Below are 57,671 nucleotides of genomic sequence, written 5' to 3'. Positions count from 1 at the left end.
CACCAGCGGATACGCCCGCGCCCGCAACGCGAGCACCAGCGCGACGGCCACCGAAAGCAGCACCGTCCACACCATCACCGTACGGACGACCGTGACCCCGGCGACCGCCCCGCAGACCGCCATGACCACCGTCGCCAGCGCCAGCCCTCGGTGTGTCGCCGCCATCGCGGTCGTCACCTGCAAGCGGCTCACCGACGAGCCTGCCGAACGCCGATCATCGAGCCCCGACAACCCAGACCCCATCAACGCAAGCCGCGGCAGCACACCCAACGCCACCACACAGACCACCGCCATCAACGCCGCCGCGTGTGCCGCACCGACGGCCTCTCGGCCACCCGACTGCACCGCGAGCGCAACCTCCCAGCACACGCCCGTCCCGGCCAACGCTCCCGCACCGACCAGCGCACCGCGCCCGAACGGCGAGAACCATCCCAGCAGCAACAACGTCACAACCAGCACCGCGGCCACAGCACCCCAGCACACAGCGCCGGACCACGCCTGAGCGTCCCCGAACGACCACGCCCCCAGTACCCCGACAGCAGCACCGGTACTGATCAGCGCGGTGCCAAGCCCCTGGCGACCGGCACGCCCGAGCAGCGCACCCGCCACAGCCAGCACCACCGCCGCAACAGCCAGCGCACTGGCTACGGTCTGCGTCTCGTAGCCGTCCCGCGCCATGAAGGACGCGGCGACGGCGAAGGCGACACACGCGCCGGCGGCGACGATCCGCCGCGCCCGCGCACCCCACCGCCAGACCCGCACATCCACGTCACGGGCCGCCTCATCGCTGACGTCATGAACGACCGGAGCGGACGGCGCATCCTCGAATCGCACCAGCCGCAGCACGGCACCATCCGGCACCCCCGCGGACTCCAACGTGGCATCCGGTTCCAGCACACTGCCGTCGGAGCGCACCAAGTGACGTGCCTGTGGGCGCTCGCCCACGCGATCACCCAGCAGTCGCATCACCTCGGGCAGCAGCAGACCGATCGGCTCCTGCGAGGGCAGCACCAGATCGATGCGGCGCCGCTCACCGACCAAGGTAATACGGCTCAATGCCGTGCGGCCGGCAGTCCCCTGGGAGATCACGCGTGCGAACCTATCATCGAGCCGAATCCCCGTCCTTCGGCGATGCGGTGGCGGAAACAGACGGCGTGGACGGCGTCGACGCGGGCACGGACGTCCCGTTTCCAGCTTTTCCGATCACGCGATGGGAAATGAACGACCACCCCACGCACCCGGCGCACAACACCGCTGCGATCACCACACCCGCGAACGCCTTCCCGAGCCGCTCATCAACCGTGCGCCGCTGGCGCTGAGCGCCGAACAGCACAGCGTCCCGCAGTCGGCGGCGCCGCACCGCCACCGACTCAAGGAGCTGACTGTCGTAATCCTGGGCTGACATGACTCGATTCCAGTTCGTTGATTCACGCATACCCGAACCGAGCTGGAGCAGACCGTCGTAGAAAGTCAGCAGTCGGTCAGGCGGAGTGACATTGCTCAGGTCTCGAACTCGCCGGCCCAAGCCCCTGTGAGGAGTGCCTTTGGAAGATATTCGGACTCCACGGAGATCGGAAAGCCGGCGTCATGAGCGAAACACGCGATGGCCAGTGGGCCCAAGGCAACCAGCCCAGTACTACGACGGGCGCGTTCGCTGTCCGCCGACCAGTACTGCTTGTGGCGCTGCAGTGCTGAGGCGAGGGACTCGTTGAACTGGGGCTCGTCGCCGCGTACGAGGTGTGTCATCAATTCGATCGGCGACCACAGAACCAACGACATCAAGTCGGGGCTGGTGATCCGCAATTCGTCCGGGCGGGTCCCCTGAGCGGCCGTGACGAGAAGGTGTCCGAAGTCCTCTCGCTCCTGCCAGTAAGCCTGCAGGGCATCGATCCACGTATAGATGTAGTCGTCGTACTCGGCACCCGATGCCCGAAGCAGCGCGGTCGGCACCTGGCAGAGCCTGGTCACGCGGTTCTTCTCGCGACAGACGACCGCGAGCCAGAAGGCGGTGATCCAGTTACCGGCATCGGCTGAACTCTGAGGGCCTGACGCGGGAATGCTTCGCACTTCATGTTCGATGCGGACTCGGATCGAGCCTTCGTCGATCAGAGCAGCCTCGAGCAGCGCACTGCCTGCCTGCATTGCCGTCACCCAAGCGTCCCAGGTCTCGAACAGGCCGGCTGGCGGGTCGGCGAGCAGTCGCGTCTCAGCACGGGTGAGTGCAGAACTCAGCGCGTCACCGATTGCGGCGGGGGACACATCGAGGTCTTCAAGTGCCCATGTCACGTTGCGACTGAGCACCGCCAAGTCTGCCTCTAGGTCCTCCCTGGGGCACTCGTGACGGGGAACAACGACCGGCACTGCTTCTCCTCTAGAAGATCTTGAAATATTTTACGTCGGCACCAGGATACGTGCCGGTGTGGTGGGCGGTCTGCACCAGAATGTATTGAAGCCCTTGCTTACGTCGAAGAGCTCGTTTTATTTCCGCGGCTATCTCGGCTTCCTTTCCGCCGCGGGCCTCCATCAACTCGGCAATGGTTTTTACGTACTCGACGGTCCCTTGTTTGACCTTACGGCCTGCGTCGGTGGCCTCTCCCCAGCGCCAGCCGAGCTTCCCGTCAGGGGCTTTGGCTTCGACAATGAGCAGACCCTGGTCGTGGTCGAGACGGTAGAGCTGATCGAACTGATGGGCGCCGGTGGGTGTCTTCGGAAGCTCGATGAGCTTCGCCTCGGGGAAAATTTCTGGAACGGCGTGCAGCGCCGCGGACTTTTCCCCCAGTTCTTCACCGATTCTGCTGTTCCGGGGATGTTCGCCGAAGGCCTTCTTCGCTTCGTGGAGAGCGTGTGCCGTGTCAGGCCCAGGATTTGTGTCAAATGCTTTCTCGGCAGAGTTCAATTCGGAGTGAGCATGGTGAAGACGGGCGATATCGTCGAGGTCACCCCTGTACACGGGCGCCACGGACGCAGGGTCCAACTTGACGGTTCCGAGACGGTAGCGCTCCGGAGGGCCCATAGGCGCGTCGTCTGCGGCTATCCATCCGCCGCCAGGACGCTCCTTGAGCTGAGGCAGGTAATCCCCATTCTCGTCCTTGCCGTAAATGCTGCGTCGACGTCCGTCCTCGTAGTAGTGCTCGAGACGCCACACAGGATCCTCGTTGGCCTTTTTGACCTGCTCCTCGGTGACCGCCCGCTGTTCCTCGGGCGTCCGCTGTCGCTCTGGCCCGTCTCCGTGGCCTGCCCGGCCCTGATGCGGTACCTGGTCGCCGTGTGAACCGTCGCCGGCACTGCCTGTTCCGGGCGCTTGCCGGCCTGTTGCCGTGCTGGAAGTTCCGTCACTGCCGCCGTTGTCAAGCGGAGTACCGCTGCGTCCAACCGCCTGTGCATCCCCGGTGGCAGCATGCCCGGCATCTGCAGCCGAGTTGACTGCAGGGTGGGCCCCCACTAGCTGAGGGCTACGCGCTCCACGGTCCGCAGCGTCGATCCGTGCCCGGTCGGCGGCCGACGCCTCGACCTTGGCCGTGGTGCCGTGCTGGTGCAGGCTGCCGTCCGCGTTGAGGATGTGGCCTTCGTCGGTGAGGTAGACGACTTTGCCGGTGGCGTTGTCGACGTAGGGAATCGCCGTGGCCGGGATCGTCGGGGACTTGATGGCGTCGGCCTGCCTGAGCAGATCCAGAGTGGTACCCGTGTGAAGGTTCTTCAGCGCGGTGAACGTGTCGCCGACCTTGACGAAGGCGAGCTTGCCGGCCTTGCCGACATACGTCATGGGGTCGACGACGCGCGCGACCTTGCCGGTGACGGACAGGGTGCGGGCGACCGCGCCGGCCTTGCCCGCGCCGGAGGCGACGCTGCCGGAGCCGCCGGTGAAGACGGCGGTGAGGCCGTTGAAGGCGACTTGGCCGGCCGCGCGGGCGGGGTTGGTTTTCCAGGTGTCCCAGGCGACCAGGCTCTTGGCCGTCTGCTTGTAGACCGTCCGGGAGTCGCGCAGCCAGGAGGGCAGCTTGTCGTCGGGCACCAGCCACCAGGTGCCCATGGTGGCGCTGGAGAGCACCACGGCGGTGCCGAGTTTGCCGAGGTTTTCCCACGCCTCGCCCGCTTGTGCCCATCCGTCGGTGCCCACCAGGGTGCCCAGCCCCTTGATGGTGCCCCACACGCCGTCGACGATGAAGCCGTCCCACACGAAGCTCTTGATCTGGTGGCCCAGCCAGGCCAACCCCTCGTACTCGCGCTCCGCCGACGAACCCCACGGAGTGCCCTCCGCGTGGTCGAGGTCTCCGGCCTTGTAGCCGTACATGTTCCCGCCGTGCGAGCCGTCGTCGGCGGTCAGCGGGGTGCCACCGATCAGCGCCATGATCTTGTTGTAGGCGGTGCGCTCGGCGTCCTGGAACGCGGTGACGGTGTGGTTCACGTCGTGCCACAGGTCGTTGTTGTGGTCGACCTTGTCCTGGTCCTTGCGCCAGTCGTCGTCCCCGGCCACCGAGGCGACGAACGCGGTGGCGTCCGCCTTCAGCGTCTCCAGCTTCTTGACCAGCGGCTGCACCTCGGTGCTGTAGGTGGACAGCGCGGTGGCGACCTGCTCCAGGTCGTCGGCGAACGCGTCCGTCTTCGTCTGCACCGGAAGCGTGGTGGCGAACAACTGGTCCGCCTCCGGCGCCTTGTAGAACGCGGACAGCCCCTGGAACTCGGTATGCACGTCCGAGCCCGCCGTACGGAACTCACCCGCGTGCGTGCCCAGATTGGTGACGTCGGTGTCCAGGGTGGCCAGGTCACCGATGAAGTGCGGAATGCCGGACGGGTCGATCAGCTCCTCGCTCACCGCTACCGCCCCTCCGTGCGCCGCCCGCGCTCGCCCGCACCCGGCAGGTCGAGTGGCGGCTCCTTGGACGCCTCCTCCTGGGCGTTCGCGGCCTGCTCGATGGCGCCGTGGACGTAGGCGGTGGTGGCGGCCGCCGCCCCGTTCAGCGACTTCCCGGTCCGCTTGGCGATGTAGAGCAGGTCCCGGTTCCAGTGCTGCGCGAACTGCGCCAGCGCCGCCCCGACCACCCCCGCGGTGCTGGTGTAAGGCCCGTACTGGCTGCTCAGCGTGCCCGCTGCGGACGAAGCGGACTCCAGGTCGCTCTGCATCGCACCGCCCGCCTTCGACATGTTCTTCGCCGCGGTGCCCGACTTCGACAGCACGCTGGACACCCCGGCCGGGTCGATGTCCCACCCCGTCACGACAAACCCCTCATCCCCGTGCTCCCCGTATCTGCGAGTTCCTGGCCCCGCCCTTCATCGCGCGGCTGGTCAGCCGATGTTGTCGACGGCCGCCTTCGCCCGCGCCAGCGTGGCCTGCGCGGTGGCGTCGTTCTTCTCCAGCGTGGTGCGCAGGAGTCGGATAATGTCGCGAACCTCGTTGGCAGCCCGGTTCCAGCGGACTTCCTTGCCGTGGTACTCCTCCGAGACACCATCGGCCTGATAGTCGGCCATCGCGGCCTTCACCGCGCCGTCCCGATCCGCGAGCACGGTCTCCAGTCGGCCGATGATGCCTTGCAGCCCGCCCTGCACCTCGGCGGAGGCGCCGGTGTCGTACGAGCGCCGGTCCTGAGTCCCCATGATCTGTCTCCCCGTTCGGTTCGGTTCAGCCCTGGAAGCGGGCCGCGTCGAAGTTCGCGGCACCCATGTTCTGCTGCGCGTTGTCGGACTGCTCCGCATCACCCGTGCCGAACGCGGTGTCCATGCCGGACTGGCCGCCCAGGATCGAGGACAGCGAGCCGTTCAGCGCCGCCGTGATCTCGTCCGCGTGCAGCTTGAACGAGTCGAACATCGCCTTGCCCTCACCGTTGAACTTCCCCTCCAACGGCTGCGCGGCGGCAATCAACTGCTGAATCAACGTGCCCAGATCATTACTGGACCCGTCCGTGCTCCTGGTCAGCGTCGACAGAGTCGTCGACCCCATGTCGAACTTCATCGCTCCCCCTCGGTCGATCCAGTTCTGGCGCCCCGCTGCGTACCGCGCCACACGTGAGTACCGTACGTCCCAAAACGTGACAGGCATCCTCTCGCACGTTCGGTTGCAACGGCAACGCGGTTGGGCCGCCGGGGCGCGAATCATGCATTCGGTTCCGAGACGAGGCCGTCCTGGAACGCCAGATTCCGAGCCAGCCGCACTCCGCGCGCCGCCGGGACGGCTGTTTGATCTGCAACAGTTCCGTGCTCATGTCTGTCTGCTGACGATGATGCGCAGGACGGCAGGCTGCGCGCGTGCCACGTGCCGAGGAGACGGTGCGCGTGACCGGTCTACTGGGCAGGTAAAGCGCTTCCGTCGCTGTCGAAGATGGTGTCGGCCGTGTCCCGTACGTGTGCGCTTCCGCCGATCACCGTGGCGGTGACGGCCAAAAGGCAGCGGGATGTGTTCCCGCCCTGGGCCCTTCAGGAAGGTTCGGCTGACCAACACACCCAACGCGCCCGCCAGTGGATCGGCCGTTTCTGCCGTTTGGCAGGGGCGGCCTTTTTGCTTGTGGTCGTGATGTGTCGTGATGTGGTCGTGAAGAGCCTCGCGGTGCCCGGATCGTGCTGGTGGACCTGACATGGTGCGCGGTGCGTCGGGTGGGGTGCGGGATGGATGTGCGATCAGTGCGGTGCGAGTGCCTCGCCCTTGCGTAGCCGGTGCCGGTAAGCAGTTCGATGAGATCGGCGAAGTCCGGGTCGTGGGTATGGCAGTGGTCGAGGAAATGTACGGCCTGGGTGGTGGTACAGGTGACGCGTTCCCCGGGTGCCGGCGGGGGCGACGGTGGGACGGGTGACGTTGGTGGGCAGTCGGTGGGCGCGCACGGCGTCGCCGAGGGTGCTGGAGAGCGTGGCGAAACTGTGGCGGGCCCTCTGCCTGCCTCGCCTGGCCGTCAGTTGGGCAGTATCTCGACAGCGAAGGTTCAGGGCCCATGCTGGTGCTCACCTATTGACCAAAGCTTGTTCGTTCATCGTTCTCACCCGTGGATCGCTGTAAGTGATGCGTACGTTGAGGCTGTTCATGGCTTCGATCGAACGCGGAGGTACAAGTGATGCGTCAATTGCGCTTCAAGGGTTACGGCGTCGGTGTCGGCGCACTGGTCGGCGCGTTGTTGCTGGCCGCAGCACCGACCGCGTCCGCCGCGACGGACGCGGCGACGTGCCCCCGGCCCGGCGCGACGGTTGCCCCCGTGTGCGTCTTCGACGGGGCCGACTTCACGGGCCTGTTGGAGAACCGGCCGGTGTGGACGCCTGCGCTGTCCGCCGCGAAGGACGACAGGATCTCTTCGATCGTCAACGACTCCGACTACCGCGTCCGTGTCTTCCAGGACAAGAACTACCTGGGCGAATGGCTGGAGATAGGCCCGCACGAGAGCTGGGTCGCCACTCCCGGCTGGGACAACCGTATCTCCTCCTACTTCATGTATTAGACGAAGGGGCGAGCCGGAAGTACCGGTGCCACATGGCGGAACGCCGCGCCTCACAATGAGGCGCGGCGTTCTGCCATGCGGGGGCCATGCGGGGACCTGTCGGCCGCACTGACGCGGCCCGGGCGGCATGGGGGAGGAACTGCGCGTCACCCGCTGTTGCCGGTGGACGCTCCGAAGAACTCGACCTCGGCGATGGCCAGTTGCCTGTCGTCGGACGTGTTGTAGGCGGAGCGGACGACCAGGCGCACCGAGGTCACCTCGCCGACCGTGAACCGCCTGCGTTGCGCACCGGCTCCCTGGTCGAAGGTGAGCCTGCGCGTCACCTTCTTCCCCTCCGACGTGGTGATGACGGCGTCCACCTGGTGCGGCTGGGCCGACTTGCCCAACTGGTCGCCGTGGGCCGACACCCCTGGGGTGATGACCAGGTCGAGGAGCCGGGTCGGCCGGTCGAAGGCGGCCTCCAGCCAGTCGCCGTCACCCGACTGCGACACCCCGGGACCCCACCAGGTGTTGTTGATCCGGTCGAAGGCCACCGGCGCGCCGTGCCCCGCGTACGACCGGGACGCGCTGACCCGGTCGGGGGCGACGGGCGCCCGCTTGACGAAATGGTCGCGGACCGCGTCGATGGCGGGGCCGGTGTACATCACGGCGCACGCGATGAGGGCCAGTACGACGATCGCGCCCAGCCAGTTGCCGACGCGGTCGAATCCGAACCGGAGCCGCGGGCGGTCCCCGGCCCAGGGTGCGGGGCGGTTGCGCCGGTCGAGCAGACGCCGCCACCACGGCGGCACCGCCGAGGAGTCGTCGGCCGCACGGGACATGGGCATGGCGCAGCGGTCGCAGAAGTGGCGTACCGGTTCGTTGGAGGTGGCACACCACGGGCAGGGAATCCCGTCGGGGACCACGTCGGGGCGCCCGGGGGCGCGTACCTGCAGCACCTGAGCCTCGGGGCGCCCCGGCAGGACCGGGGTGGCTTCCGGAGCGATCGGCTGCGGCTGCCGGTCGGGCACCGGCACGATCAGGTTGCGGGCACGGGCTTCCGCGGAGGCCGCGGAAGTCCCGGGGGCGGAGGCGGAGGATGCCGGTGGCCCCATCGGTGCGTCGGCGTTCGCGTGATCCCGCTCCTCCGGGTCCGTCCGGGACCGCGAGGTTCGAACGGTGTCCGGCTCGGCCCGCGGGGCGGTGCCCGGCGTCGTGACTCCGGCGGCGGGGCTCGCCTCCCCGGCGGCGGCGTCATCGGACGCCTGTGGAGTCTCCGCAGCGGCCCGGGCGTCCGTCCTTCGCCCGGCCTCCCGCGCCGACGTGGCAGCGGAGGCGGCGGAGGCGGCGGAGACACCAGTGGCAGCAGAGGCAGCAGTGGCAGCGGCGGTGGGCGTCGCGGACGTCGGACGGTTCGATGCGTCGGCCGACGAGTCGTCCGGCATCCGGCCGGACCCGGGCGTGGTGGATCCGGGCCCGGTGGGTGGGGCGGCGGACGGCCGGTGTGTGGCGCTCGCGGAGGCCGGACGCGCGGGCCGGCCCCAACTGAGGACGGCGCCGCACGCGTCGCAGAACGGCTCGTCCGGATCTGCCGCGTTGCCGCACTCGCCGCACCGGTGCGGCCCGTCCACGGAGGGCTGAGCCTGGCTGGTCATGAGGGGGGGTTCCCTTCGCTGGTGAGGTCGCTGGTGAGGTCGGTGGTGAGGTCGCCGGGGGCTTCGGTGGCAGGGGCCTGGATGGCGATGACTTGGGTGGTGTACGGCATGTGCGCGGGCCGGGCGGCGGCCACCAGGGCGTCGAGGCGGTGCCGGTCGGCGGCCGTGGGCCGGGGCAGCCGGAGGGTGACGGTCAGGTGAGGGCGGACGGCGCCCGGTACGGGCCCGAGCGGCTTGGAGCTCCACTCCGCGGCACCGCTCTCGTCGATCTCCGGCGAGACGCCGAAACCGAGCCGCACCGCCTCCGCCAGCCCTTCTCGCGTACCGCGGATCCGGTGCAGCCGGGCCGCCGCGGCGACCGCACGGCGCAACCGGTCCTCCGGTTCGCCGCCGTCGGTCTCCGCGCCGACCCAGCCGGCCAGCCAGCGGGTGTGGTCCACCGGCGCCAGAGCCGGAGTGAAGTAGGCGTCCAGGTTGTCCAGGACGGCGAGGATCGGAGCCAGCACCTCGTCCAGCCCCTCGACGAACCGCTGTGCCAGCTCGTCCTCGGCGAAGACGGCCGGCAGCAGTTCCCCGATGGGCAGCGCGGAGGCGAGCCCGTCGACGGAGCCCCTCACGTGTCGTCCCCCAGCACGCGGACCCGGTGGTCGAAGGAGAACACCAGGGCGGGCGGGGCCAGATCGATACGGTCGGTCGACTCGCCGCGGCGGCCGGTCAGCGGATCCGCCGGGTGCAGTTTCACCTCGTCGACGAGTTCGACGCCGGGCACGCGCTGGAGAACAGCGAAGATCTCTCCCGCCTGCACGGGACGGCCGAAGGGCCATCCCGTGCCCTCGCCGCCGCCGGTCAGCGGGTCGAGGTGGCGATAGAGCGCGTCCAGGGCTTGCCGACGCACCCGGTCGGTGTCCATGCCGGGGAAGGCGTGCAGCGTCGCCACGACGGTGACGCCCTGGTAGAAGGGCGGACCGACCGCCACCCGGGTACCGATGAGGCGCCGCTCGTCGAGGTAGCGCGTGATCCGCCGCAGCAACGCGTCCTCGGGCACGAGCTGTTCGAAGCGGAGCCTTCCGCCGGGGTCGGGCACGGCCTGCGGGACGACGAGGACCCGTACGGCGTGCGCGCCGTGCTCGGTCTCCTCGCCCGCCAGACAGGTGATCCGGGCCGTGTCGGGCGCCGCGCGCCGCACCAGTTCCTCGTAGTCGCGCAAGGTCACCGCGCGTTCCTGCGCGCGCAGGGTGATGGGCGCGCGGACCTTGGCCTCCTCGACGGTCTCGCCGTCGACGCCGCCGCGGGCCGCCTCGCGGTTGATGACCTCGGCGACGTAGGGGAGGGAACTGCGCAGGACCCGCACCGCGCCCCGCGCCACGTTGCCGGCCCGGCCGCCGCCCGTACGGTACAGGCGTGCCCGCACCGCGGCGCCCTTGGCCGGGACCGCGCCGTACTGCCGCAGTGTGCCGTCGGGTTCCCGTACGGCCGGACCGAAGGCCACCTCGCCGGTCGTGGCGTCCAGCGTCACATGCCGGTCGGCGGGTCCTGAGGCGGCGAAGTCGGCGACCACCTCCCAGTCCCGCCACCCCTCCTCCTCGGCGACCTGCGGGTACAGCGGCGGCCTGTCGCCGACGACCGGGGCGTGGGCGAGGCGCATGCGCTGTCCGGGCAGTCCGGACGACTCACCGAGCGGCTCGTCCCGAACCGTCTCGGCGTGGACGGCCGTGGTGGTGCCCCCGATGGTGAACGCCTCCGCCGCGCGCACCGTGGGCGACAGCGAGTAGAAGGGCTGTCCGGCCTTGGGGACGGTGACCCGGCAGCGCAGCCAGCCCGCCTCGTGCCCCGCCGCCCGTGACACCGTGTGTCCGCCGGGAACGTGCAGCACCACCTCGCCGGGCCGGTTCAGACCACCGGTACCGTCCCGGTCGACCTCGCACGCCGTCCACCCGTCCTCGGTCCACGCCTCCCACACCAGCGGGGGCTGGCGCGGGTCGACCCCGACACCGTCGACCCGGCTGTCCAGGTCCAGTACGACCGCGCAGTGCGGCACCGCCGCGCTCAGACCCAGCAGCATGCAGTCGTCGGGGCGCGGCGACTCGGAGAAGCAGTGGACGTCCCTGGCCTCGGTGAGGTCGTCGGTGACCTCGGTCATGGCCTCACCGGCCCGGTGCACCAGCAGCCGGTCGAGGCCGCACGACACCACGGTGAGGTCCCGCTCCGTGGTGAAGACGACCGCTTCCTCGGCCTCGGTCCGCAGCGTCGAGGTCTCGGTGCCGACGGGTACGAGGAGGTCCTCCTCCAGCGGCGCCGACAGCCAGAAGGTCAGGTCGGTACGGGCCGCCACCGGCGGGAAGAGGGTGATGCCCACGAGGTCGAGGAAGGCCAGATAGTTCTTCTCCGGCACCCGGTTGAGGCGGTAGACGATCTGGTCGGCCATGTGGGCCACCGTCTCGACGAGGGTGACGCCGGGGTCGGAGACGTTGTGGTCGGTCCACTCCGGGGCCCGCTGCTGGATGTAGCGCTTGGCGTCGTCGACGAACTGCTGGAAGCGGCGGTCGTCCAGGTTGGGGGAGGGCAGGGCCATCTAGTGATCGCTTTCTGCGGCCGGTACGCGCGGGCCCTGGCCCGCTGCTCCGGCCGGTGCATCGTCGTGTACGTCGTAGGAGCTGTGGGAGCTGTGGGAGTTGTGGGAGCTGTAGGAGCCGTTGGAGCCGTGGGGGTCGTGGGAGGGGATGACATAGAACGGGAAGACGAGGCTGCGGGGGTTGTTGGTGCCGCGGATCGTGTAGCGGACGTCGATGAAGAGCACGCCCTGCTCCGCGCCCGCGGTCACCTCCACCTCGCCGACCTCGATGCGCGGCTCCCAGCGGTCAAGGCTCGCGTGCACCTCGTACTGGATGCGCCCGGCCGTGGCCTCGTTGACGGGGGCGAACACCAGGTCGTGGATGGCGCAGCCGAACTCGGGGCGCATCGGCCGTTCCCCCGGCGCGGTGGCCAGCACCAGGCGGATGGCCTCCTCGATCTCCCGTTCCCCGCTGACCAGGGCGATGCCCCCGGTGGGTCCGATCCTGAGCGGGAACGCCCAGCCGGAACCGACGAACTGTTGGGCCATTACAGGGGCACCGGCTTTCCGTTGATGGTGACGAGACCCATGAGCGGCAGGGTCGCGCCGCGGATGCTGACATTGGCGACCGAGTTGACCTGGACGCTCGCGGTGGCCGAGAGGGTCGCCGTGCCCAGTGACTTCAGGCTCAGCGCGCCCTTGGCGTCCACGTTCACCGGACCCGTGGTGGAGGAGAGGTTGACCGGGCCGCGGCCGGTGAGGGAGAGGGTTCCGCCGCTCTTGATGGTCAGCGAGCGGCCGGCGGACAGGGTCAGGTCGGTGCCCGCCTCGACCGACACCGACCGGCTGCCCCGGATGCTCACGGTGCCTTTGCTGTCGACCGTGATCTCGGTCTTCGTCCGGTCGAGGTGGATGGTCAGCCGGTCGTCCCCGCTCGCCAGCCGCACGCCCTGCCGGCGGGCGCCCGTCTGCTGGCTCAGCAGGTCGACGCGGTTGCCCTGCCGGTCGGACAGGGTGTGCCGCACCGCCTGCTGTTTCATACCGTCGTGCAGCGGTACGTCCTTGACGACGGTCGGCTTGTCCTTGCCGTTGTAGAGGCCGCCGATGACGAACGGGTGGTCCAGAGCGCCCCGGTCGAAGCCGACCAGCACCTCGTCCCCGACGTCCATCGGGAAGATTCCGCCGCCCGCCTTGCCGCCCAACTGCACGGTCCGCGTCCAGTCGCTGACGTAGGTGTCGTCCAGCCAGGGGAACTGAAGCTTCACCCGCCCGGCTTTCAACGGGTCCTGGACATCCGTCACCAGGGCGTTCGCCACACTCGGCAGCCGCGACGCGGCAGTGGCACCGCCCGAACCGGACGTCAGCCCGTACAGCGAGCGCCATTGCCGGCCGCTGACCGTCACCCAGGTCTCGTAGTGCTTGCCGTCGCCGAAGACATGACGCACGGACGTCACGGTGTATTTGCCCTCGAACGGTTTGCCCACGTCCGTGAGGGTCACGGGCACACCCGGCCGCAACTGCGGATTGCCCCGAACCGTCACCTCCAGTTCGGCGAAGGAGGAGGTGACGTCGTCGGCGAGGGAGTCCGCCGCGTGTTGCACCTCCGCCTGCCGGTCGTAGGGGACATGGGTCTCCACCAGCGTCGCGGCCTTGAACGCCCCGCCCGCCCTGCCCGGTGTGGTGCCGATACTGACGGCAGGGTTCGACTGTGCGGGTGCGGTGGCCGTCAGCCGCTTCTTGGCCAGTACGTCCCAGCCCCGGGCCTCGACCCGGGCGACCTGGTCGGCCGAGGTGACAGCGGCCCGGCAGCGCAGCACGTCCGTGCCCGCCTGCAGGACGAACGGGCTCTTCTCACCGGGCGTGCCCAGCGCGGGCGCGCCCGACGCCGGGTCCGGTGCGACGAACCGGAAGCGTCCCTCGGAGTCCAGGGACATCACCATCTCGTTCTCGTCGGCGAGCCGGGACAGGAAGTCCCAGTCGCTCACGTTGGCCTGGCTGATGAACTCGTAGACGGTCTTCGTGGCGCTCACCTTGCCGACGGGGATGCCGTTCAGCCCGGCCAGTCTGCGCGCGATGTCGGACGCCGTCTGGTTGCGGTAGGCGGCCACCCGGCGCTGGCGCAGCAGGCGGTGGCCGGGGTCGTAACCGCGGACGATCGTGAAGGTGCCCGTGCCGTCGTACTCCGTCTCCAGGCCCGTGACCTCACCGATCAGCAGCGGGTTCGAGGCGCCCTTGCCGTCGGCCACGGGGGCCAGGACCACCTTGGCGCCGATGGTGGCGCCCAGCTCGCCGAGGACCTTGCGGCGCGGGTCGCGGAAGGTGAGCCGGAAGGCGCCGGGCACCCCTGCACCGAGGTCGACCCAGCCGCCCACCAGCAGCGGAGCGATGGGTGCGGGCAGCGGCCTACCGCCGATCAGGACATCGATGACACTGGAGAACGCCGACTGCACCATCAGCCGTTCACCTCCTCACCCGCGGGCAGCACCAGTTCGGTGCCTGGCGCGAGCCGCGTCGGGTCGTCGATGCCGTTGGCCTCGGCGATGGCACGCCAGGCGGTCGAGTCCCCGTACTCACGCCAGGCGAGCGACGGGAGGGAGTCGCCGGCGACCACGCGGTGCACACGCCGCGCGGTCAGTGCGCCCGACGTCGGGTTCTGCCCCTTCGCCCGGCCGGGAATCTCGTGCAGGTGCACCTGACAGGTGGCCCGGATCGGGGTCCCCGTCGTGCCGAACAGGGTGTACGTGGCTTGCACGGAACTCACGTAGGAGGTGAAGCGCGCGGTGGAGAAGGAACCCCACTGGAACACCACCCACGGCGTCGAGGGCTGTTTGGCCGCGATGCTCTTCTGCGTCACCTCGCAGCACGAGAACAGCGCCTCCACCTTCTTCAGCACACTGTTGCCGCCCGGCTCGTCCGAAGAGTCCAGGAAGATGTCCACCGTCAGCTCCCGGGGCTCGGGACCCATGAACTCCGGGAGCGCGCCGTCCCGTACGGCGGCGGTCGGTGTGGTCTTCCACTGCGCACGGCGGCTGAGCGCCAGTTGCGCCGGGTTGAAGTCGAAGGTGAACGTCTTGATCAGCGAGCCGGGGGTGGTGCTGTAGCCGACCGGTGGTTCGTGGATCGCCAGCGCAGCTTTGACCAGGCTCTTGCCCGCGCCGGCCTTGTTGCTCTTGCCTGCCATGCCGGTCCTCAGTTCGTGAAACCGTGGTGGGTGATCTCCAGGACTTCCGTCGCCACACCAGGGCTCTCGGGGTCGAGATTCGGCCCCTGCCAGCGCACCGGGAGCACGTCGATGAGTCCCCAGCGGGCCACGACGGAGCCGTCCGCGCGCAACGCGGCGATCTGCGCCGTCGGGCGGTTGATGCCGGTGGCCACCGAGGAGATCCACGCCGCGGTCCTCGCGGTGTCCGGCGTGAGGGGCCGGGTGAGACGGATGCTGGAGTGCGTGACCCGGGAGGGCAACTGCCACACGAACCCGTTGTTCCCACCTTCCCGGTGGTGCTCGATCTCCACCTCGGACGACAGCCCCTCACACCCGTTGAAGTAGCCGAGGCTCTCGCCGTCGATGGTCAGGGTGAAGTAGATGGTGGAACCGGGGTCGAGGTCGCTGGGCATGGCTGGTCGTTCTTCTCTCTGAGGGAATCGGGGAATTGGGGGGGCGGGGGTCGGGCAGTCGGGGGGCGGTGGGTGGGCGGTGCGGGCCGAGGTCAGCGGCGTACGTCCCGGAGCTGACCGATCCGCTCACGGTCACCGCGCAGTTCGCCGCGGAGCAGGCGGGTGAGCGGACCGACGAGACGGTGCGTCAGCTCGTCGAGCTGACCGTCGGTCAGGGTGCGCGCGTCGAAGGCGGGGTCGGCGGCGGGACGGGTGACGGTGGGAGCGGTTGTCACCGCGGTTGGTGTCGCCGTTGTCGTCGATGCTGTGGCCGGTCGGGGGCCGGATGATCTGCCGGGCGGCGCTGGTCGTGCGGTGGAGGCTGACGGGACGGTGGAAGCTCGTTGGACGGTGGGGTGTGGCGGGGGTGTGACCGGCGCTGCGGGCGCGGGTGCCGCGGAGGGTCGGGCCACTGGGTGGGGTGTGGGTGTGAGTGTGGGTGTGGGTGTGAGTGTGGTCACTGGGGTGGATGTGACGCGTACGGGGCGGTCGTTCAAGGGGGGAAGCGAGGGCGGCGCCGGTGCCGGTGCGGGGTTAGGGGACACGACAGGTCGGGCCGGTGTGCCGGCTGCACCGGCCTTCTTCACGACGCCTTTCGCGCCGATGACCGGTGACTCGTGGAGCGAGTCGGGGGGTGAGTCGGGGGGTGAGGACAGACCGACGGCACGCTGGGCGGGCGTGGTGACGGCGGGCCCACCCGCGTCCCCCGCCGCGCTACGCGCCGGTGCGGCGAGCCGTGCCACGGTGGTGCCGCGGGCGGGTAGACCTCGTGCGGGCGGGGCCCCCGTCCCTCGCTCCGGCCCCCGGCCGCGACCCGCGACCCGCGACGCCGCGGAGTTCGGCGAGGTTGGTCCGTGGGTGTCCCGGCCGGGTGTGGCGAGCGCAGGGGTGGACGCGAGCGTAGGGGCTGACGCGAGCACAGGGGCTGACGAGGCCGAGGCGGTCTCGGCGGTACCTGTTGATCGCGGCACCGATCCCTGCACCGATCGCTGCACCGATCCCGGCATCGTCCCCGGCACCGACAGGTGTGCGCGCCGGGGCTTGCGGCTGGTACCGGCAGACGGCGCCGACGGTGCGCCCGGAGGAGTGGACACGGCGGCCAGGCTCTTGACTGTGCCGTTGCCGCTCGTGCTGTCCGCCCCGGACGGTGTGTCGCCGACATGGCGCGCCACGGGAGCCGACCGCTGAACTCGGACGGACACACCCTCCGGCCGGGGCGTCGGCAGGCTCTTCGTCGTGCTCTCGGCGCCGCCGGACGAGGGAGCGCGCTGGACGTGGGAGGAGGTGGTGCCGCCGGACGGAGTGCCGGGTGCGGATCCGTCCGTGGGTCCGGTGCGTACTCCGGCCCTGTGGTCGTGTCCCTCGGCGGGGGACGGGCTCCCCGTCTTCGTCTCCCTGTACGTGTACGCGTACGTGTCGACAGTGGCCTCACGGCGCTGAGCCGTCGTGCCACGGCTGCGCTGAATGGGCCGAGGCCGCTTACGCCGTTGCAGGAGGTTGCCGAAGAGCCCCGGGCGAGAGGGTGAGGATGCCCGTTCACCGGTCGGTGTCCCGGGTACGCCGCTGCCCTTGGCGGTCTCCGCGCCGAGCGAGCGGTGCTTCGCGAGGGCCAGGAGCGAGGGGACACGTGTCGACGGTTCGGAGCCGCGGTCCTCGGGCTGCCGGGAGGTCGCACTGGACGCCGGTCCCGTGGGGGAGCCGGATGACGGCAGGCCGGACGTGTCGGTGGTCGCCGCCGCCGAGAAGGGGGCACGGAGCGGAACAGCCGCTGCGCGGGCGATCGTCGGCGACTCCGGTCCTCGTTCGGGGGCGGGTGCGGGTGCGGGTGCGGGTGCGTTGGTATCGCGGAACGCAATGGCCGGCGAACGCGTGGAACTCAGCCCACGTGTCGCACTGCGGGCGGGTGCCGGGGATGCGGATGCCTGGACGCCGGCGTTCGGCGCCGCTGGTCCGGCGGAGGGGCCACCTTCGGAGGGGCGTTCACGTCGCACCGGCGAATCGGACGGGGACACGGGCTTACGGGAGATTTGTGGCACCGCATCACTCGGCGCGGACGGCGCGGACGGCGTGAACGGGGTGCCTACGCCGGCCTCGTCGGCCCGGACGGGAAGCGCCGCGTCCGACCTTGCCGCCGTCATGGACTCGCGCGCCTCACGCCCCGCCACGGGTGGCGTGCCCGGTGCCGTGGGTGGCCTGACGGCCGGTCGGGTGATGGGGGCGGCGGCCTGGGCGGACGGCGTCGTGGCGTCAGCCCTTATGGCTCGACGCGAAACGGGGAGCAGCGGCGCACCCTTGAACTGCGGCGCGGTCGGAACCGCACCCGTCACTGGGCGTGCGGCCGGGCGTGCGGAGGTGCCTGCGGAGGCCGGTGCGGACGGGGCCGAGGGCGTACGCGTCGTGGGCGGAGCGGTCGAAGGCGGAGGCGTACCCCCGGAGGACCGTGCCACCGGAGGCAGGGGGGCGCTCGTGTCCGGCGGTGTGATCGGGGAGACGGGCGTGCTCGCGGAGGCCCGTGCGGACGAGGGAATGGGCGTACGCGTCATGGGCGGAGCGGTCGAAGGTGGAGGCGTACCCCCGGAGGACCGTGCCACCGGAGGCAGGGGAGCGCTCGTGACCGGTGGTGCGATCGGGGAGGCGGGGGTGCTCGCGGAGGCCCGTGCGATCGGGGGCACGGGCGTACTCGTGACCGGGGGCGCGGCCGGGCGTAGAGGTGCGGTCGCGGAGGGCGGTGTGGTCGCGGACGGCGTCCTGCTCGTGGTCGGCAGCGTGGTCGAGGGCAGCGGTGTGCGTGGGACCGGCAAGGCCATCGGTCCCACGGGGAAGGATGCGGACGAGGCCGGGCCGACAGGCGTCGATGTGGTCCCTGCCCCTTCCCGGGCTGTTCGAGCACGCTGGGCCGGCACGGTCGCTTCATCGCCCGACGACTGCCGTACGCCCGGCTGCGACGCGGTCGGTCGAGACCCGGGCAGCGGCGCACCCAGCGCCTGGTGCCCATGGCGTTCCCGGCGCGGGGTGAACGACGTGTCCGCGTGCTCTCGCGGCACGTGGCTGACGGGTGCGCCGAGTCCCTGTCGGTTCGTCGCACGCCCGGGCGTGACAGGCAGCGCCGAAGAGCGTGGCTGTACGGGCACGGCGGGTGCGCCGGACGTGCTTGGCCCGTCCGACGCGGAGACGGCGGACGCACCGGTCGTACGAGACGAACCGGCTGTTCCTGAAGGACCGGTCGTATGCGATGGACGGCCTGCACGTGGCGAACCGTCTGCACGTGGCGAACCGTCTGCACGTGACGAACCGTCCGCACGTGACGGACCGTCCGCACGTGACGGACCATCCGCACGTGACGGCCGGTACACACCCGACGAACCGGCCGTACCCGTCGTAGCCGCCGCCGTGTCCTCCGCGGAGGTTGCCCCGGACGCGCCGTCAGCACCTGGCACATCGGCAGGTGTGGACGCGCGGGGGGTCGACCGGCGAGTGGTGTCGGAGGGCGTCCCGGAGCCGGGGCGAGTGACGGGGTTTCGGTTGCGTGCGGGGATCGTGGAGCCCGGCGTGCCGGACGAGGCGCGTTGGACGGACGGGGTGCCCGGCTCGGTGGGAGCTGGATCCGGGCCGACGGAGGCCGGACGGGCGGATGTCTTCGCATCTGCGGCTGAGGGCGCCGCCACGGACGCGGGCAGAGCGCGCAGCGCCGCGGTCGGTGACCGCCGCGCGGACGTCAGCGATCGCCTTCCATGCTTGGGAAGCGCGGCCGCGGGGGTCACCCGTGTCCCCGACGGCACGGCGGCGCGCTGGACCACGTCCGGGAAGTGGGCGGCGCCCGCGTCCGCGGACTGCTCGGCAGGTACCACCGGCAGTACCGTCGAGGGCCGTTCGAGACCCGTGACCGGCCCCGTGACACGGGCGGCGAGTCCGCTGATCAGTCCGCCGGGGGCGGCGCTGCTCACGGCGTGGGAGAGGGTGCCCGCGAAGGACGGGTTCTGCCAGGTGCTCAGGCGGGCACCGAAGCGGGCGTCGGTGACCGCGGTGCCGCGTGCCGCCGAGTCGTCGCTCACGCGCCGCACGGGTGGCGTCCTGAGCCAGGACGGCGCGGAAGCGGCCCCGGCGCCGGGCCCGGGCCCCTCGGTGGCGGGGGAGCCCGTGGCGGGGGAGCCGGTGGCAGCAGGGGCTCCGGTGCTGGCGGCAGCGGCTGACGGACCGGTGTCGGACGGCCCGCGGCGGAGACGGTTCAGGAAGGACATGCGGTTCATCCCTTGGCCGAGGCGCGTGTCACGAGTTCGGCGACGTGTTGCGTGTAACGCCGGCGGTCGGCGTGTTCGAGGTCGAGAATGTCGTCAAGGCCCCAGTGGAAGTGGTAGGCGATGTACGCGATCTCCTCATGCAGACGGTCGGTCGCGTACGTCACGATTCCCCCAGGCGGCTCCCGCCGAGTTCGACCTCGAACGGCTCCTCACAGTGCGGACAGGTGACTCCGGCGCGCGTGTGCCCCTCCGCGTTGACCTGCCGGTAGAAGTCCTGGAGAAAGGCGAGGTCGGAGGCGAACATGTTCTCCACCACACCGTCGTGCACCAGCGGCAGCGTGCCGAGCCGGGTGATGACCCGGCCCAGCAGCACCACCGACAGGTACGCGGAGTTCTCCTGGACCCGTACGTCCCGCAGCGGCACCAGTTCGTCACGGGCCGTGGCCAGCCGCATCGTGCCGTTGCGGTGCACGGTGCCGGACTCGTCGACGTAGCCGCGAGGCAGTTCGAAGTCGAACTCGGTGCGCAGTTCGCGCCGCGGGCGGTGGCCGGCGGGGTCACCTGCCGTCCCGTGCTCCCCGGACGCCGGGGCGGTGCCGGCGGCGGGCAGAGGTGTCTCCGGCACGGCGGGGGCGTGAGGAGCCGTTCGTCGCATTACTGGATGACCAGTTCTTCGAAGGTGATGGTCACGGTCTCGGTCAGGGCCGCCGCCTCGCCCGCCTTCACGGTGCTGGCGTCGATTTTGCTGCACCAGGCATTGCGCATGTTGTAGCGCTTGACCGGATTGTTCTGGTAATCCATCACGATGATGCTGGCGTTCTTACGCGCCGTGGCCATCTGCCCGGACACCGACTGAGTGATCCATTCGTCGAACGCCTTGGACTGCGTCATGCCCCTGACGACGGTGCAGTCACCGGCCTTCTTCACACCCGGCATCTTCTTGGTGACGGGCTTGCCCTGGGCCGAGACCTGCTGGTACTCGATGACGTCCTGCTCCTGGCTCAGGCCGCTGACCTCCTGGAGGTACTCGACCATGACGCCGTCGATCTGCAGTCCGAAATTGTGTGAGGTGAGAGCGTCACCCGGCTGAAGACTCATGCTGTTGTACGCGTCCTTCTATAGCTGTGTGGTCGTAGTCGGGGTCGGGGTCGGGGTCGGGGTCGGGGTCGTGGTCGTTGACGTGGGATGGAGGAGCGGTGTCGCTCACTCCTCCAGTTCACCGCTGCCGCTGGAGAACTGGGCGAGGCGGAAGACCACGAACTCGGCGGGCTTGACCGGTGCCACACCGATCTCGCAGACGACCCGGCCGAGGTCCACGGACTCCGGCGTGTTGGTCTCCTCGTCGCACTTGACGTAGAACGCGTCCTCGGGACGGGAGCCGAACAGGGCACCGTTGCGCCACTCGTTGACCAGGAACGCCGACACGTTGCGGCTGATACGGGCCCACAGCGCCTCGTCGTTGGGCTCGAACACCACCCACTGGGTGCCGATCAGGATCGACTCCTCCAGGTAGTTGAAGTACCGGCGGATGTTGAGGTAGCGCCAGGCCGGGTCGGAGGCCAGAGTGCGGGCGCCCCAGACGCGGATGCCGCGGCCGGGGAAAGGCCGGATGCAGTTGACGCCGATGGGGTTGAGGAGATCCTGCTCACCGCGCGTGATCTTCATCTCGACGTCGACCGCACCGCGTACCACCTCGTTCGCGGGAGCCTTGTGCACACCACGCTCGAAGTCGTTGCGGGCCCAGACACCGGCGACGTGGCCGCTCGGCGGCACCAGCCGCGTCTGACCGACGGCCGGGTCGAAGACCTTCACCCACGGGTAGTACAGCGCGGCGTACTTGGAGTCGTAGCCGGCCGTCTCCTGGCGCCATACGCGGATGTCGCGGGCGTTGAGTCCCGGCGGCGGGTCGATCAGGGCGACCCGGTCACCCATCAGTTCGCAGTGGGCGATCAGACCGAGCTGCACGGCCTTGAGCGCCTCGGCGTCGATGGCGCCGCGCTGGTAGGCGGCCATCAGGTCGGGGACCGCGACCATGGAGATCTCGTCGACGGCCTCCAGGCCGCCGAAGCCGGTACGGTCGGCGGAGTCCCCCAGGTACTCGGCCGGGCCCGCCTGGCCGTCGGCGGCCACGACGGGCGGGGCGACGGGCAGCGCGAGGGTCTGGTTCTCAGGGCGGGCGAGCTGCGCGGCGGGAGCGGACTCCTGCACGACGATCAGCTTCGAACGCTCCTTGACCTGCGCCACGACGTAGTTGCGGCTGTTCTTCTTGGCCGACACGTCGTAGGTCTCGGCGACCTTGCCGGCTTCCTTGACGATGAGTCGGAAGCGGTCGGCCGGGCCCTCGCCCTCGGCGTCGGCGACCTCGACGGTGACCGGGCCGCCGCCCGGCGCCGACGCGGCGGCCGTGACGGTGAACGTGCCCAGCGCCAGCGGCTCGGCGGCCGGCAGCGCGGGCGCCGCGTCCGCGGTGCCGCCGGACTCGGCGGCCACACCGCCCGGCACGCCGCCCACGCGGACGATGTAGGCCGCGCTGCCGCCGTTGTTGAAGAACCCGTAGACCGAGTGCGCCAGGTAGTACCCGTCGGCGAACTCGCCGAAGGAGGCCACGTACTGGGACCAGTTGGTCACCAGCGTCGGTGCGTTCAGGGGACCGGTCGGCGCGAGTCCGACGAAGGCGGCCACGGACGTGCCCACCCCCTCGATGGGACGTGAGCCGCTGGCCACCTCCTCGACGTAGACGCCGGGCGACAGGTACGACGGCATGCTCTGTTCTCCTCGGGGTACAGGAAGTGACCCTTCGAGCCTCCCTGGAGTACGGGGGCCGGGTAAACGTCCTGGCGTCTCGCAGGTCGGGTAGTCGGCGGTGCCCGGACGGGAAGTCCTCGCCGGTATCGGTCCCGGGCCCGCGCCCGGACGGGAAGTCCTCGCCGGGATCGGGCCCGGGTCCGCGCATGCAGAAGGGCGCACGCGACAGTGCGTCGCGTGCGCCCTCAGGCCCCGGTGCGGGCATCCCGGCCGGGTCCTCAGACCCCGGGCCTCCCCGGCGCCAGGGCCCCCTCGGCCCTCGTCCCCGCTTCCGTGAGCGGCCGGCTCGCCGCCGCACCGCGCGCGCGTGCCTCCTCGATCAGGTCGTCGACCCAGAAGGTGTCGGAGAACTCGCCGATGAGCCTTTGGACCGCCTCTCGCCGCCGCCGGAGCGACTCCTCGCCACCGCCCATGCCGAACAGGCCCCCGCGGCGCGCCGTCCCGCCGTCCACCTCACGGCTCAGCCACGCGAGGACCCTGCCCGTCATCTCCTCGCGCCGTGACTTGACGCCCCGTCCCGTCTCGGCCAGCTCCTCGAAGTCCGCCGCGCCCCTCAGCATCAGGGCGTCACTCTTCAACGCCACCTCCAGGGGCAGGAACACGTTCTTCTCCAGACCTGCCCGTTGGGAGGCCGGCCAGGACATGCCACGCGTCTGCCGCTGAAGCCGCTCGTACCGGTCGAGCTGAGCCGTCGCGAAGCCGGTGTAGATCCTCGTCGTGTACTCCACCTCGTGGCCCGGCGACAGGTGCAACGGACGGCTCCGCACCGCGGCGATGCGTGCCTTGCTCATGTCGGCCATGTCGACCCTCACCTCCTGGCTGATCACTTGCCAGCCGTCCGGGCCGTTCCACAGCATGTTGGTCGCCTCGAACAGGCTGGCGTCGCCCGGGGTCTCGTACTCCTCGACGCCGAACCAGTCGGTGGGGGAGCGGTCCCGGCGGAACTCCCGCGCGGGGCCGCGGTTGGTCGCGGAACTGGGGGACTGGTAGTGCCAGGCGGTGAACTGCCCGTCGTCCGCGGCGCCTTCCACGGCGAAGGCACAGCCGTTCATCGTGGCCGTGAAGACGAACTCCGACCCGCTGCCACGCTGCTGCCCGGCGTCCCCCGGTATCCGCGCATGGCCGACCGACTCCTCGGGACGGGCCGTGCTGCCCGTCAGGTACGGGACGAATGACGAGGCCAGGTACTCCTGGTCGGCCATGACGGACGGCAGGTGCGGATCGCCGGCCAACGGCGCGAGCAGCGGGTCGTCGCCGTACGCCTCGACGTACTTCTCCACGGCCGGGGTGAGCAGGTACGCGGGGCGGCCCTCGGCGGTGCGCCGGGCGTCGGGCACCAGCACGAACCAGTGCCGGTTCCAGGCGCTCATCCGGCGGACGAACGCCTCCCTGCTCAGCGCGAGGTCCGGTGCGCGGTCGCGCATGCCGAGGGGGAAGTCCAGGGCGAGGGCGGTGTGGGAGAGAAAGGCCCGCGGATCGTGCAGGAGATCGTCCTTGGGCGAGCCGGGCGCCGCGCGCCGACTGCCCCCGGCGCCCGCCGAGGAGGCGCGCTGCACCATCATGCGGGAGACGGCCGTGTTCCCTGCCGCCCGTTGCAGTGTCATCAGTGCCCGCGCGGCATGCTCCGGGCCGCTCGCCGCGGACCCGTCGCGCCGCACCTGCCCCGCGACGAGGCGACCGGCGGACGCCCTGTCTCCTGGCGCGGTGTGCCGGGTGTCGTTCCGATGCACCGATCGATCCCTTCGGTAGTGCAGTGCTGGTCTTGCTGGTCTTGCTGTGCTGCCCGGCGGTGCCTGTGGTGCCTGTAGTGCCTGTAGTGCCTGTAGTGCCTGTAGTGCCTGTGGTGCCTGTAGTGCCTGTAGTGCCTGTGGTGCCTGTAGTGCCTGTACTGCTGCTCATCGGGCGTACCGGGCGCCTCTCAGGTCATCACCAGGCGGCCCGCCTTGCGGTATTCACGCCTGGCCCCTTCGAGCAGGTCCGCTTCGGTGACCGCGGCACCCCGGCCGGCCGCCGCGTACGCCGCCGTCACCACCGCGCTGCGGATGGCTCCGCCGGCCAGCTCGAACTGGGCGGCACAGGGTGCGGCGTCGATGCCGTCCGCGCACGGCACGTGCCGCAGGCTGTGCCGCCACAGGGCGAGCCGCTGCTCCGCGTCGGGGAACGGAAAGTCGATCACGAGGTCCAGGCGGCGGGTGAACGCGTCGTCGATGTTGGCGCGCAGGTTGGTGGTGAGCAGCACGATGCCGTCGAAGGCCTCCAGGCGTTGCAGCAGGTAGGCGCTCTCCATGTTGGCGTGCTTGTCGTGCGCGTCCTTGACCTCCGACCGCTTGCCGAAAACCGCGTCCGCTTCGTCGAAAAGCAGCACCGAGTCCGTCACATCGGCCTCGGCGAAGATCCGCTCCAAGTTCTTCTCGGTCTCGCCGACGTACTTGTCGACCACCGAGGACAGTTGTACGACGTACAGGTCGAGGCCGAGTTCGGCGGCGACCACCTCGGCGGAGTGGGTCTTGCCCGTCCCCGACTCACCGGCGAACAGCCCCAGGACACCGCGTCCTCTGCCGCCGCCCGCGTTCAGCCGCCACTCGCCCAGTACCCGGTCGCGGAGCCGGGCACGGGCGGCGAGTTCGTGCAGCCGGGCGAGCGGTTCGGCCGGCAGGACCAGGTCGTCCCAGCCGACCGCCGGCCGGATGCGGCGCGCGTGCTGTTCCAGGCCCGACGCGGCCTGCTGACGAGCGGCCAGCCGGACGTGGGAGGCGTCGAGGACGCCGCCGTCCAGCGCGGCGAGCCGCAGCGCGGCCCGCGCGGCCCGCGTGGCCTGGACCGACCCGAGCCGGTAGGACGCCAGCGTCTCCTCCAGGTCCAGATCCGGGGCGAGGGCGGTGTCGCCGAGGGCGGCACGCCACGCGCGTGCGCCGCCCACGGCCGGTCTCGGAGCGTCGAGCACCAGCGGGTCGTCGTCGCACCAGGACGGGTCGTAGGGCCGGCTGTCCACGAAGAGCACCGGTACGTCGTCGGCGCTCAGCGCGCGCATCAGCGGTCCGGGTGCCTTCGGCAGCGGATGGACCACGACGGCACAGCCGCGCAGGCGCGCCTCCCGCAGCAGTTCGCGCCATGGCTCGTACCGGTCGTCGGGGTGCGCCCCCGTCGTCGTCGGGGAAGGGTCCGCCGCGTCCGGGGGACCGGGGGGCGGCGCGGTGACGTCCGGCCGGTAGAGCAGCGCCCGCAGTCCGGCGTCGGCCAGAGCGGCCGACACCCAGGGCGTCCCGTCACCGGGCCGTGTCTCCCGTACGTATGCCGTCAGCGGTCCCGAGGCCAGACGGGCGGCGAGTCTGCCGCGCAGCGTGTCCCGCGGGTCGAGGGGGGCGGGGCCGGGCAGCGCCCGCAGACGGTCCGCCAGTACGTCGTCGCAGGCGTCGTCACCGAGGAGATGGGCGACCACGCGGTCGGGCACCCGGAGGGACCGGCTCAGGAACGGCCGTTCACCCTCCTCCACCCGGAGCAGCCCGAGGGCGCTCAACGGCTCCCGGGGACGGAACCGGCTCCGGGCGGCCGGGTCGGTCACCGGTAGCCCGCACAGGTCGAGGACCAAGCCGATGGTGGCACGGCGCCGACTGACGTCGTCGTTGAGGTAGCCGTACAACGGCTCGAAGCCGCGCTCCAGTTCCGGCGCCAGGGCGATGAGCAGTATGCGGGTGTCGAGGAGGCCGAGACCCAGCCGCCGCGCCAGCGCCCGCAACGTGTCGTCGGAGTCCTCGCCGAAGAGTTTGGCCGCAAGCGGCTGAGAGGTGTGGCCGTCGCCCGCGGGTCCAGTGGCGCGGGCGGCGATGGTGTGTGCGACGGCGTCCTGGGTGAGGAAGAGACCGCGCATCGGGTCGGAGGCCGTGGGGTCCTGCCGGGAGCGGCGCGTCACCAGGTCGGCGACGCGGGTGTGCAGACGGTCGAGCAGGGACAACAGGTCGTCGGCGGGCCGCGGCGCGGGGGCCGCACCGCCACTGCCGCGCGGCGCGGTGGAACGGGCGGTGCTCACGACTGTCGCCCCGTACCCGTACCCGTAATACCCGTAGTCGAGGCCGTACCCGTCGTGCCCGTGCCCGTGCCCGTGCCCGCGGCCGGGTCGCTGGTGTCCGTCTGCTGCGGCGCCAGGGTGCCGGGTCCACGGCGGGCCGGCCGCAATCGCCGCTCGGGCGGAGCGGTGAGCCGCCCTTCCGTGTCCCGCACCCGGACGACGGCTCCCTCGGTGACGACCGGCGCCGCGTCGTACTCCGGGAAGGCGGGGAACGGCACGGTCACGACGAGATCCACCGACGGCTTCAGCTCGCCCCCGAGGGCGGACCAGATCTCGGCGGCGGACCGTGCCTCGTTCTGCACCCCGGCCACCGAAAGCGGCACCGACAGACCGAGGGCGGCGAGCGGCCCGGGAAGCCGGTCCGGTGCCAGCACTTCGTGGGGCAGCAAGGTCGCGAGGACGGCGGACAGCAGACGGTGTTCGTCCTCGGCCCGCTTGGTCCACGCCGTCACCAGGTACGACAGCCGGAACCAGCGCGGTGGCCGACGGTGCCTGACGACCGCGCCACGCGTGTCCCGTACCGAGGTGGTGCCCCGCTCCCGCAGGCGTACGTCCTCGCGGATGTCGTAGAGATAGGCGTCGATCGTCGGACCGTTGCGCCGAGCGGCCCAGTCCCGGGTGGGGGCGTCGAAGAGGACATCCACCCCGCTGCCGGTGAGGGCGGACTCTCCCAACAGGTCCTTGATGAGCTGGTCCACTTCGTGGATCACGCGGTACTCCTGCGCTGTGTGCGTCCGCCCTGCCGCGGCGCTGCGGTGAGCGGCTGTCAGATGTAGCCCTCGCGCACCGCGTGGGCCACCGCGTGGGCGCGGTTGCGCAGGTGCAGACGGGTGGTGAGTGCGTGCAGATTGTTCTTGATCGTTCTCTCGGAGTAGTTGAGCTTCTCCGCGATCTCCTTGGTGTCGAAACCGTCGGCGACCAGGCGGACCACTTCGACCTCGCGCGGTGACAGCCCGCCGGTCAGCGCGGCGGTGCCGCCCGGGATCGACCGGGCCAGCGAACCGATCTGGGTCATCAGCCGGCCCAGGAGCTCGGCCGGCATGTCACCGTCGCCGCGGGAGGCCGCGGCGACGGCCTCGAACAGCCGGGCAGCCGACACCTCGTGCCGCCACAGCACGACGCTCACCCCGCAGGCGATGATCTCCAGCAGGTCGGATTCGCGCAGCCGTTGGACCACCAGGACCGTTCGGGCGCCGTCCCTGCGCATCAGCCGCCGCAGCCGCATCAGCGTGGTGTCGTCCAGGGTGTCGGCGACGAACACGGCGACCACACCGCCGTCTTCATGGCCGCGGCCGGAGTCGTCCGCCGCCAGGTCGACCAACTCGACCGCGGGGTGCGGGCCGAGATGGTGGGTCACACCCGCGCCGGTCAGCGGATCGGCGGTGTGAATGGCGACCGGTATGCGGTCACTTACCGGTGCCGGCTGTGTGAGTGGTACCGAACTGAGCAAGGCTGAACAACTCCCGTGTGCTTCCCCGAAGTGGTGCGTGCGGCGCCCGACACACGGGCCCCGCTCAGCCATTTTGGAAGCGTGTGACACGCGGTCACCAGTTCAACCGTTGCTCATCAAGTGCCCACTTCGACGCGCCGACGCCGTGGGCCCGGCGCGCGCGGCGTCCGTACGGTGCTCACTTGCACTCGTCGAGTCCGGGTACCGGGTTCTCCTCGGTGCTGAGGTCACTGGAGGCGATGTTGCCCCAGGAACCGTTGTCGAGCTTCGTCCAGTACCAGATGTCGTCGCCGCTCCTGGTCCGCTCCCCGTGCCCCCAGCACTCGAACCAACTGAAGTCGGTCTTGAGCAGGCCCCGTTCCGCCGAGTCGTAGGAGCGCTCCTCGTAGCCGGTGGCGTCGGCCGTGTTGGAGCAGTACAGGCGGCCGTCGTCCTCGTGGACGGCGCACTCCGCCGCGGCCTCGGACTCACCGGAACCGCCGGCGTCCTCCGGTACGGCGGGCACGTCCGGCTCCGCGGCCTCACCGGGCTCGGTCGGGGCGGCCTCCTCGGCTTTCTCGGCCTCCTCGGAGGACGTGTCCTCGGGCAGGGGGGAGGCGACCGCCGTCACCTGCTTCTCCTGGGCCAGACTGCGGACCTGGGGCGCGTAGGAGAACCAGAGCATGACGAAGGTGAGGGCGAGCGCGATCAGTATGCCGAAGAGGGTGGCGAGCCAACCCGGTAGAAAGCTCTTCTGCACGTAGGTGCCGTCGACGTCGAGCCGGGGATCACCGGAGCGTGTGATGCCCAGGGTGTAGGGCCGGTCCTCCGCGCTCCCGAACCAGGTGATCTGCCGCGGTTTGAGGACCGTCTTGACGAAGGCCGCCCGGCCCGGCTCGATCTGCACGTTGCTCGGACGGATGTCGTACGACAGTTGCGCGCCGTTGTCCGATCCGGAGACCGACGCGGTCATCTTGGTGTTGCCGAGGTTGTCGACGGCGAGCCGGGGCCGCCCGCGGAACCGGCCCCGGACGGTGGGCGGGACCAGCTCGGCCCGGATCTCGGTGAACGGCGTGACGGTCACGGTGCCTTCGGGGACGGTCGTCGCCTCGGGGTGTTCGGTGGGGGTGATCTGCACCCCGTAGGGGTGCGGGCCGGCCGCGGCGTCCGGTGTGCGGGGAGGCGAGAACGTCAGCTCGACCGTGCCCGTGGTGCCCGGGTAGAGCCGCAGCGTCGCGGGTTCGACGCTGGTCCACGGGGCGAGCGTGCCGACCGGTTTGAAACGGTACTCGTCGACGACGTCGCCGGTGTTGCGCAGACGCAGTCGCGTCGTCGCCGTGCCACCCGGATCCACGGTGGTCGAGGCGGGTTCGAGAGAAGTCCAAAGGCTCACGCGACGACGCTACGACGGGGGAAGTACGCCGGTCAGGGCACCGAGGGGCAGAGAGGGCTACCCGAAGGGCCCGGTGCGCGCGGGACGAAAACAGTGTCCGGGCGCGTCCGCGTCGCGTCGTGCGGCCGGCCGGGGAGGCACGACCGGCCTCAAGTGCCCACCGGCTCCACCGTGCCGGAGTAGGCGGTGTTCTCCTCCAGGCGGACGGCGCCCCACGGCCAGGAGAGCGTCTTGTGCTCCGTCTCGTCCGGGGGCGTGATCACGAGGGTCTGCGGGGAGAAGTCGCCGCCGGAACCCACGGGCCGGAGGGTGAAGTGTGTGCTGTCGCCGGGGGACAACGTCACTTTCCGGCTGGAGGTGTGACCGCGTCGGAAGGAGTGGGTGAGCTCGTCGTCCCGGAGGTCCACACCGGGAAACCCGGTCATGGTGCAGGTGTGCTGCCCGGTGTTGCGGACGGTGACGGAGATGTCGGCGGGCAGGGTTTCGTCCCCGGGCAGCTCGATGGAGAGGTCCGCGGTGTGACACCTGCCGCCGCCCGCGCCGGTCCTCGAACCCGGCGAGGTGGTGCCGGAACCCCGCGCCGCGGCGCGTGTGGGCTCTGCCGGGGCCGCGGCGGCGGTAGCGCCGGAGCCGTCCTCGCCTCCCGTCGCCGCCGTTGTGACGGTTTCCAGGATCGGCGGTTGGACGGTGGTGGCATCACCGGTACCGCATCCGGCGAGAGCCATGGCGGCGGCGGTGGCCAGTAGGAGACGAGTGACCTGCCGGAAGGTGTCTTCGGAGCCTGGGCAGTGGAGCGATGAGCGTGACGGGCGCATGGATGTGTCCTGGGAAGGGGTGAGAGGTGAGGTGGGAAGAGGCGGGACGGAGCGGTGGGCCGCGAGAGCCGGTACCGCGTCCGAACGGCGGGATCATATGCCGGGCATCGGTGCGGGAGAGGCGCCGCGAACGGTCCGGCAGAGACGTCGGCGGCCCGCCGGGGCAGAGCGCAGCGTGACGAACGGGCAGACAACGCGGGCCACTTGACCCGACTCCGCCGAACGTCGGTGACAAGAACGACATGGCTCGCGCTCTCGGCGCACGAGCCCGGAGCCGATGTGCGCATGGTGCTGCCGTCAGTCAGACGCCGGCATCCGGCGCACCGCTGCCGGACGGCCTCGTACAACAGGAGACACCTCATGCCTTCCACCCACCGTGCCAGAACACTGCTGATCGCCGCGGCCGTCCTCGCCGGAGCGTGCACCCTTACGGCCTGCCAGGAGGGTGACGCGAACTCCAAGGAGGGCACCACCTCCGCCACCACCGACGCCACTCCCACGGCCGGCGCCGAATCCGCCACCACCCTCGACGCCTCTGCCTCTCCCGGCTCTCCCGGCTCTCCCGGTTCCGACGCCGACGGAGGAGGCTCGGCCGCCGCGGGCACCTCGGCCGATGGCGACTCCGCGGCGGACGACAGCGCGGCCGGTGTCGACGGGGGAGTGAGTGGCACTTTCGCGGGCGGGACGGTCGAGTACCTGGCGCCGCAGAAGTACACCGTGAGCGTCAAGGGCAAGGAGCAGCAGTTCTACGTCTCGAACAGCACCAGCGTGTACGGCGCCGGCGTGCTGTGCGGCACGTACAGCCCGAAGGCCACGACGCGCTGCTCACTGGCCGACCTGGAGAAGAACACCAGGAGCGGGTCGGTCGCCGCGGACGTGGTCGTCAAGAGCGGGGTGGCCACCAGCATCACCGAGCGGGCCGCGCCGGACGAGGGCCCGGCCGCCGACGACCGGTGAGACACGACCCGTCGGGGGCGGTGCGGCAGGCCTTCCTCGGCGGGTCAGCGCCGCATCAGCACGCGTCGCAGCCACTGGAGCCGGGTGGCGCGGGCATGACGGAGAGGGCGGCGGCGGGGGGCCAGGACGTCGAAGCCGTGGAAAGCGCCGGGCCAGACGTGCAGTTCGGCGTCGCCGCCGGCGTCCCAGACAACGGCGGGTGTGGGCGGACCACCTCGTCGCGGAGCACTTCGAGGGCGCCCACCTCCAGATGGAGCGGTGGCAGTCCGGAGAGGTCCTCGGCGCGCGCCGGGGCCGCGTGGGCGGACACCTCCGGTGTACCGCGTCGCTCCCCGCGGACATGGGGCCAGGCGGCCCGGTCCGTCCGTGCGGTCGAGCCGCTCCCGTCGAAGAGCCGGCAGGCCGCCGCGGTACCGGTACGGTCGTCGAGCACCGGCGAGAGCAGCATCTGCCCGAGCGGTCGCAGGTCGAGGCGGTCGCGCAGCCGCAGGGACAGACCACCGGCGAGCGCGCCTCCGCCGCCGCGACCGATCAGGACGATGCGTCCGGCGTCGACGCCGAGGCCCTGAGTGCGGTCGGCGAGCCAGGACAGGGCCGTCGGACAGTCTTCCGACGCGGCCGGGTACGGGCGGTCGAGTGCCGGCCGGTACTCGACGCAGACGACCGCGGCGCTCACCTCCCGGGCCATGCGCAGGAGGTGGCCGAGGCTGTGCCGTGCGTGCCCCGCGACCGGGCCGCCGCCGTGCAGGAAGAACAGGATCGGCAGGCGCCCGACAGTCGCCGCGGGACGACATACCAGCACCGGCACGTCGGGTGCGCCTCCGTGGACGGAGGCCCGATGTTCCTCTATGACGAAGGCGCCGTCGCACCGGAGTTCGTCAAGGGTCGGTGGCGCCGCGGTCAGCGCGCGCTGTGACCGGACGGCGTCGTGGGTGAGGGCGAGGTGCAGGATGCCGGGATCGACCATGGACGCGAGTTCGGTGTCGACGGGCGGTGCCGAGGCAGGCATGAGCGGTCTCCGGTGACGTTCTGGGCGGGGCCGGAAGCAGACGTCGCTTCCGGCTTCTCACGAGCGCGGGGGGCCCATGGCGTGACGAGGGGGACGTGCGTCGGCGCGCCGGTCGGAGAGTCCGAGCAGGGCGGTACGCCCCCACTGCGTCGAACAGTCGACGGAGACTCCGTGTGCGCCGAGACGTGTCTCCAGGCGGTCGATCCTGGCCCGCAGGGCTCGTCGGCTCATCGGCTCGTCCGCGGTGCCCAGCAGGAGCCGCAGTTCGTGACAGCACCAGGGCCGCACGGCGGAGCACACCATGTCGAACAGGAGCGACTGAGAGGATTGGCGCGGACGCTGAAGACGGTCGGTCAGAGGGCGCGATCTGCCCTGCCACGGCGGCCTTCGGGAGTCGAGCCAGCGCCGCTCGGCGGTGATCCGGCCGGCCAGCTCCCGCGGAGGCGTGCCGCGGGACATGACGTTCACGGCTCCTGCCAGCAGCAGAGCGGCCGCGTCGGACCCCTCGGACCTCTCCGGGGTGAGCACTATGACCGTCGAGAGCTTGCTGAGGGCGTGTACGCGGTGCGCCAAGGTCGCGTCCCAACGGGTGTCCGGCACGTCGAGAACGGTGAGTGGCCGCTCCGTGCCGTGCAGCATGGCGCTGTACGCCTGCTCGGCACCCCAGTCGTGCATCAGTGTCGGCAGCACGTGCTGACCGCGCAACGCGCGCAGCAGGGCGGCTGTTCGCTCGCGTTGCAGCGTCAGGACGACATCGACGGGATAGGTGGTCGCGTCGGTCGGTTCAGTGAGGGGCATGACGTGCACCTCAAGGGGCCTTTCGTTCTCAGTTCCGCAGTCGGTCCACCACTTCCTTGGCCTCGAGGAGCCCGGCCCCCGTGGCCTCGCGGTATTTCCTGATCGCGCGAATGTCCTCGCCGGCCCGGGCCAGGGCGGCGACTTCCGCCGGTACCAGTTCGTCGTCCGGCACGTCCGCCCGCTTCAGCAGCAGGTCGAGCTTCTGTTCCAGGCGGATCATCCGCCGGTCGAGTCGGCGTGTTCGGTTCTCCAATGTCGCCAACGTCGTGCAGCCCACCAGAACGGCGAACAGGGCTATGAGGGCGTTCATGTATTTCTCTGTTCCGTGAGGGCCGTCTCTGTTCCGTGAGGGCCGGAGACGGACATAGCCACAGACGGACCATCGGCCGCGGCTGACGGGCGGTTGTAAAGGCTAAGAGGGGTGTGCGCGGCACAGGAGGGCATTCACTGCTCGAATTCCGCTCGTTCCATGCTCGCCCCGGCGCCCGACGGGCAACCCCTGCCCAGGGACCAGAAGTCCGACGGGTCTCGTCCCCGCGGCCCCCTGCCCAGGGAGAAGACCGCCTCCTGGACGGCGTGCCCGGACGGCCCGTTCTCTCCTCCGTACGGCGGAACGGACCGACTGTGTCCTGCGCCCGGCGGAGCCGATGTTCAGCCGCACAGGCGGAGGAGAGTTCCGCGTCGGCCTGCCGGTAACCGTAAGCACCACCCACCGAACGATCGAAGGTCCTCGCACGCTCGGAGCACGCAGTCGCGAGCCGCGCCACCCTCCTTCTGCCGGGTCTGAGCCTCGACGGGGCCACGTACGGCGTTGCTGGTCCGGGCGGGCCTGGGCACGGACCCGGACCAGGCGCTGCGGGTTCTTCCCGGTCCCGGGCCGTGGCCGGTGCGGCTGCTTTTCCTCCTCTGCCGCGCCTCTCGCTGCGGCCGGACGAGCCGCGGACGACGACGGACCCTAGGACGGGCTCCGTGTGAACTGGGTGCCTATGGTCCGCAACAGTTCCAGCGTGTGCGCGTCCGCCGACCCGGGGACGGCCGTGTAGAGAACGACGCGCAGGTCACTGCCCTCGACGGTGAGCACATCGCAGTCGAGGGTCAGCGGACCCACCTCGGGGTGGTGGATCGTCTTGCGGCTGGAGGCGTGGCGGGCCACGGCGCGTTCCTGCCACAGGGACTCGAAACGGGGGCTCGCCCGACGCAGGTCGGCGACGAGAGCGCGCAGCAGCGGATCGTCCGGATGGCGTCCGGCGGCGGCACGCAGGTCGGCGGTGGCCGCGGACTCGAAAGCGGCGTCCTGCTCGGGGGTGGCGACGACGCGCGACGGGACGCCGGTGAAATGCCGCCACAACAGATTCTGGTCGCGCGCCTGACCCGCGGAGACCTCCCCGAGCAAGGCGATGAGCAGCGGGTTGGTGGCGACCACCTGCCACGCGGCGTCCAGGACGAGGATCGGGGTGTCGGACATCCGGTCCAGCATGCGCCGCACCCCGGGCGGGATGTGCCTGCTGATGCCGCTGACGCGCGGATCGGCGTGCCCCGCGAGCCTGAACAGGTACGCGCTCTCGTCGTCGGTCAGGCGCAGCGCCTGGGCCAGGGACTCCACCACCGATGGCGACGGGTTGCCCGCTCGTCCCTGTTCGAGACGGGCGAGGTACTCCACGGAGACCCCGGCGAGCAGCGCGACCTCCGTGCGCCTGAGGCCGGGCGCGCGTCTCCGCCCGCCCGCGGGCAGTCCGACGCTCGCCGGAGTGAGGCGGTCGCGCCAGCCGCGCAGACAGCGGGCGAGTTCTTCACGGTTCATGACTCCATGGTCACTCAGCTCGGACGCGTCAGCGTCGCCCTGCCAGTACCAGCCTGACGCGGTCTCTGGTATCGGGCCGGGGCGGGCCCCATCGTTCGAGGAGAGCGGCCCGCCGTGAGTACTGAGTGACTTCACGGGAGTACTGAGTGACTTCACGGCCGCCCCTGAACCATCCCGACCCGCACGCTTTTGGAGCCACCCCATGACCACCCAGCCCAACCCCAACCCCAACCTCAACCCCAACCGCAACCCCGAGCCGCTGACGCTCCGGGCCCGGCGCCTGGAGGACAAGGTGATCCTCATCACCGGTGCGTCCGCCGGTATGGGCGAGGCCGCCGTACGGCGCTTCGCCGCCGAGGGCGCGACCGTCATCGCCGGGGCACGGCGCGTCGACCGTCTGGAGCGACTGGCCGCCGAGCTGTCGAGCCCGGACAACGAAGTGGTCGCCGTACCCCTCGACGTGACCGACGAAGCCTCCGTCGAGGCGGCGGTCGCCACCGCCGTCCAGCGGTTCGGCCGCCTCGACGGCGCGCTGAACGCCGCCGGTGTCACCAGTGACGGCACCCCCGTGCACGACAAGCCCACCGAGGTCTACGACCGCGTCATGGAGATCAACGCCAAGGGCGTCTTCCTGTCGATGAAGTACGAGGTCCGTGCCATGCTCGCCACCGGCGGCGGATCGATCGTCAACGTCTCCTCCATCGGCGGCATGGTCGGCGTGGCGGGCATCTCGGAGTACGTCGCCTCCAAATGGGCGGTCAACGGCCTCACCAAGAGCGCCGCCCTGGAACTCGCGCCGCACAACGTGCGCGTCAACGCCCTCGCGCCGGGCTCCACACGCACGGAGATGTGGGACATGCTCCCCGCCGCCATGCAGGACCACCTCGCCTCCATGTCGCCGATGAACCACGTGGCCCCGGCCGACGACATGGCCCGCGCCGCCCTGTTCCTGCTCTCCGACGAGAGCCGCTGGACCACCGGGGCGGTGCTGCCCGCGGAGGGCGGCCACCACGTGGGCCGCTGACCTGACCGCCGTCGCCGCGCGGCGGGATGTCAGGGCCGTGAGGACGGAGGAACTGGTCGATCACTGCTCCGATGACGCTCACCGCGTCCTCCGGGGCGTTCCTCCGCCGACGGCGGGTGATACCTCTGGCCCGATGAGGTGGAAACGACAGGTGGGGAACGGGTGACACACATGCGGGCGGAGTCGAACCTCCGGCGGAAAAAGCGGAGTTCGTCCGCGGTCGTCGTCCTGTACGTCACTGTGCTCGTCCTGCTCGGATGTCTGATGACGACCGTGCTGGCGTTCGCCCTGGCATGGCCGCGGTTCGACGCGCTGTGGGACTACGCGCTCGCCGCGCGGGCGGCGGAGGACTCCTACACGACCGACTGGGTGACCCTCGTTCCCCGGGCGCTCTGCGCGCTGCCGCTCGCTGTACTGGTCGTCTCCACGGGAAGCGCGGTGGTGCACACGGCCGCCGCGGTCCGTGTCACCGCCCGAGAAGAGGAACAGGGCCTGTCCACGCGGCGGCTCTGGCGGCGGCTGCGCCGCCGGGCCGGGGGCGTCCTGGTCCTCTACGCCCTGCGCGGCGCACTCCTGCTGACGACGGCGTCGGCCGCCGCGGCGGCCGACGTGGGCGTGGGGTACGCCCTGGACGCGTTCACCGGGCTCGAACCCTTCGGCGTCAGCGGCCCGTTCAAGTCCCCGGCCGGGCTCGCTGCGATGCTTCTGCCGGCGCCGCTCGTCCTGCGCCTCGGCTTCGCGCTGGCTCCGGCCGCCGTCGCCGTGGACGGCATGACGGCCCGAGCGGCGTTGCGCCGCTCATGGGCGCTCGTGTGGCGTCGGCGCGTCTGGCCCTGGTCGCTGGCGGCCGGCGTACTGGCCGCGGGTGTCATGGTCGCTGTCTGGCTGTCGTCATGGCAGGCCGTCGCCCCGCTGCGGCCCACCGTGCGTGCGGCCGTCCTGGCCCATGTCACTTCCAACGAGTACGTCGCCGGGGCGGTGGCGATGACGGTGCCCATGGCGACGCTCGTCCTGCTCTGCGCGGCGGTCGCCCTCTACCCCGTGCAGAGATGGCTCACCTCCGTCTACGTCCGCCTGCGCTGAGCACCGCCTCTCCCGGTCGGCCGCCACCTCCTCGTCGGTGTGTCCGCGCGCCACGAGCCTCGCGGGCACCGCGGCCGGGGCGGCGGCGGTGGCCGGGCAAGAAGGTCCCGTGGTCGGCGTGGAGCGGGTGTCGCTGCTCGCGGTCTTCGCGGGCGCGGGCGTCATCGGTGTGCTCGCCGCGCTCGGGCCCGGCGTGCGGGCGACGGCGGTCCCGGTGACAGGTGCGGTGGGCGGCGAGGTCGGATGACGGACGACCGGCACCGCTGGACCAGAAGGTGTTCCCGTGGTGTCGGCGTACGCGGAAGCGGACGCGCGGTGCCCTTGAGGGAACCCCGGAACGGGATCCAAGGGGAGTCCTCCGGCTCGTCCCATGACACCGGTACCCCGGATATATCTGAACTGTCATCCACTGGGAGGTGTGCTCGTGCACGCGCGTAAACCGACTGACAGGGCAACGGGAAACCGGGAGGGGTACGAGCGTGCGCAAGCGCGTGCGGCGGATGCCGGGGGACTTGTCGCTCTGCAGCGCCTCGTGGGCAATGCCGCCGTGGCCAGAGCGGTCGAGGAGCAGCGGCACAGCCACGGCGCCGGCTGCGGTCACGGGCCCGAGGTGCAACGATCGGCGGTCCATGACGTGCTGAGCACCGCCGGCCGTCCGCTGGACACCCCGCTGCGTACGGAGATGGAAGCCCGGCTGGGCGCCGATTTCGGTGACGTACGACTGCACACCGACGAGGCCGCCAGAGCTTCGGCGGCGGAGATCGGCGCACGGGCCTACACCTCCGGTCAGCACGTCGTCGTCGGCCGGAACGGCATGGACAAGCACACGCTCGCCCATGAACTCACCCACGTGGTGCAGCAGCGCCAGGGCCCGGTGGCCGGGAGCGACAACGGGTCAGGACTGGCGGTCTCCGATCCGTCGGACCGCTTCGAGCGCGAGGCGGAGGCGAACGCGGCGCGAGTGATGAGCCGGGGGTACGACCCTGAGAGCGCGGCAGTACAGCGCTCCGCCCACGCGGTGGGCGGCACCGAGGACCGGGGGCCGATGCCGTCGGCGACGACCGGTCCCGTGTCGGTACAGCGGGCGGGCACCCCGGACTCCGCGGGATCCTCCGGATCCGAGGAGGGAACCGCGATGACGCGGGCGGAACTCACGTTCAAGTCGGACGCGAGGGCCCTGTGGGATCGCATCGGCCGCATCAAACCACTGACCGCGAAGCCCCGCTTCCGAAAGGGGGTGCTGGACTGGCTGGCCACCGTCAGGAGCGACATGGAGATGGCTGTGGAGGGGGAGGCGGGGCGCAATGAGGTCAACAAGTCCGCCGTCGCCGACATCATGGCGGGGTTCCGCGCCGACGATGTGAGGGGACACCAGGTCAACTACATGTGGTTCCTCCAGCACCAGGACACGGAAGGCATGTTCGAGGGAGGACTCGCGGGTCGCGCCGCGGCCTCATCGGAACACGGACAGATCTGGTCGAAGATGGGTGCGGCCGAGGCCATCAACGATGCCAACGTGGGCCGCGGCGTCGCCTTGGAGTCGTCGGTCCAGGGCTACATCTTCAACGGTCTCGGGTTCGGACTTCCCAGGTGGAACGATTCCCCGACCATGGGCGAGCTGTGGCATCAGTTGTCCCGTACGTTCGCCGAAGCGCTCACCCAGAAGGTCACCGCGCATGTGCTGGACGGCATCGACAGCACCAGCGTCCTCACGACGACCGAGTGGCCCGAGATCAAGAAGAAGATAGAGAGCGGCGAGGTCGGCGGCTTGAATGTCCTCGTCTACGCGGCCTCTCCCGGAGCGCAGCGGCACGAGTTGCGACCGGTGGACATGTTCACGGTGCAGACGCAGGAGGACTTCGACAGCCTTCCCAAGGTGCCCGGCGACGACGCATGGCGAAAGAAGCAGTGGAGGATCGACTCCGAGCAGAAGGACGCGCTGGAGGAGGTCTACGCACGTCAGCGGCAGATCAACGGCCTTGACGCTTACTTGAAGAACATGTTCCGGGCCCACGGCGGCGAGGACAAGGTCCGCTTCCGTGCCATGCGCACCCCGAACAACACCGCGGTCGGCACCTTCTCGCGCAGCACCTTCACCTTCTACAAGCACTCCGCGTAGCGAACGGGGCGATCCAGACCCGCAGTCGCCTGCTGGTCGGCGTCAGGTCGCCGGAGCGGGCGGCCGGCCGCCGAAGACGCTGCGGATCCCGCCGGGGCGCGCCCCGCGGCACGCTCATGCCCGATCCACGCCGTGGCCGGTTCGATGAACAGGCCGAGCAACCCGCTGTAGACCCTCCGCAGTTCCGCGTCCGATGCCATGGCGTCGGACGCGGTCGGCTTCGGAGGTCCGCTGGGGCGTCGGGTCCGCCTCGCTGATGCCGAAATTTCCCGAACCGGCCGTTGTCTGTTCGACCACGTGAGCGACGGCTGCTCGGGACCCGGTGTGGCTAGTCGTCGCGGACCATACTCAGTGTCACCGTGCTGCCGCGCCGCACGTTGCCCCCGGCAGCGGGGTCCTGGCTCCACACCTCCACGCGAGCGCCCTGGGCGCCGGTGAAGCGCGGCACGAGGTCCGCGCCGCGGATCGCGCTTCCGGCCGTAGACCGGCCGAGCCCGACAACGTCGGGAACGGTGGTTTCCTCCAGCGTCGTATAGACGCTTACCGCGGTGGGCGGGGAGAACGCACCGAACCACTCGACGCCCTCGCGCAGCATGCCCCACTGGAAGTGGGTGACGCCGGTGGTGGCGGGGGCGGTGACGCGGAACGGGAAGGTGACGTGCTCGCCGGGGGCGACCGGGCCCGGCAGTTCCACGCGGCCAAGGCCCCACACCGTGTTGTCCTGCGGACTCTGCGAGCCGAGCCGGAACGCGCCGGAGGACGTCCAGGTCTCGGTGCCGACGTTGCACATCGTCACGCTCACGTCATAGCCCTGTCCGCGCACCATGGTGGTGGGCAGAGACTGCGTCACGAACTGCGCGTCGCGCGCCCGGAAGTCGGAGGCGAACCACAGGTCGTTGGCGTCGCGCCCGCCGAAGCAGGTGACCTCCTGCTGGCCCATCGTCCAGTCCGGATGGCTGTAGCCGTGATGGGAGTGCAGCGCATGATCGGTCGGGACGTGGATCAGGCGCAGCTCCCGACCGGCCTGCCACATGCCGCCGCCCTCGATCTCCACTCGCCAGGTGTCGTTGCCGTCGCCCTGACCGGCCTCGCCGAAGCAGGTGACTTCCTGTTGCCCGGAGACGGGGGAAGGGATGCCGGCGTGGCTGTGCAGGTTCCTGCGGGTGACCACGTGCTCCAGACGCACCAGGTCGCCGTGCGAGACCGGCTGCCCGACGCGGTGGCCGGGCGGTGTCCCGTCGGGGCCCTTGATGAGCCACAAGTCGTTGTCGTCGGACCCCTCGTAGCATGTGACCTGTTGCTGCCCCGACGAGCCCGGGTGTCCGTAGGGATGAGGGTGCGAGTGCAGGTTCGCCCAGGTCACGACGTGCCGTACCCGCAAAGTGGAGCCGTAGCGGACGCTCACGCCCGTGGCCGCCACCAGGACGTCCGGGGTGAACTCGCCGAACCATTCGACGGCGTCCTGCACCATGCGCCACTGGTGGTGGGCGGGCAACTGCGCGGGCGCGGTCACGTGGAAGGCGAAGGTCGCCTCGCCCCAGGTCGGCACCTGGTGCGGTACGTCGACCCGGCCGAGGCCCCAGACCGTGTTGTCCTGCGGATTCTGTGCTCCCAGGCGGTAGTTGTGCCCAGGCCTCCAGGTCTGGATGCCGGTGTTGCGCAGCGTCACGGCGACGTCGTACCCCTGCCCTGGGGTCATCGCGGAGGGTACGGACTGTGACACGAAGGCGGCGTCGCGTACCGCGAGCGGACTCCGGATGCCCTCGACGGTCCACATCTCGGCGTCGATGCCGACCTCGCCGTAGCAGATGCGGAAGAACCCGTCCTCGCCCCAGTCGTCGCCCCAACTGTTCTTGCAGATCCAATAGCCGCCCTCGTCGTCATAGCCGACGACGCAGACGCAATGCCCGCCGGCCCTCCCGCCGGAGACATGCCGGTACACGCCCCCGGCGTAGGCGAAGAAGTCCTCGTAGACCGTGAAGCAGGCGATCAGCGGCCCCTCGCTGTTCAGCCAGATCTTCATGGAGGCCGGGGTGACGTAACGGCGCCAGTTCTCGATGTAGGTGAGCCGGTCGGGGGCGCTGCCGCACAGACCCGCGCAGTCCTGGTCGCCCGGTGCGTACGGGTAGCAGTGCTCGTCCACGACCCCGGAGTTCTTGATGGCTTCGAGGGCGCGGTCCACCCACCATCCGTTGTCGCAGTTCCGGCCCTCACGGCGCGCGTGGCAGTAGAACAGGTGCGCCTCGGAGTAGTCGATCTCCAGTTCCGGGTTCTTCAGGGCGACCCGGAAGGTGCCCTCGGCTGCGGCGAGGGTCCCGAAAGCTACACAGGATCCGCAATTTCCCTGGTCGCGAATGGGCGTGATGAAGTTCTGGCCGTCCACGTCCCGCAGATCGTACGCGCTGGGCACGCCCGAGGGGGTGGCGAACTCGGTCGCGGCCGGGCCGCCTTGGAGGTTGCGTGAGGCCACCTCTTCGCGCTCGGCCAGGGACGGGTCGTTGGGTCCGGGGACGAACCCGAGGCGCCGGTGTCGCTCTTCGAGTGTCAGCCGTGTCAGCCGGTTGGTGTCAGCTTGCCAGTCGGCGCTGTTGCGGGCGATGGCCTGTTGAATTTCTTCCACGTACTGTGATGACGGTGCCATTCTGTCCCCCCGAGAAACTGGTCGGCCACCATTGGGATGGCTACTTTGCTCCGCTGTGTCGGCATTGACCAGGCAGTGCACGGCAATGACTGGAAAGCAGTTCCAAGTCCGGGACCGACCTGCTCTATTGGGTGTGTACGGAATGAGGGGGGAGCTGTGCCACAGGTGATGTACACCGAGGACGACAACGGCCGTGAAATCCATGTACGCAAGGGGGACTTGGTGACATTGGCGTTGCCGGAGAATCCCACGACGGGACACCTGTGGCAGATCGCCCCGGGGGCGTCGGAAGGTTCTCTCCCCCAGGAAGTGCACTTCTCGCCGGGCGATGCCACCGCACCCGGATCCGCAGGAACGCGGACGTTCGCCTTCCAGATGCGCGCCCCCGGCCGTGCGACTCTGGAGCTGCACCTGCGGCGTCCGTGGCGGGCCGCCGCTCCACCCACGAGGCGCTTCTTGCTTGTGGTGCATGTGAGTTGAGGACGGCGACGCAGTATGGCACCGGGCAGGAGCGGTCGGCGTTATCGGGCGCTGCTCCACCCGGACGTACTGGAATACGAGTCCAGCAGGTCCACCACGAAGACCAACGTCGAACCCGCCGGGATCAACGGTGAGGGCGACTGATTGCCGTAGCCGAGACGCGGGGGGACGATGATCTCGCGTCGGCCGCCGACCTTCATCCCCTTCACCCCCCGGTCCCAGCCCTTGATGACCCTGCCGCCGCCCAGGGCGAACTTGAACGGCTCGCCCCGGTCCCAGGAGGCATCGAACTCCTTGCCGGACTCGAAGGTCACCCCGACATAGTGGACCCTGACCACCATGCCGGGTTTTACCTCCGCTCCATTCCCTACGATCAAGTCCCGGACGGTCAACTCGGTTGGAGCGTCACCCTCGGGAACGTGGACCGCGGGCTTCGTCAGTTCGCTCATTACCGCTTACCGCCTCATCACTTTCCGTCGGGCCTTGCGCGGACCAGCGGATCAGCCGAACGCGCACGGACGCCCCGTGCGACTGGTGTCCACGTTACCTAGGTGGCTGATCCACGGAGTACGCCACATCCGGCGGCCAGACGTGCTGCTCTTTCGTTCAGCCGAGGAACGCGAGCCATTCAGGCCGTCTGGATGTTCCGCGGAGGTGGCGGGACCCGGATACCGCGCTCGGGTCGCAGTCGAAGGCCGCGCCGAGGTCGATCGAGAACGGGACATTGCCGGGCGGCCGGTTACGCTTCAGCCGAGGGCGCCCAGGGCCGCCTCGACCGTCCGGTGGAAGGTCGGATACGTGTAGATCATGTGCCGCAGACGGGCGACGGGCACCTCGGCGTGGACGGCCACGTTGAGCCCGTACAGCACCTCGCCCCCGGCAGGACCCGCCGACGTCGCGCCGACCAGGACGCCCCGGTCGGCGTCCTCGACGAGCTTGATGAACCCCTCGCCGCCCGCGCCGTGGATCCAGCCGCGCGTGGAGGACGAGAGCGGTACGACGGCCGTCCGCACGCGCAGCCCCCGCTCGCGTGCCTGACGCTCTGTCAGCCCGACGGCGCCGATCTCCGGGTCGGTGAAGGTGACGCGCGGCAGGGCCCGGTAGTCGGCGTCGGGTCCCGGCTGCCCGAGGATGTCCCGCACGGCGATCTCCGCCTGGTACATGGACACATGGGTGAAGGCGCCCCGGCCGGTGACGTCACCCACCGCCCACAGCCCTTCCCCGACCCGCATCTGCCCGTCGGTGGGCAGGGCGTGGGCCGCCGGGTCCAGTCCCACCGTGTCGACACCGAGCGCGGCCAGATCGGCGTACCGCCCGGTGGCGACCAGCAGCCGCTCCGCCCGCAGCGGTGCGCCGTCCCCCTCCAGCTCGACGGTGAACGCCGTGCCGTCATGGCTCACCCGCCGCGCACGCGCCGCGGTGCGCACCGTGACCCCGTCGGCCGCCAGCGCCCGCGCCGCCAGCTCTCCCGCCTCCGGCTCCTCCTGGGACAGCAGCCGGTCCTGCCCCTCGACCACGGTGACCTCGCAGGTGAAACGAGCGAAGACCTGGGCGAGTTCGACCCCGATGGCGCCCCCGCCCAGCACCACCAGCGACGCCGGCAGTTCCTTGGCGGCGACGGCGTCCCGGTTCGTCCAGTACGGCGTCCCGGCGAGCCCCGGTACCGGCGGGATCCGGGGGCGGGTACCGGTGGCCAGCACGACCCCGCGCCGGGCCTCGAACACGCGGTCGCCGACGGAGACGCGCCGGACGCCGCTGAGCCGCGCCCTGCCACGGACGAGCCGGCCGCCCTTGGCCACCAGCCGGTCGGCGGCCACCCGGTCGTCCCAGTCGTCGGTGGCCTCGTCGCGGATGCGCCCGGCGACCTTGCCCCAGTCGGAGGCCACCGTCGCCGTACCGGACAGGGCCGGTACCCGTCCCGCCTCGGCGAGCAGGTTCCCGGCCCGGATCATCATTTTGCTGGGGACGCAGCCCCAGTAGGGACACTCGCCCCCGACGAGTTCCGCCTCGATCCCCACCACGTCGAGGCCCGCCTCGGCCAGCGTGCCCGCGATGTACTCGCCGCCCGGTCCAAGCCCGACGACCACCACGTCCACCACATCCACCTGCTCGTTCGTACCCATGCTCTCTCCTCGCCGTCGGCTCTCCCGCCGAGGCTAGGCGCGGGCGCCCGGCCGCCCGTGCCCGTCCGCGCACGGGACTTTGATCGAGAGTGAACGCCGGCCGTCCGCGGGAACGCGGCGCCCCGCACTCGGTTCAGGCGGGGACACACCGGTGTACGTACCTACGCGTTTCGCGCCAACGTTGCCGCTGTCCGCAGGGTGGACAACGCGGGTCCCGAGAGCACCGAGCCGGAGCGGTCGGGCTGTTGATCTGGCTTCTCGTCCCCTGCGGAGATCGTCTTCGCGGGGGAGCCCCCGCCGCGCATCGAACGGAAACCGGCCAGCCGCGAACGAAACGGGGTTTTGGGACCGGCGACATCGCTTTCAATTCGATCGCTTGCGCGCCTTCGGGGGGAGGGGATCGATGTCGTCACCGCTGTTGTCGGCGACCGTTCCGCGAAGCGCGGCCGGGGCCGGTGGTTCAGCCGGTCCGGAACCGGGTCATGCCCTTCTCGGCGAGGGGCGAGTAGTACTCGGTGAACAGCTTGCCGACGAGCTCGCCCCGGCTGGAGACGCCGACCTTCTCGAAGATCGCCTTGATGTGGTCGCGGACGGTGTGCGGCGACAGGTGCAGTTGCGCGGCGATCTCACCGGTCGGCAGACCGCGCGCGATGTACTGGGTGACCTCGGTCTCGCGGTCGGTGAGTTCGTACGCGTCGACGATGAGCGGAACGATCTCCGAGGACTTGGCGGGTTCGAGCACCACCGCCGAAGACCCCAGGCGGCCGTCGGCGTCGCGCAGGCACGAGGCGTGGCAGACGAGCCAGTGCCCGGTCCGGGTCCGGACGCGGGCGCGGGCCTGGCCGCGGTCGCGTTCCTGGGCCACCGCGCGGGCCTTCATCGCGGTCGCCAGCACCCAGGCCGGCACCCGCAGTCCCTGGGCCGTCGCGATCGCCGGGCCGTCGGGCAGGCTGTCGAGATAGCCGAGGGCGTCGTCGTTGGCCGACAGCAACTGGCCTTCCGCGCTGAACAGCAGCAGCCCGGGGCCGTGCGGGGACTCCGTCACCTCCTGCGGCGCCGGCTCCGCGAACGAGCGGAGCTGCTTGGCGAGCGGGGCGAGCAACGACGAGATCAGCTTCATCTCGTCACCGTCGAACGCCGCACGCCCGGTGGCCCGGAAAAGACTGATGTGGCCTTGCGGACGGCCGCCGACGCGCAGCACGGCACGCAACTCGTCGTGCAGGCCGCGCGGCTTCATGAAGGAGTGGTAGAGGGTGCTGCGGGCGGGCAGATCGCCGGTGGACTCGTGGAGCCCCGCGACGGGGACGGTGGACCGGGCCAGGTCACGGAACAAGTTCACGTTCTCCGTGAACAGTTCGGACTCCCAGTAGACCGCGCAGCCGTCCTCGTCGAGGTTCTCCGCACGGATCGGTGCGGTCATCATGCCGGTCACCGGATCGGTGACACGCCAGACGGCCGCGTCGTACGGCAGGAGTCGCCGCAGGTGGGAAGAGGCCTCGGCGAACATGGAGAGGGCGTCCGTGGCTTTGGCGGACTGGGAGAGCAGCGCGGCCCGGCCGTTGGCGATACGGGAGTGCGTCGAACTGTTCACCCCTTGACTCTTCCAGACGCGCACGTGCCTTCCAACCCCTCATCTGAGGGGGGCACCGGGCCGAGCCGGTCCCCCTTGAATGCGGGATGGGCAAGACGTGGGAATCCCGTGATTGTGCCACTCATGCGGATAGGGATCATCGGGGCAGGATCAATGGGACACGCGATCGCCCGGCGGTGCGCGCTGGCCGGCGCCGTCGTGCTCCTCGCCGACAGGAGCATGGGGCGGGCCCGGAAGATAGCGGCGGAGGCAGGCAGGGGCGCTCCCGGAGTGGTGGTCCCGGCCACGGTGGCCGCGGCGCTGCGTACCGAGGTGGTCGTCATCGCCGTCCGGTTCCCGGAGGCGTTGGAGCTCGCCCGCAGCAAGTCCCCGTCGCTCGACGGCAAGGCGGTCGTCGACCTGACCATTCCCGACCGGTCGCAGCAGCCGCGGTGCGGGGTGCTGGAACTCGCCCGGGCCGCGCCGCAGGTGCGGTGGGTCAAGGCGTTCACGACCGCGGACGCGCGCGTGCTGCGCAAAGGATGCGGGGGCGGTGTCGCGGTGGACGTGTTCGTGGCGTCCGACGACGAGCACGCCAAGGTCGCCGTCGTGGAGCTGGCGGACCGGTCGGGGTTGCGCGCCTTCGACGCCGGAGGGCTGGAGAACGCCGCCGTCCTGGAGGGGATGGGGCGTCTCGGGCAGGAGGTGAGCGAGCGGCTGCAACTCAGCGAGAGCTGGGGCTTCAAGTTCCTGCCCCACTGGTGAACGCGGTAGCGCACGACTTCCACTCAAGAAGGCGGTCTTCATGTTTGGGCACCACCAGTTCTCCGTTCTCGGCCCCCTGCTCGTCCACGGATCGCATGGGCAGGTGCGGCTCGGCGGCAACAGGCAGCGCATCTTGCTGACCATGCTGTTGCTCGAAGCGAACCGGGTCGTCGGGGTGGAGAGACTCATCGAGGCGATATGGAGCCATTCGCCGCCTGCCACGGTCCGCAGTCAGCTCCGGATCTGCGTGTCCGGGCTGCGCAGGATCCTCTCCCTCGGCGGGGTCGACGCGGCCATCGAGACGTACCCCTCGGGCTATCTGATACGGGTGCCGAGGTCGGCCCTGGACCTCGCGCACTTCGAGGATCTGCTGCGCAAGGCGCGCTCGGAGGCGGCGGCATCGCCGGCCCGCGCGGTGACGTTGCTGGAGGAGGCCTTGGACCTGTGGCACGGGCCGGTGGGGGCCGGGCTCGGCAGCGAACTGCTGGAGACCGCGGCGCTGAAGGTGCACGAGGACCGGCTCGCCGCGATCGAGCTGCGCTTCCGTCTGGAACTCGAACGGGGCCGGCACCGCCAGGTGCTGGGCGAACTCGCCCTGCACGTCGGGGAGAACCCGTACCAGGAGAGTCTGTGCGCCCAGTTGATGGTGGCGCTGCACCGGTCGGGACGCACCGCCGAAGCGCTGTCGCTCTACCACAAGACGCGCCGAAAGCTGTCCAAGGAACTGGGACTCGAACCCGGCGCGGAGCTGAGACGCACGGAGCACATGATCCTGAGCGCGGGCAGGGCCGCTCTGGAGAACCCGCGGACGCCGCCCCGGTACGCCGAGGAGTTACCCGGGGAGGGGGTGATCTCCCTCTCGCCGCAGGACCGTATCGCCCTGCTGGAGCAGGAGATCATCGTGTTGCGGGAGGAACGGGCCGGGCGGGACCCGGCCGGTGGCATCGCCGATCCGGACCTCCGCATCCCGAATTGAAGGGAAGACCCCCGCCGCCTCCCCCCTAACTAGGGGATGGGACCGGGGATCTCGGCCGAGAACACTTCTGCTCATCGCCGGGGCGCTGAAGGAAGGCGCGTCGCGGCAGCGGAGGAGGGAGTGGATCGTGACCGAGCACGTGGGGCACGTCGAGATCACCGAGGCGGCCATGGACCGTCTCCTCGGACGGCTGAAGGGGGACGTACTGACCCCCGACTACCCCGGCTACGAGGAGGAGGTCCTGGGGTTCAACCGGATCGCGCGGCATCGGCCCGCCGTGATCGTCACGGCGCTGAGCTCCGCGGACGTGGCCGCCGCGGTGTCCTTCGCCGGGGAGCAGGGACTGCCGGTGGCGGTCCAGGCCACCGGCCACGGCATCGCTGCCGCCGCGCAGGGAGGTGTGCTGATCAGCACGCGGCGGATGAGCGCGGTCTCCGTCGACCCGGTCACCCGCACCGCCTACGCCGAGGCCGGGGCCCAGTGGCACCAGGTGATCGCGAGCGCCGCCCGTCACGGCCTCGCACCGCTCAACGGTTCCTCGCCGCTGGTCGGAGTGGTCGGTTACACGCTGGGCGGGGGACTGGGGCCGCTGGGACGGCAGTACGGGTTCGCGGCCGATCACGTGACCTGCCTCGAAGTCGTCACGGCGGACGGAAACATCCGCAAGGTCACCCGTGACCAGCACGGGGAACTGTTCTGGGCGCTGCGGGGCGGCAAGGGGAACTTCGGTGTCGTCACGGGCCTGTGGTTCGCGCTGATGCCGGTACGGCGGCTGTACGGCGGCGGGCTCTACTTCCCCGGGGAGCAGGCGGGGCAGGTGCTCCACGCCTGGCGGCAGTGGACGCCGACCGTGCCGGAGGAGATGACCTCGTCGGTGGCGCTGCTGCGGCTCCCGGACGTGCCGGACGTGCCGGAGTTCCTGCGGGGGCGGCTGGCCGCGCACGTGCGGATCGCGTTCACGGGGACGGCCGCGCAGGGCGAGCGCCTGGTCCGCCCGCTGCGGGACGCCGGGACGGCGATCGACGACTCGGTGCGCGAGATGCCGTACGCGGACGTCGCCTCCATCCATCAGGACCCGGTGCACCCGCTTCCGTACCACGAACGCAACATCGTGCTGCGGGAGTTGGGCTCGGACGCCGTGGAGAAGCTGATCCGCCTGGCGGGGCCGCGCTCCGGCTGCGGCGATCTGATGGTGGAGCTGCGGCACCTCGGCGGCGCCCTGTCCCGGCCGCCCGCCGTACCCAACGCGGTCGGCGTCAGGGACGGCGCGTACACGCTGTCCACCCTCTCCCGGCCCGGCTCGCCCGACACGGTGCTCGGGCCGATGGAGCCGTGGGGCGACGGTCGGCGATACCTCAATTTCCTCGCGGGCCCCGACACGGCGGACGCGACGGCCGACTGCTACGGGGCGCAGACCCTGGCCCGGCTGACCCGGGTGAAGACGCTGTACGACCCGCACAACGTCTTCCGCCTCAACCACAACATCGCCCCGCTCGCCTGACGAAGACCCCCGGGGCCCGTGATTGTCAGGTACCCATCAAAACTTTGGAGCTCTTGTGACCACCCAACACGCCGCATCCCCTGCGGTCGGCGGGGCTCGCCCCGCCCTCAGCGCCCGCTCGGCCGGCCTGCGCTACGGCGCCCTGTTCGGACCCGTCGTCTTCGGCGTCACCGCCGCGGGCGTCGCACTGCCCGATGTCGCCGCGGCGCTGCACTCCTCCCCGGCGGCGACCGCATGGGTCCTCACCGCCCACGCCCTCGCCCTCGGTGTCGGCACGGCGTTCTTCGGACGTCTCGCCGACACGCGCGGGGTGCGTACCGCCCTGCTGCTCGGCTCCCTCGCCCTGATCGTGGGCGCCGCCGTCTGCCTCGCCGCCCCCAACCTCGGAAGCCTCGTCGTGGGCCGGTTCGTGCAGGCCGCCGGATCGGGTGCCATGGCCGCCTGCGCCATGGCGCTCACCGCCTCCACGGCGCCCGAGATGCGGCCCAAGGTGTTCGCCGGTTTCGGCGCGACCATGGCGATCTTCTCCGCGAGCGCGACCCTCGCCGGCGGCGTCTTCACGGAGTGGGTGACGTGGCGGATCGCCCTGGTCCTGCCCTCGCTGTCACTGCTCGTCGTCCCGCTCTGCCTGGCCGCCGCCCCGGCGCGCAAGAACTCGGGCAGGTCCATGGACCTGCCGGGCGCCGGACTGCTCACCGTGACCGCGATGTCGTTCCTCATCCTGATCCAGTCCTCCGCGCTCGCGCTGAGCGGCACGGTCGTCGCGGTGACCGCCGCCGCCTTCGTGCTGGCCCTGGCCGGACTCGTGTGGCGCGTCCGTACGGCGGAGACCTCGTTCGTCCCCAAGGCACTGGTGGAGGACGGGGTCTTCGTCCGCTCCGCGATCGTCGGCGTCGGCGTGTACGGAGGACTGTTCGCCGCCATGTACGCCGTGCCGCAACTCCTCGTCGGCGAACACCACTGGAGCGTCCTGTCGGTCGGCGTCTGGCTGCTGCCCGGCGCGGTCGTCGGCGCCGTCCTGTCGCGCCTGGCGGGCAAGCTCACCGCCGGTGACAACGGCAACACCCTCCTGGCCGTCGTCTCGCTCGCCTTCGCCGCGGCGCTCGGCTGCGCCCTGCTCGGCTCCGGGGTCGCCCTCCTGATCCTCGGCGCGTCGCTCGGGTTCGCCGCCTTCTCCGTGACCCAGGTCTTCACCACGGCCCTGATGTCGGCCCACATCGAACCGGCCCGGCGCGGCGGTGCGATGGGCCTGCTCAACCTCGCCTTCTTCGTCGGCGGCGGCGCCGGCAGCGCCACGGCAGGCGCCCTGGCCAAGACGATGGAGCTCAGCTCCGCCCTCGGCGTCATCGCGCTCTTCCCGCTCGTCGCCGCACTGATCGCCTTCACCCTCCGCCCCCGGACATAGCGCCGCCGCACGGTTCGAGAGGCACGGCGGGGAAGCGAGTACGCCCGGGAAACCCCGGCGATACGGGGGCGATAGCCGCCTCCCCGCACCATGGACCGCAACCCGCCGTCGCCTCGTCACCAGGAGAGCAGAAGGCAGTCATGACGGACTTCACCGATACCGAATTCAACAGCCACATACGCGCGTCGATGGTGTGGCACTTCACCGAGCACACGGGCTCCCCGTTCTGGCTGGACAAGCGCGGAGCCCTCGGTTTCGACCCGCTCACCGACGTGCGGGGCCTGGCGGACCTGACCCGGTTCCCGGACGTCAGCGCCGAACTGCGGACCGTTCCCGCCCAGGACCTGATCCCCAAGGGACTCGCCGACAAGCCCGTACGGGTCTACGACTCGGGCGGCACGACGGGCTCCCCCAAGCGGATCATCGACTGGAACAACCGCTCACGCGTGACCGCGTGGGGACGCGAACGGCTCATCGAGAACGGCGTACCCGCCGGCGGCAACTGGCTTCACCTCGGCCCCAGCGGTCCCCATGTGATCGGCTACGACACGGCCCGGTACGCCGCGCTCGGCGGCGGCATCTTCTACACCGTCGACCTCGATCCGCGCTGGGTGAAGCGCCTCCTCGCGGCCGGTCGCGAGGAGGAGGCCGACGCCTACGTCCAGCACCTTCTCGACCAGGCCGAGACGATTCTCGAATCCCAGAGCATCGCCGTGCTCAACACCACGCCGCCCCTGCTCGAAGCGATCTGCGCACGCCCCCGCCTGTACGACCTCGTACGCGGGAAGGTGCAGGCGATCATCTGGGCCGGCACATCCATCAGCGCGGAGAGCCGACGGCAACTCGGCGAGACCTTCTTCCCCGAGGCCGCCGTGGTCGGCATCTACGGGAACAGCCTGATGGGCGTCGCACCGCAGCGCAGGGCCCTGCCGACCGACACCCACCCCTGTGTCTTCGAACCGTTCCCCGCCACCACCCGGCTCGACCTGGTGGACGAGGAGGGGAACATCGTCGCCTACGGCGAACGGGGACGCGTCCGGTTGCACCTCGTCACCGAGGAGATGTTCCTGCCCAACATCCTGGAGCGGGACACCGCGATACGTGTCGAGCCGAGGGAGGGCTCACCCGTCGACGGCCTCGCCGACATCCAGACCTACCGCAGCATCGACGACGTGGCCGTGATCGAGGGGGTCTACTGATGGGCACCGCCACAGCCGCCGCCCTCCGGCTCGACCCCCTGATATGCGGTCGCCGGACGGCGAGTTCGGACCGCGTGGCGCTGCCCGGCGTCCTCGGGGACGACCTGGCCGACGTCGGCCTCGCCCCGCGTCTGCTGGCGCTCGCGGCCCTGAACGAGGTCCGGGAGCACGCGGACGGCAGGGCGCCGGACCCCGCCCTCTTCACCGAGGCGGTGCGCCTGTTCGCCACCGCGACCCTCGACGGCGAGTCCCCGCGGGAGTACGTACGACGGGTCTGCCACGCGACCGGTCTGACCGCGGCGGCGGTCGACCAGGCCGTCCGCGATCTGGTCAAGGAGATCGGGGAGCTGCCGCGGACCACCGCCGCCGAGCTCCCCGCCACCGGCTTCGGCACCGGCTTCGACACCCGCTGGGTACCGCGGGGCAAGGTCTTCGCCGCGGTGCTGGCCAGCAACCACCCCGTGCCGAACGTCTCCTGGGTCCAAGCCCTGTTCCACGGCTACAGCGTCCTCGTCAAGCCGGGCAGCCGGGACCCCTTCACCCCGGCGCGGCTGCTGTCGGCCCTGCTGGCCGCGGGCCTGCCGCCGACCAAGGTGGCCTACCTGCCCTGTGCACGCCAGGTCGGCGAGTTCCTGCTCCGGGAGGCGGACCGCGGCATCATCTACGGCGGCGACCGGGCGGTCGCCACCTGGCACCAGAGGGAGTCCGTGGCGGTGCGCGGCCCGGGCCGCACCAAGGCGCTGGTCGACACGGAGCCGGACGACGCCCTGATCGAACACCTCGCGCTCTCCGCCTCCTTCGACGGCGGTACCCGCTGCACCAATCTGTCGGCCGTGCTGACCACGGGATCGGTGGCGGACATCGCCGACCGGCTCGCGGAGCGTCTCGCCCGGCTGCCCTCACTGCCCGCCACGGACAGCGAGGCCACGCTGCTCGTGGTGAACAGGGCCAGGGCCGCCCAACTGCGTGAGCAGATCACCCGGTTGCGCGCCGAACTCACCGATCACAGTGCGCGGGCCGGCCAGGCCGAGACCGTGGTGGAACTGCCTGACGGATCGTTCCTGCTTCGGCCGGTGGTGCTGTCCGCGGACCGCGCCGACCACCCGGCCGTGGGCACCGAACTGCCCTTCCCCTTCGTCGTGGTGGCGCCATGGACGGAGTCCGACGGCATCGCGCCGCTGCGTGACTCCCTCGTCCTCAACCTCCTCACGGAACGCGAGGAACTGGTGGACGCGGCGGTACGGGAGCCGAGCGTCCGCAAAGTGACCCGCGGCCACGTCCTGCCCTGGACGGCGGTGCCCGGCATCCCGCACGACGACAACTACACACAGTTCCTGCTCGAGCCCAAGGGAGTGGTCGTATGTCATTGAACAGGCGCGACATGGTCAAGGTCACCGCCGGTGCGGCGTTCGTCGCCGCCGCCGCGGCGGTGCCGTTCGTCTCCGCGCGCACCGGCGACGCGTCGGCCGAGGCCGGAAACGCCTCCGGCGCCGCCGCCGACCAGGAGTACACCGAGCGCTACCGGGGCCGCACCATACGCGTGGCCACCGCCGCGGCCGGTGGCGGCGTGACGATCGACGGCCGCCCCCTGCACCTGATGAAGTTCGCGGACGACGCCTACCTCAGCTCCCTGTGCCACTACGAGATGGCCCCGAGCCCTCTGCACGCCGCCCGGCGCGCCGTGGAGGAACTGCGCGGGGCGGCCGTGCTGCCGTCCGCCCACGGCAACCACGTCACCCACGTCTGACCGACCCGGCCACGGAATAGAGGACAGAGCGCCATGGCGCACGTACGCAAGAACCACCTGGCCATGACGGCCGAAGAGAAGAGACGTTTCATCCACGCTGTCCTGGAGATCAAGAGACGTGGCATCTACGACCGCTTCGTCGCCCTCCACATCAAGGTGAACTCCACCGACTACCTGGACAAGGTGACCGGCAAGCGGCTCGGGCACGTCAACCCCGGCTTCCTGCCGTGGCACCGGCAGTACCTGCTCAAGTTCGAGCAGGAGTTGCAGAAGGTCGATCCGCGCGTCACCCTCCCGTACTGGGACTGGAGCACCGACCACGGCGCGGACTCGCCCCTGTGGGACGCGAGCTTCATGGGCGGGAACGGCCGGGAGGGCGACCGCCGCGTCATGACCGGCCCCTTCGCGCGGGACAACGGCTGGAAGCTCAACATCAGCGTGGTCTGGGTGGGGGAGGAGAACCCCGCTCTCAACGGCAACTACACCCAGGACGACCGCGATTACCTCGTCAGGGACTTCGGGACGCTCACCCCGAACCTGCCGACGCCCAAGGAACTGGAGGAGACCCTCGCCCTCCCGGTGTACGACTGCCCGCCGTGGAACCACACCTCGGGTGGCGTGCCCCCCTACGAGAGCTTCCGCAACCACCTGGAGGGCTACACCAAGTTCGAGTGGGAGCCTTCGGTGGGCAAGCTGCACGGCGCGGCCCATGTGTGGACCGGCGGTCACATGATGTACATCGGCTCGCCCAACGACCCGGTGTTCTTCCTCAACCACTGCATGATCGACCGGTGCTGGGCCCTGTGGCAGCAGCGCCACCCCGACGTCCCGCACTACCTGCCGGCCGAGCCGACCAAGGACGTCCCGGACCTCAACACCCCGCTCGGTCCGTGGCACACCATGACGCCGGCCGATCTGCTCGACCACACCAAGTTCTACACCTACGACAAGTAGCCCTCCGGCGGTGCCGGGCAGTGGATCCCTCCGCTGCCCGGCACCGCTGTGTTCTGGGCGCTCCGCTCCTCCTCGAAGGCGGTATCTCGTGTACGCGGTTCTCGCTCTGTGCTGGCTCGTCGTCTTCTTCGACGGCCTCGACGTCACGGTCTACGGCGCCGTCATGCCGTATCTGCTCGATGACCCGCGCCTCGGTGTCGACGCGGCCGACGCGGGGGTCATCGGGAGCTGGACGACCTGCGGCATGCTCGTCGGCGCGCTCGTGGCCGGGAACATGACGGACTGGCTGGGCAGACGGGGCGCTCTCGTCTGGTGCGTCCTGCTGTTCTCGGCGGGGACCGGAGCCTGCGCGCTCGCGGGCGACGCCGCCCAGTTCGGGGCCGGGCGCTTCCTCGCCGGTCTCGGTCTGGGCGGGCTGATGCCCGTCTGCCTCGCGATGGTGGCCGAGTTCTCCCCGCCGCGCAGGGGCGCGCTGTTCACCGGTGTGCTGATGACCGCTCACCACACCGGGGGCATCGCGGCGACGGGACTCGGACTCTGGCTCGCCCCCGGCCACGGCTGGCGCTGGCCCTTCGCGGTCGGCGTGCTGCCGGCGCTCGTCGCCGTTCCCCTGCTGCTGCGGTACCTGCCGGAGTCGCCCTCGGTGTTGTACGGGCGCGGACACATCGAACTGGCGCGCGAAACGGCCGAACGGTACGGACTTGCCGTCCCGACCGCCCGCAGCGCCCCGCCCGCCGGGATCGCGGGGCGGCTCGCATCGGTACGGGCCCTCTTCGCGCCCGGGCGACGCCTCGCGACCCTGCTGCTGTGGGTCGCGTCGTTCTGCGGTCTGCTCCTGGTGTACGGCATCTCCACCTGGCTGCCGCAGCTCATGCGGTCCGCGGGCTACGGCCTGTCCACCTCGGTGAGCCTGCTCATGGTCGTCAACGTGGGCGGCATCGCCGGGATGTTGTTCGCGGGGCGGATCGCCGACCGGTTCGGCGCGGTGTCGGTCGCGGCGGTCTGGTTCGTCCTCGCCGCGGGCGGCCTGGTGCTGCTGTCCGCACGCCTGCCGCTGGGCGTCACGTACCTCGTCGTCGCCTTCACCGGTGTCTGGCTGTTCAGCGCGAGCACCATGGTGTACGCCGCCACGAGCCGCTTCTATCCGGCCGCGGACCGTGCCGCCGGCCTCGGCTGGGTCACGGGGGTCGGCCGCCTCGGGGCCGTGTTCAGCCCGTGGCTCGGTGGCGTCCTGGTCAGTCATGGCCTCGGCCGGCAGGGGTTCACGGTGTTCGCCCTCGGCGGCCTGGTCGGCGCCGTGACGGTGTTCGCGGTCCCGCGGGCCGCCTCGGCCTCGCACGGCACGCACGAGACCGGCCACGTCGCCGGTGGGGATGCGGGCGACGTGGCCGGTGCGGTGAGGGCGGACGCTCTGCCGGGCGGTCCTACTTCTCCAGGCAGAACTCGTTGATCGGGTAGCCGACGTGGCGGTCCTCGCTGGGCAGGTAGCCGAGGACCGTGTCACCCGGCTTCAGCTCGGTGCTGTTGAGCACGGTGCCACCGGGGCCGAGGACCCGGACGTGCCAGTCGTCCTGGAGGATCAGGTTGACGCGCTGGCCGTTCGGGGCCTCGGCCTCGATCGAGATGAGCGGCCGGGTCTCGATCTTGACGCGGCCGACCGACACGAGCCGGGTGTTGCCCTTGACGTCCACGGCGGTGAGCTTGCTGCCCGTCTTCAGTTCGCTCAGATAGTTCGTGCGCTCGTCCTTGCCGAGGGTGTACGAGTGGATGGCGCCGGCGTTGACCCGGAACGGGCGGGTCGGCATGTACGGCAGCGGGTGGGTCTCGCTGACGCACAGGATCATGCCCTTGGAGTGCGAGCCGACCAGGATGCCCTCGTCCTCCGCGAAGTGCGTGGTGGTGTCCACGCAGGCCCGCTCGCCCATGCCGATGTGGCTCGTCTCCACGACGCGCAGCTCGGTGAGGTTCAGGTTGGGCACACCGGCCTCGGCGACGCGCTTGAGCTCCGCGGTGTCACCGACGCGCCGGGGCGCCATCATCACGCCGTCCGACCCGTGTTCGAGGACACCGAAGAGGATCTCGGCCTCCTCCAGGTCCTGCGCGACGGTGATCATCGAGCCGGTGGCCTTCGCCGCCGCCGCGATCACGATCTCCAGCGGAATCTTCGTCGGGTCACGGAACAGCAGCAGGGACCACTTCTCCGTGCGCGACGACTCGCAGGCGTCCTCGAGGGTCGGCGCGTCGATGATCTCCACGAAGCGGCCGAACTCGATGTCGGGGTGGAGGACGGCCAGTTCGGCGGGGGTCACCCCGTGCTTGGCCGGATCGACGATGACGACCGTGGCGGTACCGAAGTCGTCCGGCAGCGGCTTGCCCTGGGGGAAGAGGACCTTGGTCACCGTCGGAGGCAGGTCCGCGAGGTCGGCGGCGTCGTCCGCGACGACCGCGTCGACCCGGTGGTGCAGGGCCTCCTGGAGGATGGCGGCGCGGGCCTCGCCGAGTGAGCGGATGTCGAGCCAGGTCAGCTTGGTGGACGAAGAGACGGCGGACGTAGAAGACACGGAAGAACTCCTCTGGGTGGGTCGTTTCGGGAAACTGCGCGGATGGTGCGTGCGACCGGCGCTCACGCGGCGCGGGCGGGACCGGCGGTCGCGGCGCCGCCCCCGCTGTGGTGGATCAGGTCGGAGAGCTTGTCCGCCATGGCCCCCGGGTCGGCGGCCTGGAAGACGTTGCGCCCCATGGCGACGCCGGCGGCGCCGCCCCGCAGCGCCTCCTCGACATAGGCCAGCGTCCGGGTCTCGTCGCTGTTGCGCGGCCCGCCCACCACGACGACCGGGACCGGTGACGCCGCCGTGATGGCGGACATCTCCTCGACGGACCCGACGTACAGCGTCTTGACGAGGTCGGCGCCGAGGTCGACGGCGACCTGGATGGCGTGGGCCACCAGGGCCGGGTCCCGGGGATTGTCGATCTTGGGGCCGCGCGGATACATCATGGCGAGCAGCGGTACGTTCCAGCGGTCGCAGGCTTCCGCGACCGCCGCCATGTCGGCGATCTGGCGGCGCTCCTCGTCGGAGCCCAGGTTGACGTGGACGCTCACCGCGTCGGCCCCCGCCCGCAGGCTCTCCTCGACACTCGACACCAGGTATTTGGCGTTGGGATCGGGTGCGTGCATCGTGCTCGCGCTCAGGTGCACGATCAGGGACGTACGGGTGAACCACTCGGGGTCGACGTGGCGCAGGGAACCTTTGTGCAGCACGACACCGTCGACGTGGTGCGAGGCCAGGCTGCCGACGAGGGTGTTGAGTTGCCCGCTCGGCAGGAGAGGGCCGTCGGTGAGGGAATGGTCGAGCGGAACGATGAACAGCCGTTCGGGGTCGTGGTGGTGGAGCCGCTGCAGACGCAGGCTCCGGGCGAAAGGTGCGTTGATCACCAGTGCTCCTGTCGGTAGGGACGGATGCCACTCATGAACGGGACGGGCGGGTCAGGGATGAGAGGCCAGCCGTCGCGGTGTGGACT

At 70.7% G+C, this 57,671-nt stretch carries 52 protein-coding genes (2 of these 52 running past the window's edge); 16 read left to right on the top strand and 36 right to left on the bottom strand.

The features are described 5' to 3' along the window. The 7 genes from eccD to ACIRF8_RS21000 form a co-directional block, all read right to left on the bottom strand. Positions 1-1,089, bottom strand: the 5' portion of a protein-coding gene (eccD, locus tag ACIRF8_RS21030) for a type VII secretion integral membrane protein EccD (RefSeq protein ID WP_404216893.1). 276 nt of this gene lie to the left of the window's left edge; 1,089 of the gene's 1,365 nt are visible here — the first part of the coding sequence; its start codon is at positions 1,087-1,089; its stop codon lies off the left edge, out of view. Between the two features lie 13 nt (positions 1,090-1,102). After that, positions 1,103-1,405, bottom strand: coding sequence for a hypothetical protein (locus tag ACIRF8_RS21025; protein WP_404216892.1), 303 nt, complete (start codon positions 1,403-1,405; stop codon positions 1,103-1,105). 95 nt (positions 1,406-1,500) lie between these two features. After that, on the bottom strand, positions 1,501-2,301 hold the full coding sequence (locus ACIRF8_RS21020) for an immunity 49 family protein (protein ID WP_404216965.1): 801 nt from the start codon (positions 2,299-2,301) through the stop codon (positions 1,501-1,503). A 70-nt stretch (positions 2,302-2,371) separates the two neighbouring features. Continuing rightward, complete coding sequence (locus ACIRF8_RS21015; protein ID WP_404216891.1) at positions 2,372-4,813, bottom strand: hypothetical protein; 2,442 nt, start codon at positions 4,811-4,813, stop codon at positions 2,372-2,374. 2 nt (positions 4,814-4,815) lie between these two features. Further along, complete coding sequence (locus ACIRF8_RS21010; RefSeq protein WP_404216890.1) at positions 4,816-5,214, bottom strand: DUF6507 family protein; 399 nt, start codon at positions 5,212-5,214, stop codon at positions 4,816-4,818. A 69-nt stretch (positions 5,215-5,283) separates the two neighbouring features. Then, on the bottom strand, positions 5,284-5,592 hold the full coding sequence (locus ACIRF8_RS21005) for a pore-forming ESAT-6 family protein (protein ID WP_404216889.1): 309 nt from the start codon (positions 5,590-5,592) through the stop codon (positions 5,284-5,286). Positions 5,593-5,617: 25 nt separating this feature from the next. Then, a complete protein-coding gene (locus tag ACIRF8_RS21000; RefSeq protein WP_404216964.1) occupies positions 5,618-5,947 on the bottom strand; it encodes a hypothetical protein in 330 nt (109 codons plus the stop codon). A gap of 1,090 nt (positions 5,948-7,037) precedes the next feature. Between ACIRF8_RS21000 and ACIRF8_RS20995 the strand changes: the two genes are divergently transcribed. After that, positions 7,038-7,415, top strand: a complete 378-nt coding sequence (locus tag ACIRF8_RS20995) for a peptidase inhibitor family I36 protein (RefSeq protein WP_404216888.1) — start codon at positions 7,038-7,040, stop codon at positions 7,413-7,415. A 146-nt stretch (positions 7,416-7,561) separates the two neighbouring features. On the opposite strand, the gene ACIRF8_RS20990 is transcribed toward ACIRF8_RS20995, so the two are convergent. The 18 genes from ACIRF8_RS20990 to ACIRF8_RS20905 all read right to left on the bottom strand — a co-directional run bounded on the left by ACIRF8_RS20990 (position 7,562) and on the right by ACIRF8_RS20905 (position 29,910). Then, positions 7,562-9,049 carry an NADase-type glycan-binding domain-containing protein gene (locus tag ACIRF8_RS20990; protein ID WP_404216887.1) on the bottom strand — a complete coding sequence of 496 codons (1,488 nt, stop codon included), beginning with the start codon at positions 9,047-9,049 and terminating at the stop codon, positions 7,562-7,564. Further along, positions 9,046-9,666 (bottom strand): phage tail protein, encoded by a 621-nt coding sequence (locus ACIRF8_RS20985; RefSeq protein WP_404216886.1) that lies wholly within the window; start codon positions 9,664-9,666, stop codon positions 9,046-9,048. The genes ACIRF8_RS20990 and ACIRF8_RS20985 overlap by 4 nt, the downstream gene beginning before the upstream one ends. Then, complete coding sequence (locus ACIRF8_RS20980) at positions 9,663-11,621, bottom strand: putative baseplate assembly protein (protein WP_404216885.1); 1,959 nt, start codon at positions 11,619-11,621, stop codon at positions 9,663-9,665. The genes ACIRF8_RS20985 and ACIRF8_RS20980 overlap by 4 nt, the downstream gene beginning before the upstream one ends. Further along, positions 11,622-12,149, bottom strand: a complete 528-nt coding sequence (locus tag ACIRF8_RS20975) for a GPW/gp25 family protein (RefSeq protein WP_404216884.1) — start codon at positions 12,147-12,149, stop codon at positions 11,622-11,624. Next, a complete protein-coding gene (locus ACIRF8_RS20970) occupies positions 12,149-14,053 on the bottom strand; it encodes a VgrG-related protein (RefSeq protein ID WP_404216883.1) in 1,905 nt (634 codons plus the stop codon). Before ACIRF8_RS20970 ends, ACIRF8_RS20975 begins: the two co-directional genes overlap by 1 nt. Continuing rightward, complete coding sequence (locus ACIRF8_RS20965; protein WP_404216882.1) at positions 14,053-14,781, bottom strand: LysM peptidoglycan-binding domain-containing protein; 729 nt, start codon at positions 14,779-14,781, stop codon at positions 14,053-14,055. The genes ACIRF8_RS20970 and ACIRF8_RS20965 overlap by 1 nt, the downstream gene beginning before the upstream one ends. 8 nt (positions 14,782-14,789) lie before the next feature. Beyond that, positions 14,790-15,215 (bottom strand): phage tail protein, encoded by a 426-nt coding sequence (locus ACIRF8_RS20960; protein ID WP_404216881.1) that lies wholly within the window; start codon positions 15,213-15,215, stop codon positions 14,790-14,792. A 92-nt stretch (positions 15,216-15,307) separates the two neighbouring features. Continuing rightward, positions 15,308-15,490, bottom strand: a complete 183-nt coding sequence (locus ACIRF8_RS20955) for a hypothetical protein (protein WP_404216880.1) — start codon at positions 15,488-15,490, stop codon at positions 15,308-15,310. Positions 15,491-19,497: 4,007 nt separating this feature from the next. After that, positions 19,498-19,656 carry a DUF6760 family protein gene (locus ACIRF8_RS20950; protein ID WP_404216879.1) on the bottom strand — a complete coding sequence of 53 codons (159 nt, stop codon included), beginning with the start codon at positions 19,654-19,656 and terminating at the stop codon, positions 19,498-19,500. Further along, positions 19,653-20,147, bottom strand: coding sequence for a hypothetical protein (locus ACIRF8_RS20945; RefSeq protein ID WP_404216878.1), 495 nt, complete (start codon positions 20,145-20,147; stop codon positions 19,653-19,655). Before ACIRF8_RS20945 ends, ACIRF8_RS20950 begins: the two co-directional genes overlap by 4 nt. Beyond that, on the bottom strand, positions 20,147-20,590 hold the full coding sequence (locus tag ACIRF8_RS20940; RefSeq protein WP_404216877.1) for a phage tail protein: 444 nt from the start codon (positions 20,588-20,590) through the stop codon (positions 20,147-20,149). Before ACIRF8_RS20940 ends, ACIRF8_RS20945 begins: the two co-directional genes overlap by 1 nt. 105 nt (positions 20,591-20,695) lie before the next feature. Then, on the bottom strand, positions 20,696-22,255 hold the full coding sequence (locus tag ACIRF8_RS20935; protein WP_404216876.1) for a phage tail sheath family protein: 1,560 nt from the start codon (positions 22,253-22,255) through the stop codon (positions 20,696-20,698). 260 nt (positions 22,256-22,515) lie between these two features. Next, complete coding sequence (locus ACIRF8_RS20930; RefSeq protein WP_404216875.1) at positions 22,516-24,027, bottom strand: hypothetical protein; 1,512 nt, start codon at positions 24,025-24,027, stop codon at positions 22,516-22,518. Positions 24,028-24,215: 188 nt separating this feature from the next. After that, complete coding sequence (locus tag ACIRF8_RS20925; protein ID WP_404216874.1) at positions 24,216-26,324, bottom strand: ATP-binding protein; 2,109 nt, start codon at positions 26,322-26,324, stop codon at positions 24,216-24,218. Further along, positions 26,321-27,073 (bottom strand): DUF4255 domain-containing protein, encoded by a 753-nt coding sequence (locus ACIRF8_RS20920; protein ID WP_404216873.1) that lies wholly within the window; start codon positions 27,071-27,073, stop codon positions 26,321-26,323. Before ACIRF8_RS20920 ends, ACIRF8_RS20925 begins: the two co-directional genes overlap by 4 nt. A 56-nt stretch (positions 27,074-27,129) precedes the next feature. Beyond that, a complete protein-coding gene (locus ACIRF8_RS20915) occupies positions 27,130-27,720 on the bottom strand; it encodes a response regulator transcription factor (protein ID WP_404216872.1) in 591 nt (196 codons plus the stop codon). Positions 27,721-27,991: 271 nt separating this feature from the next. Next, positions 27,992-29,185, bottom strand: a complete 1,194-nt coding sequence (locus ACIRF8_RS20910) for a hypothetical protein (RefSeq protein WP_404216871.1) — start codon at positions 29,183-29,185, stop codon at positions 27,992-27,994. Positions 29,186-29,334: 149 nt separating this feature from the next. Then, positions 29,335-29,910 carry a DUF4232 domain-containing protein gene (locus tag ACIRF8_RS20905; RefSeq protein WP_404216870.1) on the bottom strand — a complete coding sequence of 192 codons (576 nt, stop codon included), beginning with the start codon at positions 29,908-29,910 and terminating at the stop codon, positions 29,335-29,337. A 450-nt stretch (positions 29,911-30,360) separates the two neighbouring features. Here ACIRF8_RS20905 and ACIRF8_RS20900 point away from each other — a divergent pair, with 450 nt between their 5' ends. Next, positions 30,361-30,957 (top strand): hypothetical protein, encoded by a 597-nt coding sequence (locus ACIRF8_RS20900; protein ID WP_404216869.1) that lies wholly within the window; start codon positions 30,361-30,363, stop codon positions 30,955-30,957. Between the two features lie 55 nt (positions 30,958-31,012). On the opposite strand, the gene ACIRF8_RS20895 is transcribed toward ACIRF8_RS20900, so the two are convergent. From ACIRF8_RS20895 to ACIRF8_RS20880, 4 genes are all read right to left on the bottom strand, one after another. After that, complete coding sequence (locus tag ACIRF8_RS20895; protein WP_404216868.1) at positions 31,013-31,966, bottom strand: alpha/beta hydrolase fold domain-containing protein; 954 nt, start codon at positions 31,964-31,966, stop codon at positions 31,013-31,015. Positions 31,967-32,023: 57 nt separating this feature from the next. Beyond that, positions 32,024-32,764 (bottom strand): hypothetical protein, encoded by a 741-nt coding sequence (locus ACIRF8_RS20890; protein ID WP_404216867.1) that lies wholly within the window; start codon positions 32,762-32,764, stop codon positions 32,024-32,026. 28 nt (positions 32,765-32,792) lie between these two features. Continuing rightward, complete coding sequence (locus tag ACIRF8_RS20885; protein ID WP_404216866.1) at positions 32,793-33,074, bottom strand: hypothetical protein; 282 nt, start codon at positions 33,072-33,074, stop codon at positions 32,793-32,795. 645 nt (positions 33,075-33,719) lie between these two features. Beyond that, complete coding sequence (locus tag ACIRF8_RS20880) at positions 33,720-34,565, bottom strand: helix-turn-helix transcriptional regulator (protein ID WP_404216865.1); 846 nt, start codon at positions 34,563-34,565, stop codon at positions 33,720-33,722. 202 nt (positions 34,566-34,767) lie between these two features. Between ACIRF8_RS20880 and ACIRF8_RS20875 the strand changes: the two genes are divergently transcribed. From ACIRF8_RS20875 to ACIRF8_RS20860, 4 genes are all read left to right on the top strand, one after another. Continuing rightward, a complete protein-coding gene (locus ACIRF8_RS20875; protein ID WP_404216864.1) occupies positions 34,768-35,589 on the top strand; it encodes an SDR family NAD(P)-dependent oxidoreductase in 822 nt (273 codons plus the stop codon). 162 nt (positions 35,590-35,751) lie between these two features. After that, positions 35,752-36,672, top strand: a complete 921-nt coding sequence (locus tag ACIRF8_RS20870; protein WP_404216863.1) for a hypothetical protein — start codon at positions 35,752-35,754, stop codon at positions 36,670-36,672. Between the two features lie 37 nt (positions 36,673-36,709). Next, positions 36,710-36,919, top strand: coding sequence for a hypothetical protein (locus ACIRF8_RS20865; protein ID WP_404216862.1), 210 nt, complete (start codon positions 36,710-36,712; stop codon positions 36,917-36,919). 300 nt (positions 36,920-37,219) lie between these two features. Continuing rightward, on the top strand, positions 37,220-38,791 hold the full coding sequence (locus ACIRF8_RS20860) for a DUF4157 domain-containing protein (protein WP_404216861.1): 1,572 nt from the start codon (positions 37,220-37,222) through the stop codon (positions 38,789-38,791). Between the two features lie 328 nt (positions 38,792-39,119). On the opposite strand, the gene ACIRF8_RS20855 is transcribed toward ACIRF8_RS20860, so the two are convergent. After that, positions 39,120-41,411 (bottom strand): C1 family peptidase, encoded by a 2,292-nt coding sequence (locus ACIRF8_RS20855; protein ID WP_404216860.1) that lies wholly within the window; start codon positions 41,409-41,411, stop codon positions 39,120-39,122. Positions 41,412-41,468: 57 nt separating this feature from the next. Here ACIRF8_RS20855 and ACIRF8_RS20850 point away from each other — a divergent pair, with 57 nt between their 5' ends. Then, positions 41,469-41,912 (top strand): protease inhibitor I42 family protein, encoded by a 444-nt coding sequence (locus ACIRF8_RS20850; protein ID WP_404216859.1) that lies wholly within the window; start codon positions 41,469-41,471, stop codon positions 41,910-41,912. A 41-nt stretch (positions 41,913-41,953) separates the two neighbouring features. Here the strand turns inward: ACIRF8_RS20850 and ACIRF8_RS20845 are convergent, their stop codons facing one another. The 3 genes from ACIRF8_RS20845 to ACIRF8_RS20835 all read right to left on the bottom strand — a co-directional run bounded on the left by ACIRF8_RS20845 (position 41,954) and on the right by ACIRF8_RS20835 (position 45,626). Next, positions 41,954-42,361, bottom strand: coding sequence for an FKBP-type peptidyl-prolyl cis-trans isomerase (locus ACIRF8_RS20845; protein ID WP_404216858.1), 408 nt, complete (start codon positions 42,359-42,361; stop codon positions 41,954-41,956). 297 nt (positions 42,362-42,658) lie between these two features. After that, positions 42,659-44,035 (bottom strand): dihydrolipoyl dehydrogenase family protein, encoded by a 1,377-nt coding sequence (locus ACIRF8_RS20840; protein ID WP_404216857.1) that lies wholly within the window; start codon positions 44,033-44,035, stop codon positions 42,659-42,661. Positions 44,036-44,495: 460 nt separating this feature from the next. Continuing rightward, positions 44,496-45,626 carry a response regulator transcription factor gene (locus ACIRF8_RS20835; RefSeq protein ID WP_404216856.1) on the bottom strand — a complete coding sequence of 377 codons (1,131 nt, stop codon included), beginning with the start codon at positions 45,624-45,626 and terminating at the stop codon, positions 44,496-44,498. A gap of 123 nt (positions 45,627-45,749) precedes the next feature. Between ACIRF8_RS20835 and ACIRF8_RS20830 the strand changes: the two genes are divergently transcribed. The 9 genes from ACIRF8_RS20830 to ACIRF8_RS20790 all read left to right on the top strand — a co-directional run bounded on the left by ACIRF8_RS20830 (position 45,750) and on the right by ACIRF8_RS20790 (position 55,602). Continuing rightward, a complete protein-coding gene (locus ACIRF8_RS20830; protein ID WP_404216855.1) occupies positions 45,750-46,370 on the top strand; it encodes an NADPH-dependent F420 reductase in 621 nt (206 codons plus the stop codon). Positions 46,371-46,410: 40 nt separating this feature from the next. Beyond that, entirely contained in the window at positions 46,411-47,346 is a 936-nt protein-coding gene (locus ACIRF8_RS20825; RefSeq protein ID WP_404216854.1) for a BTAD domain-containing putative transcriptional regulator, read from the top strand. A 127-nt stretch (positions 47,347-47,473) separates the two neighbouring features. Then, positions 47,474-48,847, top strand: coding sequence for an FAD-binding oxidoreductase (locus ACIRF8_RS20820; protein WP_404216853.1), 1,374 nt, complete (start codon positions 47,474-47,476; stop codon positions 48,845-48,847). 55 nt (positions 48,848-48,902) lie between these two features. Continuing rightward, positions 48,903-50,252 carry an MFS transporter gene (locus ACIRF8_RS20815; RefSeq protein WP_404216852.1) on the top strand — a complete coding sequence of 450 codons (1,350 nt, stop codon included), beginning with the start codon at positions 48,903-48,905 and terminating at the stop codon, positions 50,250-50,252. 140 nt (positions 50,253-50,392) lie between these two features. After that, a complete protein-coding gene (locus tag ACIRF8_RS20810) occupies positions 50,393-51,451 on the top strand; it encodes a phenazine biosynthesis protein (protein ID WP_404216851.1) in 1,059 nt (352 codons plus the stop codon). Further along, positions 51,451-52,821, top strand: coding sequence for an aldehyde dehydrogenase family protein (locus ACIRF8_RS20805; protein ID WP_404216850.1), 1,371 nt, complete (start codon positions 51,451-51,453; stop codon positions 52,819-52,821). The genes ACIRF8_RS20810 and ACIRF8_RS20805 overlap by 1 nt, the downstream gene beginning before the upstream one ends. Beyond that, on the top strand, positions 52,812-53,198 hold the full coding sequence (locus tag ACIRF8_RS20800; protein WP_404216849.1) for a tyrosinase family oxidase copper chaperone: 387 nt from the start codon (positions 52,812-52,814) through the stop codon (positions 53,196-53,198). The genes ACIRF8_RS20805 and ACIRF8_RS20800 overlap by 10 nt, the downstream gene beginning before the upstream one ends. A gap of 33 nt (positions 53,199-53,231) precedes the next feature. Next, the gene (gene griF, locus ACIRF8_RS20795; RefSeq protein ID WP_404216848.1) at positions 53,232-54,152 is read left to right on the top strand and encodes a grixazone synthase; all 921 of its coding nucleotides are present in this window, start codon (positions 53,232-53,234) and stop codon (positions 54,150-54,152) included. Positions 54,153-54,240: 88 nt separating this feature from the next. Beyond that, a complete protein-coding gene (locus ACIRF8_RS20790; RefSeq protein WP_404216847.1) occupies positions 54,241-55,602 on the top strand; it encodes an MFS transporter in 1,362 nt (453 codons plus the stop codon). Here the strand turns inward: ACIRF8_RS20790 and griH are convergent. The 3 genes from griH to ACIRF8_RS20775 form a co-directional block, all read right to left on the bottom strand. Then, on the bottom strand, positions 55,577-56,713 hold the full coding sequence (gene griH, locus ACIRF8_RS20785) for a 3-amino-4-hydroxybenzoic acid synthase (protein WP_404216846.1): 1,137 nt from the start codon (positions 56,711-56,713) through the stop codon (positions 55,577-55,579). The two genes, ACIRF8_RS20790 and griH, sit on opposite strands and share 26 nt — an antisense overlap. A 62-nt stretch (positions 56,714-56,775) precedes the next feature. Continuing rightward, complete coding sequence (gene griI, locus ACIRF8_RS20780) at positions 56,776-57,588, bottom strand: 2-amino-4,5-dihydroxy-6-oxo-7-(phosphonooxy)heptanoate synthase (RefSeq protein ID WP_404216963.1); 813 nt, start codon at positions 57,586-57,588, stop codon at positions 56,776-56,778. A gap of 48 nt (positions 57,589-57,636) precedes the next feature. Beyond that, a protein-coding gene (locus tag ACIRF8_RS20775) for an aspartate kinase (RefSeq protein ID WP_404216845.1) crosses the window boundary here: on the bottom strand, positions 57,637-57,671 show its 3' end. It continues 1,306 nt past the right edge of the window; 35 of the gene's 1,341 nt are visible here — the last part of the coding sequence; its start codon lies beyond the right edge, outside the window — the gene reads right to left on this strand; it ends in the stop codon at positions 57,637-57,639.

The sequence above is a fragment of the Streptomyces sp. NPDC102406 genome (assembly GCF_044765725.1).
GTDB lineage: Bacteria > Actinomycetota > Actinomycetes > Streptomycetales > Streptomycetaceae > Streptomyces.
Note: the sequence above shows the minus strand (reverse complement) of the source record. Positions and strands in the feature narration are given on the sequence as shown.

Coding starts and splice junctions, on each gene's coding strand:
- ACIRF8_RS21025 (WP_404216892.1), bottom strand. CDS start 1,405: ATGTCAGCCCAGGATTACGACAGTCAGCTCCTTGAGTCGGTGGCGGTG.
- ACIRF8_RS21005 (WP_404216889.1), bottom strand. CDS start 5,592: ATGGGGACTCAGGACCGGCGCTCGTACGACACCGGCGCCTCCGCCGAG.
- ACIRF8_RS21000 (WP_404216964.1), bottom strand. CDS start 5,947: ATGAAGTTCGACATGGGGTCGACGACTCTGTCGACGCTGACCAGGAGC.
- ACIRF8_RS20995 (WP_404216888.1), top strand. CDS start 7,038: ATGCGTCAATTGCGCTTCAAGGGTTACGGCGTCGGTGTCGGCGCACTG.
- ACIRF8_RS20990 (WP_404216887.1), bottom strand. CDS start 9,049: ATGACCAGCCAGGCTCAGCCCTCCGTGGACGGGCCGCACCGGTGCGGC.
- ACIRF8_RS20980 (WP_404216885.1), bottom strand. CDS start 11,621: ATGGCCCTGCCCTCCCCCAACCTGGACGACCGCCGCTTCCAGCAGTTC.
- ACIRF8_RS20975 (WP_404216884.1), bottom strand. CDS start 12,149: ATGGCCCAACAGTTCGTCGGTTCCGGCTGGGCGTTCCCGCTCAGGATC.
- ACIRF8_RS20970 (WP_404216883.1), bottom strand. CDS start 14,053: ATGGTGCAGTCGGCGTTCTCCAGTGTCATCGATGTCCTGATCGGCGGT.
- ACIRF8_RS20965 (WP_404216882.1), bottom strand. CDS start 14,781: ATGGCAGGCAAGAGCAACAAGGCCGGCGCGGGCAAGAGCCTGGTCAAA.
- ACIRF8_RS20960 (WP_404216881.1), bottom strand. CDS start 15,215: ATGCCCAGCGACCTCGACCCCGGTTCCACCATCTACTTCACCCTGACC.
- ACIRF8_RS20945 (WP_404216878.1), bottom strand. CDS start 20,147: ATGCGACGAACGGCTCCTCACGCCCCCGCCGTGCCGGAGACACCTCTG.
- ACIRF8_RS20940 (WP_404216877.1), bottom strand. CDS start 20,590: ATGAGTCTTCAGCCGGGTGACGCTCTCACCTCACACAATTTCGGACTG.
- ACIRF8_RS20935 (WP_404216876.1), bottom strand. CDS start 22,255: ATGCCGTCGTACCTGTCGCCCGGCGTCTACGTCGAGGAGGTGGCCAGC.
- ACIRF8_RS20905 (WP_404216870.1), bottom strand. CDS start 29,910: ATGGCTCTCGCCGGATGCGGTACCGGTGATGCCACCACCGTCCAACCG.
- ACIRF8_RS20900 (WP_404216869.1), top strand. CDS start 30,361: ATGCCTTCCACCCACCGTGCCAGAACACTGCTGATCGCCGCGGCCGTC.
- ACIRF8_RS20895 (WP_404216868.1), bottom strand. CDS start 31,966: ATGCCTGCCTCGGCACCGCCCGTCGACACCGAACTCGCGTCCATGGTC.
- ACIRF8_RS20890 (WP_404216867.1), bottom strand. CDS start 32,764: ATGCCCCTCACTGAACCGACCGACGCGACCACCTATCCCGTCGATGTC.
- ACIRF8_RS20885 (WP_404216866.1), bottom strand. CDS start 33,074: ATGAACGCCCTCATAGCCCTGTTCGCCGTTCTGGTGGGCTGCACGACG.
- ACIRF8_RS20880 (WP_404216865.1), bottom strand. CDS start 34,565: ATGAACCGTGAAGAACTCGCCCGCTGTCTGCGCGGCTGGCGCGACCGC.
- ACIRF8_RS20875 (WP_404216864.1), top strand. CDS start 34,768: ATGACCACCCAGCCCAACCCCAACCCCAACCTCAACCCCAACCGCAAC.
- ACIRF8_RS20850 (WP_404216859.1), top strand. CDS start 41,469: ATGGCTACTTTGCTCCGCTGTGTCGGCATTGACCAGGCAGTGCACGGC.
- ACIRF8_RS20845 (WP_404216858.1), bottom strand. CDS start 42,361: ATGAGCGAACTGACGAAGCCCGCGGTCCACGTTCCCGAGGGTGACGCT.
- ACIRF8_RS20840 (WP_404216857.1), bottom strand. CDS start 44,035: ATGGGTACGAACGAGCAGGTGGATGTGGTGGACGTGGTGGTCGTCGGG.
- ACIRF8_RS20830 (WP_404216855.1), top strand. CDS start 45,750: ATGCGGATAGGGATCATCGGGGCAGGATCAATGGGACACGCGATCGCC.
- ACIRF8_RS20825 (WP_404216854.1), top strand. CDS start 46,411: ATGTTTGGGCACCACCAGTTCTCCGTTCTCGGCCCCCTGCTCGTCCAC.
- ACIRF8_RS20810 (WP_404216851.1), top strand. CDS start 50,393: ATGACGGACTTCACCGATACCGAATTCAACAGCCACATACGCGCGTCG.
- ACIRF8_RS20805 (WP_404216850.1), top strand. CDS start 51,451: ATGGGCACCGCCACAGCCGCCGCCCTCCGGCTCGACCCCCTGATATGC.
- ACIRF8_RS20800 (WP_404216849.1), top strand. CDS start 52,812: ATGTCATTGAACAGGCGCGACATGGTCAAGGTCACCGCCGGTGCGGCG.
- griF (WP_404216848.1), top strand. CDS start 53,232: ATGGCGCACGTACGCAAGAACCACCTGGCCATGACGGCCGAAGAGAAG.